The organism is Spirosoma arcticum, assembly GCF_054779955.1.
The window spans coordinates 273,011-330,681 of sequence record NZ_BAAGXG010000008.1; the positions used below are offsets into that span (position 1 = coordinate 273,011).

General features: G+C 54.1%; 56 protein-coding genes and 1 tRNA gene (2 of these 57 running past the window's edge). 40 read left to right on the plus strand and 17 right to left on the minus strand.

Going from position 1 to position 57,671, the window contains the following annotated elements:
• Positions 1–471 carry the 5' portion of a PepSY domain-containing protein gene (locus tag ACYVHB_RS19565; RefSeq protein WP_461053469.1) on the minus strand. It extends 120 nt beyond the left edge of the window, so 471 of the gene's 591 nt are visible here — the first part of the coding sequence; it begins with the start codon at positions 469–471; its stop codon lies beyond the left edge, outside the window.
• 208 nt (positions 472–679) lie between these two features.
• On the opposite strand from ACYVHB_RS19565, the gene ACYVHB_RS19570 reads away from it, so the two are divergent.
• The 4 genes from ACYVHB_RS19570 (at position 680) to ACYVHB_RS19585 (ending at position 3,928) form a co-directional block, all read left to right on the plus strand.
• Complete coding sequence (locus tag ACYVHB_RS19570; protein ID WP_461053470.1) at positions 680–1,135, plus strand: hypothetical protein; 456 nt, start codon at positions 680–682, stop codon at positions 1,133–1,135.
• 85 nt (positions 1,136–1,220) lie between these two features.
• Entirely contained in the window at positions 1,221–1,667 is a 447-nt protein-coding gene (locus tag ACYVHB_RS19575) for a hypothetical protein (protein ID WP_461053471.1), read from the plus strand.
• A gap of 236 nt (positions 1,668–1,903) precedes the next feature.
• Complete coding sequence (locus ACYVHB_RS19580) at positions 1,904–3,604, plus strand: hypothetical protein (protein WP_461053472.1); 1,701 nt, start codon at positions 1,904–1,906, stop codon at positions 3,602–3,604.
• A gap of 93 nt (positions 3,605–3,697) precedes the next feature.
• A complete protein-coding gene (locus tag ACYVHB_RS19585) occupies positions 3,698–3,928 on the plus strand; it encodes a hypothetical protein (RefSeq protein WP_461053473.1) in 231 nt (76 codons plus the stop codon).
• 11 nt (positions 3,929–3,939) lie between these two features.
• Here ACYVHB_RS19585 and ACYVHB_RS19590 read toward each other — a convergent pair whose 3' ends face one another.
• The gene (locus ACYVHB_RS19590; protein WP_461053474.1) at positions 3,940–4,884 is read right to left on the minus strand and encodes an ROK family protein; all 945 of its coding nucleotides are present in this window, start codon (positions 4,882–4,884) and stop codon (positions 3,940–3,942) included.
• A gap of 119 nt (positions 4,885–5,003) precedes the next feature.
• Between ACYVHB_RS19590 and ACYVHB_RS19595 the strand changes: the two genes are divergently transcribed.
• The 5 genes from ACYVHB_RS19595 (at position 5,004) to ACYVHB_RS19615 (ending at position 8,902) form a co-directional block, all read left to right on the plus strand.
• A complete protein-coding gene (locus ACYVHB_RS19595) occupies positions 5,004–5,471 on the plus strand; it encodes a redoxin domain-containing protein (protein ID WP_461053475.1) in 468 nt (155 codons plus the stop codon).
• A 112-nt stretch (positions 5,472–5,583) separates the two neighbouring features.
• Entirely contained in the window at positions 5,584–6,342 is a 759-nt protein-coding gene (locus ACYVHB_RS19600; RefSeq protein ID WP_461053476.1) for an SAM-dependent methyltransferase, read from the plus strand.
• 211 nt (positions 6,343–6,553) lie between these two features.
• Entirely contained in the window at positions 6,554–7,147 is a 594-nt protein-coding gene (locus ACYVHB_RS19605) for a TetR/AcrR family transcriptional regulator (protein ID WP_461053477.1), read from the plus strand.
• A 137-nt stretch (positions 7,148–7,284) separates the two neighbouring features.
• Positions 7,285–7,929 (plus strand): DsbA family protein, encoded by a 645-nt coding sequence (locus tag ACYVHB_RS19610; RefSeq protein ID WP_461053478.1) that lies wholly within the window; start codon positions 7,285–7,287, stop codon positions 7,927–7,929.
• 115 nt (positions 7,930–8,044) lie between these two features.
• Entirely contained in the window at positions 8,045–8,902 is an 858-nt protein-coding gene (locus tag ACYVHB_RS19615) for an SDR family oxidoreductase (RefSeq protein ID WP_461053479.1), read from the plus strand.
• 141 nt (positions 8,903–9,043) lie between these two features.
• Here the strand turns inward: ACYVHB_RS19615 and cysK are convergent, their stop codons facing one another.
• Both cysK and epsC read right to left on the minus strand, forming a co-directional pair.
• On the minus strand, positions 9,044–9,952 hold the full coding sequence (gene cysK, locus ACYVHB_RS19620) for a cysteine synthase A (protein WP_461053480.1): 909 nt from the start codon (positions 9,950–9,952) through the stop codon (positions 9,044–9,046).
• Positions 9,953–10,030: 78 nt separating this feature from the next.
• Complete coding sequence (gene epsC / locus ACYVHB_RS19625; protein ID WP_461053481.1) at positions 10,031–10,876, minus strand: serine O-acetyltransferase EpsC; 846 nt, start codon at positions 10,874–10,876, stop codon at positions 10,031–10,033.
• 213 nt (positions 10,877–11,089) lie between these two features.
• On the opposite strand from epsC, the gene ACYVHB_RS19630 reads away from it, so the two are divergent.
• The 3 genes from ACYVHB_RS19630 (at position 11,090) to ACYVHB_RS19640 (ending at position 13,483) form a co-directional block, all read left to right on the plus strand.
• Positions 11,090–12,328: a PQQ-dependent sugar dehydrogenase gene (locus ACYVHB_RS19630; protein WP_461053482.1), complete on the plus strand. Its 1,239-nt coding sequence runs from the start codon at positions 11,090–11,092 to the stop codon at positions 12,326–12,328.
• Positions 12,329–12,422: 94 nt separating this feature from the next.
• Complete coding sequence (locus ACYVHB_RS19635; protein WP_461053483.1) at positions 12,423–12,932, plus strand: methylated-DNA--[protein]-cysteine S-methyltransferase; 510 nt, start codon at positions 12,423–12,425, stop codon at positions 12,930–12,932.
• A 65-nt stretch (positions 12,933–12,997) separates the two neighbouring features.
• Positions 12,998–13,483, plus strand: coding sequence for a c-type cytochrome (locus ACYVHB_RS19640; protein WP_461053484.1), 486 nt, complete (start codon positions 12,998–13,000; stop codon positions 13,481–13,483).
• 1 nt (position 13,484) lies between these two features.
• On the opposite strand, the gene ACYVHB_RS19645 is transcribed toward ACYVHB_RS19640, so the two are convergent.
• Entirely contained in the window at positions 13,485–14,099 is a 615-nt protein-coding gene (locus ACYVHB_RS19645; protein WP_461053485.1) for a TMEM175 family protein, read from the minus strand.
• 202 nt (positions 14,100–14,301) lie between these two features.
• On the opposite strand from ACYVHB_RS19645, the gene ACYVHB_RS19650 reads away from it, so the two are divergent.
• The gene (locus ACYVHB_RS19650; protein WP_461053569.1) at positions 14,302–15,534 is read left to right on the plus strand and encodes a pyridoxal phosphate-dependent aminotransferase; all 1,233 of its coding nucleotides are present in this window, start codon (positions 14,302–14,304) and stop codon (positions 15,532–15,534) included.
• 47 nt (positions 15,535–15,581) lie between these two features.
• On the opposite strand, the gene rpiB is transcribed toward ACYVHB_RS19650, so the two are convergent.
• A complete protein-coding gene (gene rpiB / locus ACYVHB_RS19655) occupies positions 15,582–16,025 on the minus strand; it encodes a ribose 5-phosphate isomerase B (protein ID WP_461053486.1) in 444 nt (147 codons plus the stop codon).
• Positions 16,026–16,201: 176 nt separating this feature from the next.
• Between rpiB and ACYVHB_RS19660 the strand changes: the two genes are divergently transcribed.
• The 4 genes from ACYVHB_RS19660 (at position 16,202) to ACYVHB_RS19675 (ending at position 21,265) form a co-directional block, all read left to right on the plus strand.
• Positions 16,202–16,624, plus strand: a complete 423-nt coding sequence (locus tag ACYVHB_RS19660) for a hypothetical protein (protein WP_461053487.1) — start codon at positions 16,202–16,204, stop codon at positions 16,622–16,624.
• A gap of 254 nt (positions 16,625–16,878) precedes the next feature.
• Positions 16,879–17,679 carry an LOG family protein gene (locus ACYVHB_RS19665; protein WP_461053488.1) on the plus strand — a complete coding sequence of 267 codons (801 nt, stop codon included), beginning with the start codon at positions 16,879–16,881 and terminating at the stop codon, positions 17,677–17,679.
• A gap of 91 nt (positions 17,680–17,770) precedes the next feature.
• Entirely contained in the window at positions 17,771–19,420 is a 1,650-nt protein-coding gene (locus ACYVHB_RS19670; RefSeq protein ID WP_461053489.1) for a hypothetical protein, read from the plus strand.
• Positions 19,421–19,480: 60 nt separating this feature from the next.
• Positions 19,481–21,265 carry a hypothetical protein gene (locus ACYVHB_RS19675; protein WP_461053490.1) on the plus strand — a complete coding sequence of 595 codons (1,785 nt, stop codon included), beginning with the start codon at positions 19,481–19,483 and terminating at the stop codon, positions 21,263–21,265.
• An 11-nt stretch (positions 21,266–21,276) separates the two neighbouring features.
• Here the strand turns inward: ACYVHB_RS19675 and dnaB are convergent, their stop codons facing one another.
• Entirely contained in the window at positions 21,277–22,887 is a 1,611-nt protein-coding gene (dnaB, locus tag ACYVHB_RS19680) for a replicative DNA helicase (RefSeq protein WP_461053491.1), read from the minus strand.
• Between the two features lie 365 nt (positions 22,888–23,252).
• Between dnaB and ACYVHB_RS19685 the strand changes: the two genes are divergently transcribed.
• The 7 genes from ACYVHB_RS19685 to ACYVHB_RS19715 all read left to right on the plus strand — a co-directional run bounded on the left by ACYVHB_RS19685 (position 23,253) and on the right by ACYVHB_RS19715 (position 31,072).
• Positions 23,253–24,212, plus strand: a complete 960-nt coding sequence (locus ACYVHB_RS19685) for a PhoH family protein (RefSeq protein WP_461053492.1) — start codon at positions 23,253–23,255, stop codon at positions 24,210–24,212.
• Positions 24,193–25,545, plus strand: a complete 1,353-nt coding sequence (locus ACYVHB_RS19690) for a M43 family zinc metalloprotease (RefSeq protein ID WP_461053493.1) — start codon at positions 24,193–24,195, stop codon at positions 25,543–25,545. The genes ACYVHB_RS19685 and ACYVHB_RS19690 overlap by 20 nt, the downstream gene beginning before the upstream one ends.
• 107 nt (positions 25,546–25,652) lie before the next feature.
• Positions 25,653–26,105: a GNAT family N-acetyltransferase gene (locus ACYVHB_RS19695; protein ID WP_461053494.1), complete on the plus strand. Its 453-nt coding sequence runs from the start codon at positions 25,653–25,655 to the stop codon at positions 26,103–26,105.
• Entirely contained in the window at positions 26,102–28,243 is a 2,142-nt protein-coding gene (locus tag ACYVHB_RS19700; RefSeq protein ID WP_461053495.1) for a ComEC/Rec2 family competence protein, read from the plus strand. Before ACYVHB_RS19695 ends, ACYVHB_RS19700 begins: the two co-directional genes overlap by 4 nt.
• Positions 28,244–28,277: 34 nt before the next feature.
• Complete coding sequence (locus ACYVHB_RS19705) at positions 28,278–28,883, plus strand: Uma2 family endonuclease (protein WP_461053496.1); 606 nt, start codon at positions 28,278–28,280, stop codon at positions 28,881–28,883.
• A gap of 87 nt (positions 28,884–28,970) precedes the next feature.
• Positions 28,971–29,654, plus strand: coding sequence for a TetR/AcrR family transcriptional regulator (locus ACYVHB_RS19710; protein ID WP_461053497.1), 684 nt, complete (start codon positions 28,971–28,973; stop codon positions 29,652–29,654).
• Positions 29,655–29,746: 92 nt separating this feature from the next.
• Positions 29,747–31,072 carry an ABC1 kinase family protein gene (locus ACYVHB_RS19715; protein ID WP_461053498.1) on the plus strand — a complete coding sequence of 442 codons (1,326 nt, stop codon included), beginning with the start codon at positions 29,747–29,749 and terminating at the stop codon, positions 31,070–31,072.
• Between the two features lie 12 nt (positions 31,073–31,084).
• Here the strand turns inward: ACYVHB_RS19715 and ACYVHB_RS19720 are convergent, their stop codons facing one another.
• A complete protein-coding gene (locus ACYVHB_RS19720) occupies positions 31,085–32,107 on the minus strand; it encodes a Gfo/Idh/MocA family protein (protein ID WP_461053499.1) in 1,023 nt (340 codons plus the stop codon).
• A 54-nt stretch (positions 32,108–32,161) separates the two neighbouring features.
• Here ACYVHB_RS19720 and ACYVHB_RS19725 point away from each other — a divergent pair, with 54 nt between their 5' ends.
• The 9 genes from ACYVHB_RS19725 to ACYVHB_RS19765 all read left to right on the plus strand — a co-directional run bounded on the left by ACYVHB_RS19725 (position 32,162) and on the right by ACYVHB_RS19765 (position 44,445).
• Positions 32,162–32,716 (plus strand): deoxycytidylate deaminase, encoded by a 555-nt coding sequence (locus ACYVHB_RS19725; protein ID WP_461053500.1) that lies wholly within the window; start codon positions 32,162–32,164, stop codon positions 32,714–32,716.
• The gene (locus ACYVHB_RS19730) at positions 32,713–33,321 is read left to right on the plus strand and encodes an acyl carrier protein phosphodiesterase (protein WP_461053501.1); all 609 of its coding nucleotides are present in this window, start codon (positions 32,713–32,715) and stop codon (positions 33,319–33,321) included. Before ACYVHB_RS19725 ends, ACYVHB_RS19730 begins: the two co-directional genes overlap by 4 nt.
• 371 nt (positions 33,322–33,692) lie before the next feature.
• A complete protein-coding gene (locus tag ACYVHB_RS19735) occupies positions 33,693–34,976 on the plus strand; it encodes a Gfo/Idh/MocA family oxidoreductase (protein WP_461053502.1) in 1,284 nt (427 codons plus the stop codon).
• Positions 34,977–34,997: 21 nt separating this feature from the next.
• A complete protein-coding gene (locus ACYVHB_RS19740; RefSeq protein WP_461053503.1) occupies positions 34,998–37,166 on the plus strand; it encodes an alpha-amylase family protein in 2,169 nt (722 codons plus the stop codon).
• 87 nt (positions 37,167–37,253) lie between these two features.
• Positions 37,254–39,023 carry an L-lactate permease gene (locus tag ACYVHB_RS19745; protein ID WP_461053504.1) on the plus strand — a complete coding sequence of 590 codons (1,770 nt, stop codon included), beginning with the start codon at positions 37,254–37,256 and terminating at the stop codon, positions 39,021–39,023.
• A 78-nt stretch (positions 39,024–39,101) separates the two neighbouring features.
• On the plus strand, positions 39,102–39,731 hold the full coding sequence (locus tag ACYVHB_RS19750) for a hypothetical protein (protein WP_461053505.1): 630 nt from the start codon (positions 39,102–39,104) through the stop codon (positions 39,729–39,731).
• 192 nt (positions 39,732–39,923) lie between these two features.
• Positions 39,924–41,516, plus strand: a complete 1,593-nt coding sequence (locus ACYVHB_RS19755) for an amidase (protein WP_461053506.1) — start codon at positions 39,924–39,926, stop codon at positions 41,514–41,516.
• A gap of 62 nt (positions 41,517–41,578) precedes the next feature.
• The gene (locus tag ACYVHB_RS19760) at positions 41,579–43,792 is read left to right on the plus strand and encodes a penicillin acylase family protein (protein ID WP_461053507.1); all 2,214 of its coding nucleotides are present in this window, start codon (positions 41,579–41,581) and stop codon (positions 43,790–43,792) included.
• Positions 43,793–43,830: 38 nt separating this feature from the next.
• Positions 43,831–44,445, plus strand: coding sequence for a hypothetical protein (locus tag ACYVHB_RS19765; RefSeq protein ID WP_461053508.1), 615 nt, complete (start codon positions 43,831–43,833; stop codon positions 44,443–44,445).
• Here the strand turns inward: ACYVHB_RS19765 and ACYVHB_RS19770 are convergent.
• Complete coding sequence (locus ACYVHB_RS19770; RefSeq protein WP_461053509.1) at positions 44,432–45,724, minus strand: MFS transporter; 1,293 nt, start codon at positions 45,722–45,724, stop codon at positions 44,432–44,434. The two genes, ACYVHB_RS19765 and ACYVHB_RS19770, sit on opposite strands and share 14 nt — an antisense overlap.
• A 408-nt stretch (positions 45,725–46,132) precedes the next feature.
• On the opposite strand from ACYVHB_RS19770, the gene ACYVHB_RS19775 reads away from it, so the two are divergent.
• Both ACYVHB_RS19775 and ACYVHB_RS19780 read left to right on the plus strand, forming a co-directional pair.
• Positions 46,133–46,468, plus strand: a complete 336-nt coding sequence (locus ACYVHB_RS19775; protein ID WP_461053510.1) for a hypothetical protein — start codon at positions 46,133–46,135, stop codon at positions 46,466–46,468.
• Positions 46,465–46,629, plus strand: coding sequence for a hypothetical protein (locus ACYVHB_RS19780; protein WP_461053511.1), 165 nt, complete (start codon positions 46,465–46,467; stop codon positions 46,627–46,629). Before ACYVHB_RS19775 ends, ACYVHB_RS19780 begins: the two co-directional genes overlap by 4 nt.
• 159 nt (positions 46,630–46,788) lie before the next feature.
• Here the strand turns inward: ACYVHB_RS19780 and ACYVHB_RS19785 are convergent, their stop codons facing one another.
• The 6 genes from ACYVHB_RS19785 to ACYVHB_RS19810 all read right to left on the minus strand — a co-directional run bounded on the left by ACYVHB_RS19785 (position 46,789) and on the right by ACYVHB_RS19810 (position 49,895).
• Positions 46,789–46,995 carry a helix-turn-helix domain-containing protein gene (locus tag ACYVHB_RS19785; protein ID WP_461053570.1) on the minus strand — a complete coding sequence of 69 codons (207 nt, stop codon included), beginning with the start codon at positions 46,993–46,995 and terminating at the stop codon, positions 46,789–46,791.
• Between the two features lie 93 nt (positions 46,996–47,088).
• Positions 47,089–47,424 (minus strand): putative toxin-antitoxin system toxin component, PIN family, encoded by a 336-nt coding sequence (locus ACYVHB_RS19790; RefSeq protein ID WP_461053512.1) that lies wholly within the window; start codon positions 47,422–47,424, stop codon positions 47,089–47,091.
• A gap of 79 nt (positions 47,425–47,503) precedes the next feature.
• Complete coding sequence (locus ACYVHB_RS19795) at positions 47,504–47,731, minus strand: hypothetical protein (protein ID WP_461053513.1); 228 nt, start codon at positions 47,729–47,731, stop codon at positions 47,504–47,506.
• A gap of 136 nt (positions 47,732–47,867) precedes the next feature.
• Positions 47,868–47,942, minus strand: a tRNA-Val gene (locus ACYVHB_RS19800).
• Positions 47,943–48,015: 73 nt separating this feature from the next.
• Positions 48,016–49,365 (minus strand): MFS transporter, encoded by a 1,350-nt coding sequence (locus ACYVHB_RS19805; protein ID WP_461053514.1) that lies wholly within the window; start codon positions 49,363–49,365, stop codon positions 48,016–48,018.
• Positions 49,366–49,439: 74 nt separating this feature from the next.
• Positions 49,440–49,895, minus strand: a complete 456-nt coding sequence (locus tag ACYVHB_RS19810) for a hypothetical protein (protein WP_461053515.1) — start codon at positions 49,893–49,895, stop codon at positions 49,440–49,442.
• 71 nt (positions 49,896–49,966) lie between these two features.
• Here ACYVHB_RS19810 and ACYVHB_RS19815 point away from each other — a divergent pair, with 71 nt between their 5' ends.
• The 3 genes from ACYVHB_RS19815 (at position 49,967) to ACYVHB_RS19825 (ending at position 55,132) form a co-directional block, all read left to right on the plus strand.
• Positions 49,967–51,598, plus strand: a complete 1,632-nt coding sequence (locus ACYVHB_RS19815) for a T9SS type A sorting domain-containing protein (RefSeq protein WP_461053516.1) — start codon at positions 49,967–49,969, stop codon at positions 51,596–51,598.
• 94 nt (positions 51,599–51,692) lie between these two features.
• On the plus strand, positions 51,693–53,741 hold the full coding sequence (locus ACYVHB_RS19820) for a thioredoxin domain-containing protein (protein WP_461053517.1): 2,049 nt from the start codon (positions 51,693–51,695) through the stop codon (positions 53,739–53,741).
• Positions 53,742–54,193: 452 nt separating this feature from the next.
• On the plus strand, positions 54,194–55,132 hold the full coding sequence (locus tag ACYVHB_RS19825) for a hypothetical protein (protein ID WP_461053518.1): 939 nt from the start codon (positions 54,194–54,196) through the stop codon (positions 55,130–55,132).
• A gap of 10 nt (positions 55,133–55,142) precedes the next feature.
• Here the strand turns inward: ACYVHB_RS19825 and ACYVHB_RS19830 are convergent, their stop codons facing one another.
• Positions 55,143–55,568, minus strand: a complete 426-nt coding sequence (locus ACYVHB_RS19830) for a secondary thiamine-phosphate synthase enzyme YjbQ (RefSeq protein WP_461053519.1) — start codon at positions 55,566–55,568, stop codon at positions 55,143–55,145.
• Positions 55,569–55,576: 8 nt separating this feature from the next.
• Entirely contained in the window at positions 55,577–56,170 is a 594-nt protein-coding gene (gene ruvC, locus ACYVHB_RS19835; RefSeq protein WP_461053520.1) for a crossover junction endodeoxyribonuclease RuvC, read from the minus strand.
• Between the two features lie 47 nt (positions 56,171–56,217).
• Here ruvC and ACYVHB_RS19840 point away from each other — a divergent pair, with 47 nt between their 5' ends.
• Together ACYVHB_RS19840 and ACYVHB_RS19845 are read left to right on the plus strand one after the other, a co-directional pair.
• Positions 56,218–57,183 carry a UPF0104 family protein gene (locus ACYVHB_RS19840; RefSeq protein ID WP_461053571.1) on the plus strand — a complete coding sequence of 322 codons (966 nt, stop codon included), beginning with the start codon at positions 56,218–56,220 and terminating at the stop codon, positions 57,181–57,183.
• Positions 57,184–57,231: 48 nt separating this feature from the next.
• Positions 57,232–57,671, plus strand: the beginning of a protein-coding gene (locus ACYVHB_RS19845; RefSeq protein ID WP_461053521.1) for a glycosyltransferase. The gene runs 724 nt beyond the window's last position; only the first 440 of its 1,164 coding nucleotides appear in the window; it begins with the start codon at positions 57,232–57,234; its stop codon lies off the right edge, out of view.

The window sequence follows — 57,671 nt, forward strand, 5'->3', positions numbered from 1 at the left end:
GTAGAGCAGCTTAATGGGTTGGTCACCTATCTGGAAGAGCGAGTCAAAATACGAGCCGTCGTGCAGGTGTTCGATGAAGTCGGACCGCCGACGTTCGATGTGCAGCACCTGACCGGTTGTGCAGTCTAATTGAACACCCCAATAGTGATCCTGGAACACGAATTTCACCATGCCTTTCTGGGGCCGGATGTCGATCCGGTCGAGGTTGGTCGACAGTCCGGCCGACACCGAATCGCGCAGGGTTCGAAAAGCGATCTGCCGGAGTGAATCAATGGGCAACCACGTTTTGGGGTCCGTTGAAACACCCTGATACGATTTCGCCAGTAACAATCCGCCCGACTGTTTTTTCCACCCCAGCAGCAACCCCGTTCCGGCGATCAGGATAAAGAAGACGAATAATGCCCCACCTAAGGCTCCGTGAATTTTGCGGTAAAAACGGATTCGGCGCGAGCTGTCCTTGATTTCTTTCATGGGTACAGGAAAATACGGGAGACAAACGGTTGGTGTTCTGGAACAGCCGGTCCGTGTGGAGAATGGAAAAAAAGCGAATAACGCGGCATTTTTATCAAAATACAAACTTGTTTGTATGGATTTGCCCCTGTCTGACCTGCCACCTTTGTATCACCCAAACGGGACAAACCAATTCTAAATCTTTAACCAAATCAAATCAATCAGTATCATGAAACATGTAATCAGTATCGTATCGCTTTGCTTACTTACGTTGTCGGGCTTTTCGCAGCCAGTGAAGTATTCATTTGAGGAAGTGTCCTACAGCCCAAGGGACAAAGGAGTAGGTCTGTGCCTCTATTCGGAAGGAATTGAGAACAGCAGTGGAAGTTCAAAGTACTACGTCACCGGGTATGTTGACCTCAAGAGTAAAACCATTAAAAATGTCGTGCTTATCGAATCTGGAGTCGGGGGCGGGCAACCTAAATCCATAAACCTGGATAAGATTACGCACGTCAGCCACCTATATCTGGGTACGCCGAACACGGGGGGAGTTGAGGCTTACGCCTGCCGGGGTACGGGCACTACTATGGTGTTTTACTTCTTGGTAGGGGCCACCACGTCAGACACGCTAAAGTTCCTGTATTACCAGCCGTCGGGACCGAACGGACTTCAGGTGGCCAACTAATAAAACCAGTAGCGACCAGCGTTTGTAACACCCAAACGGGATAAACCAATTCTAAACCTTTAACTAAATCAAACCAATCAGTATCATGAAACATGTAATCAGTATCGTATCGCTTTGCTTAATCACATTGTCGGGCTTTTCGCAGCCACCAAAGTACTCATTCGAGGAAGTGTCCTACAGCCCAGGGGAGAAAACGAAAGATGTAAAAATTCAGTCATCCGACATTGAAACGGCCCAGGGCATGCCAAAGTACTCGGTTAAAATACCCGTGGACATTCAAAACAAAAAGATCAACGGCACGTATGTGTATCTGAGTGAATACGGAAAGTCGGGTGAACTCTGCATGAGTATGATCACCCATGTTGGCCACCTGTATCTGGGTATGCCCAACACGGGGGGAGTCGAAGCCTACGCCTGCCGGAATACCCAAACCAAAGTGGTTATCTACTTCTTAGTAGGCGCCAGCACGTCTGACACGTTGAAATTCTTAATCTATGAACCATCATCCAACAACCTCAAGACGTTGAATTGATAAAAGTTAGTGGTGCTATGTTGAAAAATAAGGGCTTACGGCCCTTATTTTTTTGTCCTCCGGTTTAGGAAACTCCTCCTTTCTAATACACCGCTACGCATTAATTGTCAGTCTGTAAAATTGCTACAGACTATGTAGCCGACGGCAGAACAGTTAAAAAATACAGACTTGTTTGTATTGAATCAGGGGGCTGCAAACGGCCAATTTTGTGGTGTTCCTTCCTACCCACAAATACCGTGAAAAGTGCCTTTTCTTTCCTGTTCTGCTACTGGGTATTCGTCCAGTTTAACCCCGCTGCTGCCACGCCAATCGCGGGCGATTCAATTCCTCAGAAAGAAGCTGCCATTCAGGTAACGGGCGAGGCAACACTCACCAAGGGGAGTTACGCATGGCGCAGTCTGGAAATGTCCCAAAAGCAGGGGATGCCCTGGGAACTGAGCGGCAGCCTGACGCTGATCACCCAATCCGGCTGGACGGTACCGGTCCGGTTCAACGGGAGTTCGGAAACTAAGCGATCCAGTCAACCCTACAATCAGATTGGCATTAGTCCGCATTTCCGCGAGTGGCTCGTGCTGCACGGCGGTTATTGCAACGTGGTATTCTCGCCCTTTACGCTGGCTGGCCACACCTTTCTGGGGGTGGGCGTCGAACTGAATCCGGGCCTGCTGCGAGTCGGCGCAGTGGTGGGACGGTTCAACCGGGCTGCCAACGCGGACCACGCCGACCCCGACCGGGTAGCCTCGTTCCGCCGGAGGGGATACAGCGCCAAAATAGGCGTGGGTAACGCCCGTAACTACTTCGACCTGACGCTGCTCCGCGTGGCCGACGATGTACACTCCATCCGGCTTGACACGCTGCACCAGACAGCCCCCGCCGAAAACAGCGTGCTGGCCCTGAGCGGACGGTTTCAGTTGACCAAAAAACTCTTCATCGAGGTCGACGCGGCTGGCAGCGCCTACACCCACGATAGTCGGCCGAATACCGTAGTGACGACCACTAACCACGACGAACGGCGGCATTTGGGTCCGCTGAACAGCCTGTTCACGGCGCGGGAGTCGACCCAAACCCGTACCGCCCTGCAGGCGTCGCTTAGCTACCGGGGTAAATGGGTAGATTTGAAACTTCGGTACAAGCGCATCGAACCCGATTATCAGTCAATGGGCGCCTATTATTTTCAGACTGACCGGGAAAGTTTCACGGTGGCCCCTTCGCTTAAACTGTTCAACCGGCGGCTCCAGCTTCGCACCAGCATTGGGTGGCAGCACGACAACCTGATGAACCAGAAAAAGAGCCGCACCGACCGCCTGATTGGGTCGATGAGCGCGTCTTATCTGTCGGAAAAAAACCTGACGTTCGATCTGAACTATACTAATTATGGAATCACGCAACGGGCGGGTTACCGGCCCCTTAATGACACCGTCCGCGTAGCCCAAAACAACCGGACCTTGTCGGGCAGCGTACGTAAGCAGTGGACGGCTGAAACGGAGGTTCACACCGTTACCGGCCTGGCAGCGTATCAGGAACTGGACGATCTGAACCCGTTTAGGGCGCATCTGAACCGCCATGAGAACTGGAGTTGCACCGTTCACTACACCTGGCAACACCTGCCGGCCAACCTCAGCCTGAACGTCAGCTACGGCTACACCCTCACCCAAAGGCTGGCTATGACTAATGCGTTTGCTGGCCCGTCGCTCGAAGCGAGTAAGAAAATCCTGACAAATAAACTTGATCTACGGCTAACTGCCAGCTACCTGAAAAGCCGTAGCGTGGCGGCCGGGTCCACTGAGCGGGGTTCCGTCGTCAGCGCCGGACTGGGCATCGACTACCAGGTAACGTCCGTTCACCGGCTGTCGGTGCACACCCAAAACTCGATCAGCCGGGGCCTGCAACCGTTCCGGGAGCAACAGGGTTCAGTGCACTATTCCGTAAATTTCTGAGTTGGGCCCTCAGGAGCAACAGCCCGGTTTGGATTTCAGCGCTCACGCCAGTCGGGTCATTCTTTGTACCTTTGACCGCGTTTTCTGACTGCCATGAAGCTTACCTGGACGTTCTACCCCAAAGGTCAACCCAGCATCACCCTAACGGTAGTGTACGTGCCCAAATTAGACACGCATCCCGGCACCGGTTATCTCGACGTAGACACCAACACCGCCTACGTAAGCTGGGATCATTTTCGTATTTTCAACACCGGCGATCCGACCCTGAAGCGGGCGCTCTTCGGTTCGCTAACCCGCGTGGATGCGTTTGACGGTCTCTGGTAGGGCAGATGAATTTATAACATGGCCGCGCCAAAAACCCCCGCGCTGTCGCCGAGCTTGGGTTTTAGGAAACGGGTGGTCAGCGGCCCCTTGTTGAATACGTATTTTTTGGCCCGCTCAACGCCCTCCGTGTACAGCAGATCCACATTGCCAACGCCCCCACCCAGCACGATCACGTCGGGGTCGAGCACGTTGATGATGGTCGAAATGCCCCGGCCAAAATACTCCAGCAGCCGGTCGACGGTCTGATCCGCGAACGAGTCACGGCCGTCCTGATGCCGTTGCATGATTTCCTTCATCGTCCGTTCTTCGCCACTGATCTGCTGATAATACCGTTGCAGCGCCGGGCCGGAGATAACCTGCTCCACGCAGCCCCGCTTGCCGCAGTAGCAGGGGTAGCCGTTCTCCTCCAGAATGTTGTGGCCCCACTCACCGCCGATGCCCTGTAGCCCGTTGAGTACAAACGCCGGGCTGTCTGGTTTGTCGCGGTTGCGCACCACCACACCGCCCCCCACGCCGGTTCCCATAATGACGCCGAACACTGTCTGGTAGGTGGGCACTTCGTCGGGTACAACGCCCAGCGTAGCCTCGGCCAGTGCGAAGCAGTTGGCATCGTTAGCCACTTCGACCGGCACGCCCAGCAGCCGAGCCAGATCCTGCTTCATGGGTTTGCCGTTGAGCACCGTCGTGTTGCAGTTTTTCATGGTCCGCGTGGCCGGGTCGTTGGTGCCCGGTGTGCCGAAACCAATGCGGTCGGGGATCAGGCCGGTGTCGGCTTTGATTTGGTCGATGAGCCGCCCAATCTGACCCAAAATGTGGTCGTAGCCTTTGTGCGCTTCGGTGTCGATTCGTTTGCGGATGAGCACGGCGTCGGGCGAGAAGGTGACTCCGCCTTCTGCCGACAAGACGACGCCTTCAATTTTGGTGCCGCCCAAGTCGACACCCCAGTACGTTTGCATGCTTGATTACGGCCCGGTTGGGCTTAATTAAGTAAAATAAGGGCTTGACTTGACGAGGCTTTTTCTGAATTTCGCCCCGTCAAGTCAGATGAAGATTCAAATCAACTCAAAAATTCAGTATGCTGCAACCCGGAGAAAAAGCCCCCGCCTTTACGCTGTTCAACAGCGAGAAAAAAGAAGTATCGTTGACTGATTACAGTGGTAGAAGCGTAATCGTTTTGTTTTTCCCGATGGCATTCACCAGCGTCTGCACCGCCGAACTTTGCGAAATGCGTGATAACATCAGCACGTACGCGGCTCTGAACGCCGATATTCTGGCTATTTCGGTTGATTCGCCGTTTACGCTGGCCGTTTTTAAAGAACAGGAAAAGCTGCCGTTCGATCTGCTGTCGGACTTCAACAAAGAAACGTCGGTTGCCTACGATACGCTCTATGAGACATTTGCCATGAACATGCGGGGCGTCAGCAAGCGGTCCGCGTTCGTCGTTGACGGAAACGGCGTTATCCAGTACGCCGAAGTACTCGACAACGCGGGCGAGGTGCCCAATTTCACCGCTATCCGGGAAACGCTCAAGAAGATTAAATGATGAATTATGACCGGGTCGCCGGAGCGATGATAAACGATGAATTATTGGCACTGATAAGCATTCATCGTTTATCATCGCTCCGGCGACCCGGTCATAATTCATCATCCCCTACATGTGGTATCACGATTTCTTTCATGGGTTGCCGCAGGACGCCTGGCGGGCTGCCCAAACCGACGAGCAGACGCAGCTTGACCTCGAATTACTGGTCGAAACGCTCGAATTTGGTCCCGGTGACCGGCTGCTGGATGTGTTTTGCGGGTACGGCCGTCATGCGCTGCCGCTGGCCCGGCTGGGTGCCCGCGTAACCGGCGTCGACCTATCGGTGGAATACATTGACGACCTGCGGGCAGCGAGTGGAAAATTGCCGATAACCGCTGTTCTGGGCGATTTTCTGCAATTGACCAACGAGGATCTGGGGGGCGACGTGTCGTTTGACGCGGGGTACTGTCTGGGCAATAGCTTCAGTTTCTTCCCCCGGCCGGATATGCTGTCGTTTCTAACGCGAATTGGCTCATTGCTAAAGCCCGGTGGCCGATTCCTGGCCCATTCGGAGATGATTGCCGAATCGGTCCTGCCCGATTACCAGGCCCGCAACTGGCAACCCATTTGCAACGACGATGGAGAGTCAATTCTATTCCTGGTTGAGAACGAATACGACTCACTCGAAAGCCGGATTGATTCCCACCTGACCTACGTGCGCAATGGAACTGTGCAAACCCGCCTGGCACAGCATTACGTCTACACGCTGGCCGAGCTGATCCGATTGTTCAACGAAGCGGGATTTGGCGTAGAATCCTGTTACGGCAGTGTCGACGGCAGTCCCTACGTGCTTGGCGATGAGGCCGTGTGGTTAATAGCTCATAAGGCCTGATTAGGAGTTACGAGGGACATAGTGATGTAGTAATACCACTAAATAGATATATAAAGTTAGCATAATAGGTGACTCTGCTCTATTATAGGTCGTGCGAACGATTCTATTGTAAATTTCTTATAATTTTTGATTCATATTTAGAGAGTTTCATCATAAATACGTAGTTTTCAGGCGATTTAACACCGTTAACTTTTTGCTGGGCCCTGTATCTATGGAAGCCATTGAACGTAAACCCCGCTCTCGAGAACATACTCGGGCCGGAATTATAGGAACGGCAAAAGATATTGCCCGCCGGGAGGGTTGGCAGGCTGTTTCGATTCGAAAGATTGCCGATGCCATTGAGTATAGTGCCCCCATCGTTTATGAATATTTCGATAGCAAAGATGTACTGCTGAACGAGATTCGGAGCGAAGGGTTCCGGTATCTGCATCAGGAGTACAACCGCATCATCAAGCTATACCGCGACCCCGAAAAGCGCCTGTACGAAATCTCGCTGATTCAATGGGAGTTCTCGCGGGATCATCCCGAAATCTACCAGGTTATGTACAACCTCGACGGTGCGTACTGCACTGTGCCCGTGTACCAGTCCGACGACATGCAGGCCGTTAGCGATGCCGTTTGTCAAATTATTTTCTCCTTCATCCCTAAGTCAAAAGAAAGCATTCAGCGATTATATTTTGAGTGGTGGTCTTTATCGCACGGCATGATTATGCTGGCTATGCTACTCAAAGACCAGCAATCCCTCGATAAGTCACAACAGATTTACGGCGAAACAATCCGCCAGTTTGTCCGCAGACTGCGGTAGTTCTAATGTATAATGGTCAATGCATAATGTAAAATGAACAGGGGTACATAACCTCGTTTGGGGCCGCCCACGGTCCCGCTCCGGCGTACCGGTCGTTGCGGTGCGGTTCATTTTACATTGACCATTACTCATTAAGTATGAAAAAGCCCAAAATTATTTACGTCTACGATGCGCTCTGTGGCTGGTGCTACGGATTCAGTCCCGTTATTCGTCAGTTTCACCAGCAGTATGCCGATGTGTTCGAGTTCGACGTGTTGAGCGGTGGTATGATGACGGGTGCCCGTGCCAAGCCCATCTCCGAGTCTATGGCTTACATTGAGCAGGCTTACAAGGTTGTGGAGGTTCGCACCGGCGTCCGGTTTGGGGACGACTACCTGACTAAGATCCTCCGGCCTGGCACCTACGTTTCGGACTCCGAGAAACCGGGTATGGCCATGACGCTCATTAAATCAATTCTGCCCGGAATTGCCGTTGAGTTCGCCGGTACGCTGCAAAACGCGCTCTATCGCGACGGTATCGACCTGAACGATGACGCGGTCTACGGCCCGCTCGTTGAGCCGTTTGGCATTGATCCCGACGATTTTGTGGCGCACCTGTCCGACCGGGCCATTAAGGAGCAGACCTGGGCGGAGTTCAGTGTCGTGTCGCAGTACGGCATCAACGGCTTCCCAACGGTGATTGCCGACGTTGGTGACAACCTGTATGCGCTGTCGCGGGGGTACGTCCCGTATGAGCAACTGAACGAATCCGCGAAGACGATTCTCCAGATGGGACGGGCGTAATTAGTTCCCAACGCTGAAGCGGTGGGCTGATACAGAGAAACCGTCCGGGGATTCGCCCTGCTTGTATTAGCCCACCGCTTTAGCGTTGGGAACCGGTATAATCAATTACACACGAATGCACATTGCCATCATTGGTGCCACGGGAATGCTGGGTCAGCCGGTGGCGCACGAGCTCATCTGGGCGGGTAATCAGGTGCGCCTGATTGCCCGCGACGTTGCGAAAACGAAAGCGTTGTTCCCGCATGTTAAGGTCGTGACCGGCGATCTGCACGACAAAGCCAGTTTGGTGGAAGCGCTGCAGGGCATCGATAGTATTTATCTCAACTTGTCGATCAGGCAGACCGAAAAGCTGACCGATTTTCATACGGAAGCGGAAGGATTGGCGAACCTGATCGAGGTAGCCCGGCAGGTAGGCGTTCGGCGCATTGGTTACTTGTCGTCGCTGGTGATGCGCTATCAGGGCATGAACGGTTTCGACTGGTGGGTATTTCGGGTGAAGCACGAAGCCGTGCGGATGATTAAAGCATCCGGCATCCCGTACAGCATCTTTTACCCGTCGAACTTTATGGAGTCCCTGAACGGCACGCAACGGCTGGGCCGGTTCGTGTTGCTGGTGGGTCGGTCCAGCGTACGGCCGTGGTATATTTCGGCGCATGACTACGGCAAGCAGGTAGCCCGCGCGTTTGAGCAGGCGCAGACTGAAAATCAGGAATACGTGATTCAGGGGCCGGAAGCCATCACTCAGCACGAAGCCGCCCGTCGGTTCGTAGCGGGTTACACCGACGAGAAGTTATCTGTACTGACCGCGCCCCCACTTCTGATGCAGCTTGGACGCCCGTTCTCGGCTCAGGCCGACTACGGGTGGCACATCACCAAGGCGCTCAACAACTACCCCGAGCAGTTTGACGCTGAGCGCACCTGGGCCGAACTGGGCAAGCCCAGGACAACGGTGGAAATTTTTGCACGGGGATAATTTAAGGGTCCCACCGGTTTCCAACGCTGAAGCGGTGGGCTGATACAGACAGGACGGAAACCTAACTTACTGATATGAATGGGATGAATATCAGGATAGCTGATTTTTATCAGCCCATCGCTTCTGCGTTGGGACTCCAAATCAAAACAGCCCCTCTACCGACAGATAGCGTTCGCCGGTGTCGTAGCAAAACGTAAGAATGCGGCTTCCCTGAGGCAGTTCCGGTAATTTTTTGGCGATGGCCGCCAGCGACGCCCCCGACGATACGCCAATGAACGTGCCCTCTTCCCGCGCCGACCGACGGGCCATATCATACGCTTCGTCTTTGCTGACCTGAATGGTTCCGTCGAGGACGTCGGTGTGCAGGTTTGCGGGGATGAAGCCCGCCCCAATGCCCTGGAGTGGGTGCGGCCCCGGTGCGCCCCCGCTAATCACGGGCGATAGTTCCGGCTCAACGGCGTAGACTTTCAAATTCGGGAAATGCTGCTTTAGCACTTGGCCCACGGCCGTGATGTGGCCACCCGTGCCGACGCCCGTAATCAGCACATCGAAACCTTCGGGGAAATCATCTAAAATCTCCTGCGCCGTCGTGCGGACGTGTACATCGATGTTGGCCGGGTTCTCAAACTGATGCGGCATCCACGCGCCGGGCGTTTGAGCAACTAATTCGTGCGCACGCTCAATAGCACCTTTCATACCTTTTTCGCGGGGCGTCAGGTCAAATTCGGCTCCGTAGGCCGCCATAATCTTGCGCCGTTCGATACTCATCGACTCCGGCATGACGAGCGTAATTGGGTATCCTTTCACGGCCGCTACCATGGCCAGACCGATGCCGGTATTACCCGACGTTGGCTCAATGATGGTGCTGCCGGGCTGGAGCGAACCATCGGCTTCGGCGGCTTCGATCATGGCCAGCGCAATGCGGTCTTTGATGCTCGCGCCGGGGTTGGCCCGTTCCAATTTGTTCCAGACTTCGTAACCTGGGAAGAGCCGGTTGATGCGCACGAGGGGCGTCCGGCCAATGGTCTCTAAAATGCTGTTGGCTTTCATAGGTAAGGGAGTATCCAGTCAATGAGTCAATCAGTTGGTCAGTCAAACAGGCGTCAGCACTTACTGACTCACCGACTGCTATATCACAAAATTGATGGGTTCGTTTTCTTCCAGCGACTTGAGCCGTACGTCGGTTTGGTGCTGGTTGAACACGAGTGAATGCGGTTCGACACTGCTGGTGAGCCATACGTTGCCGCCAATGACCGAGTCGTGCCCAACAACGGTATGACCGCCCAAGATGGTGGCATTGGCGTAAATGACGACGTTATTTTCAATGGTTGGGTGGCGTTTTTTCTGCGCCATCGACTTCGCCACGTGCGTTGCGCCGAGGGTTACGCCCTGGTAGATTTTTACATTATCGCCAATAATGGTCGTCTCGCCGATGACGACGCCCGTGCCGTGGTCGATAAAAAACGAACCCCCAATTTGGGCACCGGGGTGAATGTCGATGCCGGTTTGGCCGTGGGCGTATTCGGTCAGCATTCGGGGCAGCAGGGGAACATTCAGCCGGAGTAATTCGTGAGCGATGCGGTAAACGGCAATGGCGTAGAAACCGGGATACAGGGCAATGACCTCTTCAAGCCCAACGGCCGCCGGATCGTTGTCGGCTATGGCGTGGGCGTCAAGTAGCAGGGTGTCGTAGATGGCAGGTAGCTGCTCAAAAAAACGGTCGGCAATAATGTTTGGCGATTCGGTCAGGTTGTTCTCTAAGGGCCGAAACAAACCAATTAATTGATCGTTTAACTTTCGGTAGGTCTCTTCCACGTTTTGGGAGGCCGACTGGCAATCCTGCGTTACGGGGAAGAGCAGCCGCATAAGTTGGTCAATAAACCGGCCGGCGTCGGGCCGGGAGGGGAGCCGGTAGCGGTACTGCGCCCGCTGAGCCAGCAGATGGTCGAGAAAAGAGGTGTTGGTACTGGTCATACGATAGGCTAAACAACTGAGAATTTCGATAAACGGATAGTGGAACGCTCACCCCGATGTGTGGAAACACGACACCAGCTCTTGTTTCGTTCGTACAATAGATTCGATGTGAAACGACCCTGAATCGTTGATTTTGAAACAAAAAGCAGGCCGCAAAGTTCGGGGGCGGCATCTGGAACCTTATTTGTATCGTAAATTAAGCATACTAATCTAATGAACCGACTAATCATGTTAGGTAAAGCACTCATCACGTTTGTTCTTTCATTGGCCGCTACATCGGGGGTTGCGCTACTGCTGTCGTTTGCCTGCCAGCGTACCGATCAGTCAGCGTCGGCTATGGTACCGGACTCGGTAGCAAACGGTGCTGCTGCGCCACTGGCGCTGAAAGTGGTGAACGCCTACCCAAAGCTGACGTTCAGCGCTCCGGTCGAATATACGCACGCCAACGACGGCACCAACCGGGTATTTGTGGTCGAGCAGAACGGTCGAATCCGGGTGTTCGACAATAACGAAAACGCTACATCGGCCGGTACGTACCTCGATATACGCAACAAAGTTGAGTATGGCGGGGAGATGGGCCTGCTGGGGTTGGCTTTTCACCCAAAATTTAAAGAAAACGGCTTTTTTTACGTCAACTACACGAAAGGCAATCCGCTCGAAACCGTCGTGAGCCGATTCAAAGTCTCATCGGCCAGTGCGTCGGAAGTAGATCCGGCATCGGAGGTAGTCTTATTCAAATTCAGTCAGCCCTATTCAAATCACAACGGGGGCAAGGTGCTGTTTGGACCTGATGGCTACCTGTACGTGTCGACCGGCGACGGGGGCAGTGCCAACGATCCGCAGGATAACGGTCAGGATCTCGGTAGTTGGCTCGGTAAGATTCTGCGCGTTGACGTGAACAGTACCGAAAAAGGCAATTATGGTATCCCGGCTGACAATCCGTTCAAGGGTAATAAAGACGGACTACGTGAAGAAGTTTTTGCGTATGGACTGCGTAATCCGTGGCGCGTCAGCTTCGACGAAAAAGGCCAGCTATGGGCGGGCGACGTGGGACAAAATAAACTTGAAGAGGTCGACATCATTACGAAAGGCGGTAACTACGGCTGGCGCGTCAAAGAAGGTAAGGCGCCATTCAAAAGCAGCGCAAAAGGTGACGCTGGCACCGCGATTGACCCCATCTGGGAGTACACGCATGACAACGGCGACGTCTCGATTACGGGTGGACTTGTGTACCGGGGGCAGGCCAATCCGGCCCTGCGTGGCAAGTATGTGTATGCCGACTTTGCCAGTGGACGCGTTTGGGCACTCACTCAGAGTGGCGCAAAAGCAAGTAATAATCAGGAAATTGTCAGGCAGGCGGGGTCGATCTCGGCTTTTGGTGAAGACCAGAAAAACGAAATGTACCTCTGCGACCTTGGTTCGGGTAAAATCCTGAAACTGGCGGCAAACTAATTCGCCCTGTCACTGAAAACGTGTTTAGCCCGTCGCTTGAGCGACGGGCTTTTTTTGGCCGAAACCCGTACCTTGGTGCATTAAAGAACAGGGCATGACCACTACGTTTTTTGATTCTCCATTGGGCATCGTGCGCATAACCGGCGACGAATCGGGCGTTTCGGTTATCTCCTGCACGGATGTTCCACCGTGCGAAAGTTCATTATCAACCCGACTGGATAATAAACCGGCCGAACCGGTTCGCCAGGCCGTTGAGCAACTCACTGACTACTTCGCCGGAACGCGCCAAACGTTCGACTTTCCACTATCGCCCGTTGGTACGGCGTTTCAGCAAACCGTCTGGCGGGCGCTGCTGACGGTTCCATTCGGTACGACGCTGTCTTATCTGACCCTGTCCCGGCAGTTGGGCGACGAGAAAGCAATTCGGGCGGTGGCTGCTGCTAACGGCCGGAATCCGCTTTGGATTGTCGTGCCCTGCCACCGTATCATCGGGACTAACGGGTCGCTGACGGGCTATGCGGGTGGGCTGTGGCGCAAGCAATGGCTGCTGGAACACGAGGGCGCTTTGCCGGGCGCGAAAACCGGACAAATGAGCTTATTTTAAGGGGTAATTAGTTGGTTATCCGCGCACGGGTTTTTACCTTTCGTCCGTACCAAACGTCGATTTCTATGCTTCCTAACCACCTGGTTCGTTCGTTGACTAACGCCCTCACCGGCTTGATCGTGCTGGTTTGCCTAAGCCTGTTTCTGCTCGTTACGTCGGCATTTTTATACCCTGACGATGTGCCCGTGAACAACGGTTGGGAAGGAATCAATACAATCGTAGCAACGTCGGTCAAATCAGCCCCGCTGACCGAGCAGCAAGTACTCGGCAAGCAATTGTTCGACAACAACTGCGCCCAGTGCCATGCTGTAACGGAGGAGATTGTGGTGGGGCCGGGACTGAAAGGAATAACGAACCGAACACCCGGTGAAGCGTGGTTAGTGCAGTGGGTCCGTAATTCGCAGGCGGTTGTGGCATCGGGTGATCCGTACGCGGTGCAGATATACAACAAATTCCAGAAGATACCCATGTCGAGTTTTACGAACCTGACCGATGCCGACATCAAGGCTATTCTGGCGTATGTGGATGCCCCACCGACCGTAGCTCCCTGAGTCAGGATTCATAGTAGAAAATGGCGAAGAAGACAGCCATTGCCAGGCAGATAACGATACTCCAGATCGGAAAAAACAGAGCAACAACTGCGGCTCCGCCGTAGAGCAGCGGCCCCAGCAGATAGCCCCTTCGTATCCCTGAATAATTGACCCTTTTCGCGCCGGAGCCGTTGACCAAGCCACGACGGAGGGCCGAATACCATAATAAATTGAAGGCAACCGCCAGCAACAGGTACGTTCCCGAATAAACAAAAGCGACCGTCGGGGCAGCGTCGGAGAGAACGTAGCGCGAGAGAAGCGAGGTCGGAAACGGAATGAACGTAACTAGCAGTAGCAACAGCCCGTTCACGAACATAAAGGCCCGGTCGGTGCGGTGGATGAGTTTGAACAGGTAGTGGTGGTTGACCCAGATGATGAGAATGGTGAGAAAACTGCTTAGAAAACCGAGGTAGGCAGGCCATTGACTTAGCAGTTGTTGGCGCAATTGCGGGTCGGTAACGGTGTCGGCGTTTAGATTGGGAACTTTCAGGTCGAGCACCAGCAGCGTAACAGCAATGGCAAAGACACCGTCGCTGAAGGCTTCGAGTCGGGCGGTGTTGGACGATTCGGCGGACATGACACGAGCAGGATTTTTGACAAACCTACGCACGTATGCCCTTATCTGTCTACAATCTCATCCTGTTCCGTACTTTTGTGATATGGAAAAAACCAGCATGGAGCGGTCCAACGGTTCGGTGCGCGGCCGGTCCGCCGATGCGGTGGATGTACCCCGCATAGATAAACCCGGTACGGATCGGTCCGACGATTCGGTGCGAGGCATGGAAATACTGAAAAGTGACCGGCTTACCCACCTGAAATACGACATCCGGGGGCCGGTGTACGAAAAAGCCCTCGAACTCGAAAGTCAGGGCTACAAAATCATTAGCCTCAACATCGGCAACCCGGCCACTTTTGGCTTCGATGCGCCTGATGAAATTGTCCATGACATTATTCTCAACATCCGCAACGCGCAGGGCTACGCCGACTCGCGGGGGCTGTTTGCGGCCCGCAAAGCGGTGATGCACCACACGCAGAATATTGGCCTGCCGGGCATCACGATCAACGACATTTACATCGGCAATGGCGTCAGCGAGTTGATTATGCTGACGATGCAGGCGCTGCTTAACGAAGGCGACGAGGTACTCATTCCCGCGCCTGATTATCCGCTCTGGACGGCGTCGGTGGCGTTTTGTGGTGGTAAGCCCGTGCATTACGTCTGCGATGAGGCTACCGACTGGAACCCCGCCCTTGCCGATCTCGAACAGAAAATTACGCCCCGGACGCGGGCTGTCGTAGTTATCAATCCCAATAATCCCACCGGCGCGGTCTATTCAAAATCGGTGCTGGAAGGTATTGCCCGCATCGCCGAAAAACACAAACTGATTGTATTCTCCGACGAAATTTACGACCGAATTCTCTACGACGGAGCCGTGCATTACCCCATTGCCAAAATGGTCAACGAAACGCTCTGCATCACGATGGGCGGGCTGTCGAAGAACTACCGGGCGGCTGGTTTTCGGGGGGGGTGGCTTATTCTGAGCGGGGCGCGGCACCGGGCCAAATCCTACATCGAAGGGCTGACGCTGCTGGCGTCTATGCGGCTCTGCGCCAACGTGCCCACACAATACGCGATTCAAACGGCGCTCGGCGGCTATCAAAGCATCAACGACCTGGTGATTCCGGCCGGGCGGTTGCACAAGCAGATGATGCTGGCCTACAAGCGCATGGTGGCCATTCCGGGTATCTCATGCGTGAAGCCCAAGGGGGCCTTGTATATCTTCCCAAAAATTGACCTGAGCCAGTTCCGCTTCGCCGACGATGATGAATTTGTGCTTGATCTGCTAACGGAACAAAAAGTGCTCGTGGTGGCGGGCAGCGGCTTCAACTACACCACCAACGATCATTTCCGCATTGTCTGCCTCCCCACAGTCGACGAACTAAACGTCGCGCTGGACCGCATCGAAGCGTTTCTGGAAAGCCGGAGAGTGGATGTAATGATGAATGATGAATGATGAATGATGAATGATGAATTATTTTTTGCAGAATCATTCATCATTCATCATTCATCATTCATCATTATTTTACCTACCCGGCGCTGATGCCGTCCGCCTTCAAATTCGGTGGTCAGAAAAAGGCGCACACTTTCCAGTGCGTCATTGAGCGAGATGAAGCGTTCGGGCAGGCAGAGGACATTGGCGTCGTTGTGCTGGCGGGTCAGTTCGGCGATGGCGGGCTGCCACACGAGCGCGGCCCGGATGCCGGGGTGCTTGTTGGCCGTCATCGAAACGCCCTGCCCGCTGCCGCACACCAGAATACCCCGGTCGGCCTGCCCACTCTCAACTGCCGACGCGACGGGGTGCGCAAAATCAGCGTAGTCGGCTGAGTCGGCGGAGTACGTTCCGAAATCGGTCACGGTGTAGCCGTTCGTTTCCAACCAGTTCTTAACGTGCTCTTTGTGGGTAAAACCGGCGTGGTCGGCACCAATCGCAATGTGGTGGGGCATGATCGAGTGGGAAAAAGAGGTGTTTGGCCGAACTGTACCGGCAAACTTACGAAAAAGCGTGACTGTCTGGCCGGGGTTGGCTGGCCTGTTTCGGACCCAGGATAAAACGAGGTGTTCTTTCTCCGCAGCCCGGCAGATTTTTTGTTTCTTGTGCGTAAACCAACGATCACCCAACTATGCTCACGAAAGCAATTGCCCTTTCCCTGTTGGCGGCTACCCTCCTCATTAGCTGCAAAAAGAGCGACGAAGTCGTTGCGCTGAATCCCGACCTCACCATCGGCCTGACGGGTACCTACCCACTGACATATTACCGGGAGGGACCGATTTTTAGCAACCTGCCGACCAATGGCGTATCAGGTCAAATCGACGTAACAAAGGTTGATTTGACCCATATTGAGGTAAAACTGACAATGACCGAAGCGGGCGTGAGTCAGCTATACAGTACGAACGATTTTGAGCTAAGCCGCGACTCAGGCAATCCCGATCAGTATACGGTTTCTACGGCCGGGAAGAACGTCGGCATCATCAGTCCGACCTACATCGACGTAAGTACCAGCTCGCCCGATGGCACGGTGACGCAGGTCAAGGCAAAACGGTAAGCAATGAAAAAACAGCAATAAAAAACGTCCGGCTCCGAAGACCGGGCGTTTTTTATTGCTTATTGCGTAGTATGGTCAGGCATGAAGGGCCGGAAAATTCAGAAACGTTTTAGCCCAACTATTCGTTATTCTATTCCGCCTGAAGAAATGCCCGAACGTTAGAACTGATTTTCGGAGTTGACGACCACAGTAGGCGGGTCAATAATCAATCAAGTGAGTCCGCATCGCGCCCACTGCTATTTATAGTACCATACATGGAAGCAACTAAAGAGAACCTTCAACGCTCGGAAGCCCAAAGCACCGAACGCATTACCCAGGATTTACTCAAACGCGACGAGTTACTCCTGACCCCCGACGAGCAGCGTATTAAAGAAGCGTTCCAGGACCATAACTGGAACGAGATCAAAACCGCCGACTCGTGGGTGATTTTTAAAGTGATGGCCGAGTTTGTCGAAGGGTTCGACAAGTTGGCCAAAATCGGTCCCTGCGTATCCATCTTCGGGTCGGCCCGCACCAAGCCCGACAATCCGTATTACAAAATGACCGAAGAGATTGCGGCCAAATTGGTGCGGCACGGTTACGGCGTCATCACCGGGGGTGGACCGGGCATTATGGAAGCGGGTAACAAAGGCGCGTTTGAACAGGGTGGCAAGTCGGTCGGCCTGAACATTACGCTGCCCTTCGAGCAACACAGCAACCTGTACATCGACCCCGACAAGAGCATCAACTTCGACTTTTTCTTTGTCCGCAAAGTAATGTTCGTCAAGTACGCACAGGGGTTTGTGGTCATGCCCGGCGGCATGGGAACGCTCGACGAGCTGTTTGAAGCTATGACTCTGATTCAGACCCGCAAAATCGCCCGCTTCCCCATCGTGCTCGTGGGCCGGTCTTACTGGCAGGGACTTATCGACTGGATCACCGACGTGATGCTGGGGCAGGAGCACAACATCAATCCCGAAGATATGAAACTCATCAGCATTGTCGACACGCCCACCGAGGCCGTGAAAGTCATTGATGAGTTTTACAACAAGTACCTGCTCAAGCCTAACTTTTAAGGTTATTTTCGGAAGCAGCGTTCTAAATTTACGTTGTTTTGTCGCCGGGTAATGATCTGCGTTGCCTGGCGGCTTCGTTTCTATCAACGCTGTGTCGCACTACTATGCGATCCTGATTATGAAAAACGGTCTGCTTGCACTGATTCGGACGGGTACGGTTTCGTTCGTACTTATAGTATTCGTTGCTACGTGTGGCGTGAAGGAGAAGTCCATCGTAAACCCGCTGCCAATCGTGCCGTACGTTCCAGGGCCGTTTACGTTTGAGGTGCCAACGGCGCAATCCCCCTGGCTGAGCAACAACCCGACCGTAATCAATAACCGGGTGGTTGGCCAGACGTCGATTCAGGAATCTACCATCCTGCGGCTGGAAGTGCGTAAGGAATATGGGGCATCCATCCAGATTTACGACAAGCTCACCAACCAGCCCCTTATTAACTTCAACGACCTCGGCCGCGAATCCGGGATGAGTTCGTACGGGGGACCGCGCAGCTTTGCCGATGATTCGCCCCGCTGGAAAGGCATCGGCTACAACCCGCTTCAGGCCGGTGACGACGGGGGTAATGCCTCGCCCATTCTCTTCCATGGCTTTGTCAACGGCTGGATCTATACCAAAGCGCAGTGCCTGTCGTGGCCGCATCAGAACGCCCGGCGGTTGCCGCTTTTCTATGAGCAGTGGGTGCGCGTCGACAGTAATAAAGTGCACGTTAACGTCCGGCTAACGCATCAGCGGCCCGACAAAACGTTCTACGGCCCCGAAACCCAGGAGTGGCCCATGATGATGATTAATGGTGCCCGAAACGTTCATTTCTACAACGGTATGGCTCCCTATACCAACGACCCGACGACCGTGACGGATGGCGTGGAAGCCCGCAACGGAGACGGGACCATTTTGCCCCACCAACGAACCACGTTTTGTATTACGGAACCCTGGCAGGGCGTCGAAATTGGCACCAACGCGGGTGAGCCTCGCCTGATTGGCCTGTACACACCCGGCTATTACCGCGCTAACTACAACGTCGATGCCATTCAGGCGCGGGAGACCGGGGAAGGCAGCAATACCAATACCTACACGGCCAACCTGCCCATGGCTCACTTAGACAGCGATAATACCTGGCACCGGTCCTACACCTACATCCTCGGCTCAGAGTCCGAAATTCGCCGGTACGTGTACGCTCAAGAGCGGTCACCCATTCCCGATTTTGTGTTCAGCAAGGCCAACGGGCGCAATGGCTGGGTTATCTTCGATGGCGGCACCGATCAGAAGGAACCGTTCTCGACCGACAACTGGCGGGTTACGGTGGCGGGCAAAGCAGATAATGGCCCCGTCAACGCCTACCATACCAAACTCATGTCGCCCTACGGCAACTGGAAGGCAGGTGACATCAAAACGATTTACATTCGTATGGCCTACACCGGGCCGTCGGGTGCTGGTTCCGAGTTCCCGCTGCGGTTGTCGTGGTTGCTCAATGGGCAAAATCCTGACGGACTCGATGGCGCGTATCCCCGGCAGAACGTGATCCGGTTTCCGCGGGGTGCCCGCGATTCGTTTGCGCAATCCGTCAATTTCATGGCTATCAACGACGGACAGTTTCATACTTATAAAATCAACGTGGGCGACAATCCGCTGTGGACGGGGATTATTCAGCAGCTCGAAATTGCCCACGCAGCCGCCCCCGCGTTCGTGGCACCGGGCGAAGTGCTGACCGTGCAATACATTGGCGCCCGCGACCCCGATGCGTGAACAGGCAACCACCTGACGAAGGTATTGCTACATTTGGAAAAAAATCCTTTGTTTCGCGTGATGAATCAGCTTAGTCGTCCTGCTCTTGCCACCGCCCAATTTGATGCGAATCGGATTGGGTATTTTTTTATTGCATTGCCCCTGTTGGTCCACGTCTGGATGGTATACCGGTTCACGACCAACATGCCGTATTTAGATGACTACACCTTTATTGTCGATGCGTTAAACATTAAAACGGCTAATCTGACGGCCCCGCAGTTACTAAAAGCAATTTTCTACCCCCACGGCGAACACGTGATTGCTTTTGCCCGCCTGACGGCAATGATCGACTATTTGCTCGAAGGCGAACTGAACTTCCGTACCCTGTTTTTCGTCGGTAACGCAACCTTACTGGGTACGGCCTGGCTGCTATATCGAATGGCCCGGCGGGGCGGATTGTCCGTTTGGCAGACGCTGCCCATTTTCTACCTGCTGTTCCAGCCGCAATACTACGAGAATACCTTTACCTGGGCGATTTGTACGTTACAGCACATACCCGCCCTGTTTTTTGCGTTTGGGGCGTTCTATTTGCTGGCCCAATCGTCGGAACGATCCTTTCTGTTTAGCTTACCACTCGCTTTTCTGGGCACCTTCTCCAACGGCAACGGATTAGCGGTTCTGGTGGTTGGTTTGGTGGTTGCAGCGCTTCGCCGACAACCGAAGCAAGTCATCGTCTGGCTGTTGTTTTCGGCCCTGTGCGGCTGGCTGTACTATTATCTATCCCAGTTCTCGGCCGCTGCCCCCGTTTCGGGCAACATTGCCCATCCGTTGCGGGTGCTGGGGGGCTTCTTTCTGATGAGTGGTTCCATGGGTTTGCTCTTCACCCGCTCCCTAACTGGATTGAGTTTGCTTGGTATCGCGCTGACTGCAGTATGGGCAGTGGTGATTAGTACCACGCTGATTCGTCAGGTTGGCTATGGGCACTGGCTGCAACGATTACCCACCCGTTTACAGCGACTATTGAACAAGTGGTCGGTTTCAACGGTCCGGCCGGTTTCACTGGTCCTGATTGCGTGTTATTTGTACCTGGCCATCACGATAATTGGCATTGCCTTTGCCAGGGGACGGGGCTGGCACTATGGCCTGATATTGCCGCGCTTCATCTGGTTTACCACCGTAGCCGTCGTCGTTGGCTACCTGCTGGTCATGCTCTGGATGCAGTCTGCCTACCGCACCCGGATTGGCTGGGGAGTCCTTGGCTTCAGTCTGCTATTCAATGGTGCGTCCTACTGGTTAACAACCGGTGAGATGCTGGCCGTTCGAGGGTCTCTGCTAAGCGATTGTTACAACTGGCCAAAGGAGAAACTGCTCATTACGCTACCAACCAACAGCCGGGGGAGCGATTCATTCTATGCCACGCTGATGACGGCCGCCATTCGGGAAGACGTTTACCGGATGCCGCCTGCTCCAATAGTCATCAACTCAGCCGATAAGGACCCATCAGTGACTACGACCTTGCCGACGTTGATTGAGAAAGACAGTAGTTTTGTGTTAGATGACCGGCACTATCGCTATCTGACCATTTCGGACAATGCACTGCCGAAGCGTCCATTCACAAGCAACGAAGCGTATTTCCTCCTGCGTGCTGGTCAACATACGTATGTGTGGCCCATCAACCAAAGCGATACAAAACTGGCGCAGTTCTTACTAACAGGCCACTCTCCCCGAAATGGCTCGGTAGCCGTCCTGATGGCCGACCTGTTGCCACTGGCTACTTACCAGCCTGGCATTTGTTACGCCCAAAATGGTCAGTGGATAACCGCCTACAGCACTCAGCGATTGGAAATAAGTACAGTGAGTCAGTAGGCCGAACTTACCTAAAACGGCGTTTCCTGGCTGGGATCGGCGTTGCCGAAGTTGGAGAGATTGTTGGCTTTGCTTTTGAAAACGCTGCCCGCTGAGGGTGGAGCACCCGCGTCGCCGGACCGGTCGAAGCTGCTCAGGCCGTTCACGTCAGGGGCGAAACCCTGCGTTCCGACTGGCTCGAAATAGGAATCCAAATCGCAGAACTTGGTGAATTTACTGATAAACCGGAGTTGAATCGTATCGAGCGAACCACTCCGATTTTTAGCGATGATAACCTCGCCCACGCCCGCCGTCGAGTTGCCGTTTTCGTCGGCGGTAATATTATAGTATTCAGGGCGATACAGGAAGCAAACCATGTCGGCATCCTGCTCAATTGAGCCTGATTCGCGCAGGTCGGAGAGCTGCGGCTTTTTGTCGCCCCCGCGCGTTTCAACGGCCCGGCTCAACTGCGACAGCGCAATAACCGGCACGTTCAGTTCTTTGGCTAAGTTCTTCAACGCCCGCGAGATGGACGCAATTTCCTGTTCGCGGTTGCCGCCCGGTCGCCCACCGCCCGATGTGTCGCCCGACATCAGTTGGAGGTAGTCGATCACGACCATCTGAATATCGTGTTGCGCTTTCAGGCGTCGGCATTTGGCCCGCAGTTCCAAGATAGACAGGGCGGGCGTATCATCGATAAATATGGGTGCTTCGGTCAGCCGCTGAATTTTGTGGTGTAGCTGCGTCCACTCGTGGGGAGCCAGCGTACCCTTCCTGATTTTTTCGGAGTCGATCTCGGCTTCGGCCGAAATAAGCCGGTTCACTAACTGCACCGACGACATCTCCAAGGAGAAAATGGCAACGGGTTTTCCGTGATCCACAGCCGCATTGCGCAGAGCGCTAACGACAAACGCAGTTTTGCCCATGGCTGGCCTAGCCGCCAGAATAATGAGTTCGGTCGGTTGCCAGCCCGACGTTACCCGGTCGAGGTTGGTGAAGCCGGAGGGTACGCCCGTTAATCCTTCCTGATTTTTCTTGGTTTCGAGTTCGTTGAGCGCCATCCGCACGATGGTGCTCATATCGGCGTAGTTCTTCTTGATGTTCGACTCCGAAATCTTGAAGAGTGACTGCTCGGCCCGGTCGAGGAGTTCAAATACGTCGGTCGTGTCCTCATAGGCGTCGCGCAGAATCGTGGACGACATGGCAATGAGCGCTCGTTTGAGGGCCTGCTCGGACACAATCCGGGCGTGGTACTCGATGTTAGCCGCTGAGTTAACCCGGAAGGTGAGTTCCGACACGAAACCACCCCCGCCTACCAATTCAATCTCCCCTGTTTTGCGCAGTTGCTGCGTGACGGTGAGCAGGTCGATGGGGTCTGAGTTGCCAAACAGCGTCAGAATGGCGTTGTAAATTCGCTGATGGGCTTCCTTGTAAAACGTTTCGGGCCGGAGAATGTCGACAACCGATGACAGGGCGTCTTTTTCAATCATCAGCGCGCCCAGCACCGCTTCTTCGAGGTCGAGCGCCTGCGGGGGCAGCTTACCTAAACCCGTGTCGAGCCAGGCGTTACCGGCCTGCTGACGACCACCGGCAAAAGCCGACGGTTTGCGAAGATGTTGGTTGGGGCGGGCGTTGTTCTCCATGTCTTAACGTACTGCAAGTTTACGCATTCCCCAGCCCAAAAGGCAAGCCGCGACCGGCCGACGTATGACCATAAAACCCCTCGCTTACCCGTAACATTCTGGTAATGTTAGTCCTATGCCCTCGAAAATAAATCTATTTTTTTAAGCAACGGTCAGGCAACAACTTGGCGTACATGGTGTGGAAAGATAGTAGGCGTCTGTCAGTCAGCAAGATACTACTTTCTCAATAGAACCCGCCTGGTTTTACGCCAAAGTTTTGCGTATAACAAGAAATAGACAGGAGCGAATAAATTTTGGTCGGGATGTGTTGTAGGAATGGAGAAATCGCTTACTTTTCGGAATCACACTCTAACGCTATTCATCGTTTGGTCGAAAAAGTCATTACCCTCGACAATGTCTCGCTCATTGATTTTCTGGGCGTGGAAAACCACAATATCAAAGAAGTGGCGGCTGCGTTTCCCATGAGTAAAATTATCTCACGGGGCAACGAAATCAGGATTAAGGGCACCACGCCCGAAATAAGCCGCATCAGCGACATTCTGGATTCGCTGATGGAACACTACCAGCGGTACGGTAAAGTTACCCACGAGAACGTGCAGAGTTACCTCAGCCACGGTGGTCTGCTCACAAACGGCACAACCGCGCCCGTGCCGCCCGACGACGACGAAGTGCTGGTATATGGCACCCGTGGCGTGGTCGTCCGGGCCAAAACTGATAACCAGAAACGCCTGGTCGAAGCCGCTGAAAAATACGATCTGGTGTTTGCCGTTGGCCCGGCCGGTACGGGTAAAACCTACACCGCCGTCGCCATTGCCGTGCGGGCGCTCAAGAATAAGGAAGTCAAGAAAATCATCATCACCCGGCCCGCCGTGGAAGCGGGGGAGAATCTGGGCTTTCTGCCAGGCGATCTGAAAGAGAAGATTGATCCCTATTTGCGGCCCATTTATGATGCGCTCGATGATATGATCCCGGCCGAAAAGCTGAAATTTTACCAGGAAAATCGTATCATCGAAATTGCCCCGCTGGCCTACATGCGCGGCCGGACGCTGAATAACGCGTTCATCCTGCTCGACGAAGCGCAGAATACGACGCCCATGCAGATGAAGATGTTTCTGACCCGGATGGGACCAACCTCGAAGGCCATCATCACCGGCGACCGGTCGCAGATTGACCTGCCTAACAAGCAGAAATCGGGTTTGATTGAGTCGGTCGACATATTGAAAAATATCAAAGGAATTTCGTTTGTCGAACTCGATGGCCGCGACGTAGTGCGCCACCGGCTTGTGCGGGAAATCATTACGGCGTATGAAAATGCAGGTGCATAAATCAGACTATACCTTGTTGAGAACCGGCTGGCGTTGGCTGGCCGGTTCTTTTTTGAGCCTGCTCAGCGTTGCTGCGGGGGCGCAATCCATCTCTACCGCCAACGGTGCGTTGCAACGCTGCGGGACAGTGGAACACGAGCGCATATTGCAGCAGCGCAACCCCAACCGGCTTCGACAGCTCAACGATCTGAACCGGCGGCTGGAACAGTTTGAGTCCGGCCGGATGCTGCTGCGGCAGGCCACCGATGAGACGGTATACCGCATTCCAATCGTCGTACACGTGGTGCATAACACGGCGTCGAACGAGATTGGGGGCGATAACAACGGGAACATCTCCGACGAACAGATTGCGTCGCAGATTCGGGTGCTGAACGAAGATTACCGCCGTCAGCCCGGCACTAATGGCTTCAACACCAATCCTGTCGGAGCCGACGCTGGCATCGAGTTTTTTTTAGCTGACAAAGACCCCAGCGGCCAGCCTACCAACGGCATCACCCGGCACTACTACCCCCAAAAGAGATCGTTCGACGTATACAATGACGACGTGCTCCTGTCGCAGATTGCTTATTGGCCCAGCGACCGGTATCTAAACATCTGGGTGACCACGGTAGACGATTTCCTCGGCTTCACGCAGTTGCCAACGACGGCCGATACCCTCAGCGGATTAGATCCTGTCAGCAATGAATTTACGGACGGGTCGATCATCGACCATCGCTATTTTGGTCGGCAGATTGGCACCGTTCGCAATTCGACGTACTGCTGCGGTCGAACCGCCACGCACGAAATTGGGCACTGGCTGGGCTTGATTCATACGTGGGGCGATGCCGTTTGTGGCAATGACTACGTAGGGGATACGCCCCGGGCGGAAGGGTCTAACCAAACTGTGAACTGCCGGGATCTGTTTTCGACCTGCTCCGGGACCCGCACCCGGAACATGATCGAAAACTACATGGACTACTCGCCAGATCTCTGCATGAACGTGTTCACGGTTGGGCAGGTGGGCCGGATGCGGAGCGTACTTAGGCTCAGTCCCCGTCGGTTTCGCGTAGTCCAGTCAACGATGACGCCCTTGGAGCCGACTGAGACACTGACCATCAATGTGTACCCCAATCCGGCGGTGGCAGATGTTCTTGTCGATGTGCGACTAAAGGACTTTCAGTCGTTTACGGTTGAACTTTTCGACATGGCCGGTCGTCAGGTAAGGGCAATGAGCTATTCGGACTCGCCAAGTACCCGCGTCTTGCTGTCGACTAATTACTTAGCCACGGGCCTGTACGTCGTTCGCGTGAAAACGGCCACCGAGTCCGTGAGCAGGCAATTGCTGGTGCAATAGGAAAAGTTTGTGGTTTGTAGTTGCGGTTCCCCGCCGGGACTGACCGCACCGGCGGATCAGCGGTCAATGCAGCATCAGCCAACCACAAACGACAAACTCAAAATTCTATGATCGACGTTTTACCCATTTCCAGCACTGCGGACCTTGACGAAGCCTTTGCTATTCGAAGGCAGGTGTTCGTTGACGAGCAAAACGTATCGGCCCGGGAAGAGTACGACGAATACGAGACCAGCAGTACGCACTTTCTGGCCCGAATCGACGGGGTCTCCTGCGGCACGGCCCGCTGGCGACGCACCTCCAATGGCGTAAAGCTGGAGCGGTTCGCCGTCCTGAAGGCGTACCGGGGCCGGGGCGTTGCTAAAGCGTTACTACAAGCCGTGCTAAACGATGTATTTAGCCAGCAGCCCGAACCCATCGAACGCATTTACCTTCATGCGCAGCTAACCGCCATGCCCCTGTATGCTGGATTTGGCTTTGTGCCGGTTGGTCCGCAATTTGATGAAGCGGGTATTCAGCACCAGAAAATGGTCCTGCCCGGCTCTTCTTATTCGAAACAATGAGGGGCCACCCCTTCGTGCGCTACACGGCCGGATTGGTAACGGGTATTCTTCTGTATACGTTCGGTCCAGCCGGGTACGGAGTGCCGCTGACTGCAATGACAGTGGGAACGGCCCTGCTCAGTTGGGGCTATGTGCGCTACCGCCATCAGCCGGTCAAACCCGTTCAGGCTGCGCAGGGTATCGGTGCATTGCTGGTATTGCTGGCCTTTGGCTGGACCATTACCTACCAGCGAACCGCCAGTAACCAACCCGATAACCTTGTTCATGCCACCGATACGTTACGGGCCTACGAGGGCGTGGTGACGACGCAGCCTGAAGAACGCGCCAAAACCTACCGGGTCGAGCTGGAAATACGCCGGGGAGATTTCACCCGTTCTGTATCGGTAACACCATCAGTAATCCCGGCTCCGCCAAACTGGCAACGCGTCAGTGGCCGGGTGATCGTTTACTTAGATAAAACCGCTGGAGCCATCCCGCGCTACGGCGAAGTTTGGTTGGTGGCCGGTTCGCCCCGCCCCATCGACCCGCCCCTGAACCCCGGCGAGTTCAACTACAAGCGGTACCTCAGCTACCGGAACATAGCGCATCAGCAATACCTGCGGCCGTTTCAGCGCCGGATTGTGGGGTATGATCCGCCCAACCGAATTACGCAGTTGGCCACAACCGTTAACCGCTGGGCCGACAGCGTGTTTACCCGACAGGTGGGCAGCCGCGCTGAATACGGCATTGTCAACGCCATGATTCTGGGCGTTCGCGACGATTTGGATACCGAAATGTACCGGGCCTATTCAGCGGCCGGGGCGGTTCATATTCTGTCCGTGTCGGGGATGCACGTCGGTATCTTGTTCGCGGTGCTGACGTTTCTGTTGAGTTTTCTCATCAAACGACCACGCGGTAAGTTGCTGATGGCCGCTCTGCAATTGCTCATATTGTGGTTCTATGCCCTCGTAACGGGCTTTTCGCCCCCGGTGCTACGGTCGGCGGGAATGTTCACGGTATTGATCGTGGCTAATGCATCGGGTCGGCAGCAGCAGTTGGCCAATACGCTGGGTGCGTCGGCGTTTTTCATCCTTTGTTACGATCCCTACGCGCTGTTCTCGGCTGGATTTCAATTGTCGTACTTAGCCGTGGCGGGCATTGGCGCGTGGCAATCGTCGCTTTCGCAGTCGTTCACGTTTCGGTACAAATGGGCAAACAAACTCTGGGAACTGACGGCGGTGGCCGTTGTCGCTCAGTTGATTACGTTTCCGCTGGGCGTATTTTATTTCCACCAGTTTCCCACGTATTTCCTGCTGGCTAACCCAATTGTGATGGTGCTGTCGTTTATTCTGCTGCCGCTGGCCATGACGACACTGGCTTTTAGCTGGGTGCCGTACCTGAGCGATGTACTCGGTTGGTGCTTACAAAAAACGGCCTGGCTACTCAACGCGGCCGTCACGCAAACCAGTCAACTGCCGGGCGCAGCCTGGGACGGTCTCTGGCTTTCGCCCGCTGCCATGCTCCTGGTCTACGCCCTCATTCTGTGCAGTATCTCGCTGGTGCTGACCCGCAACCGAGCTTACTTATGGGCGACCTGCGTGGCGGCTTTACTACTGGCGGTGCTGACCGTGTGGAACGACTACGGGCAGCGGCATCAGCAGAAGATGGCCGTTCATTTTCTGCCCCACCGAACGGCCGTTAGCCTGACCGACGGCCACGCCAGCATTCTGCTCACCGACCTCGACACGTCGGACACGCGCTCCTATGATTTCTATTTGAAAAACACGTTTGGGGAGTGGGGCGTCACCGATCTGACCGTTATTAATGCAAAAGAAGATTCATTGACTCGCGTCCCGGCTTATAGCCGTACCAAAGATTACGCGCTCTGGGTTTGGCGGGGCAAAACGCTGCTGTTGGTCAATAAACTGACTGGAAAAGGACGTTGGAAACTGCCCGCCGTGGTCGATTATTTAATCATCCGCCGAAACGCCATGCGCGAGTGGAATCAGCTAAACGGCCGCGTGGTAGCCCGGCACATCATCTTCGACGACTCCAACAAAACACCGCTGACCGACAAGCTGTTAGTGGATGCTAAACAGCGCGGAATCACGTGTTACTCGGTACGGCAAATGGGCGCGTACGTGGCAGAATTGGAGTGACTTTGGTTATATTTACAGATAAACCAGCCTGGCTATGACACTCAGCATAGAAAATATACCGGACGAGCAACGCACAACCGTTACGTTCGCCGACTATTTGATGGACGATGATGCGTTCTACGAATTCTGCCGCCAGAACGACCATCTCAAATTCGAACGCAATCCCGACGGAACTATCGTAGCAATGCCCAATACAGGCGGAAAAACCGGAATTAGAAACACAAAAATTACATCCCGGCTCGACATGTGGTCGGAGTCGTTTGGCGGCTTGGTATTTGATTCATCAACGGCTTTCAAACTGCCCAATGGAGCCACCCGATCACCGGACGCAGCCTGGATCAGTGATGTCCGTTGGAACCAACTGACCGACAGCCAGCAGGAGAAGTTTCCGCCCGTTGCGCCGGATTTTGTAGTCGAGCTTATGTCTAAGACGGATTCGCTTAATAGCGCCAAGGAGAAAATGCAGGAGTATATTACCAACGGCGTTTTGTTAGGTTGGCTGGTCAACGTCAAACAGCAGGAAGTGCTTATTTACCGTGCCGACGGAACAATCAGCAGGCATACGGACTTTGAACAGCCGATTTCGGGTGAGAATGTGCTGCCGGGATTTGCGTTCAATTTGCGGTTGTTGCTGCGTTAAATCCTGACCATAAGTTCTTGGTATTGATTCACCTCCACCAATTAGAAACACCAAACTTTTCCCGTATACAGTCCGTTAGACAAGTATATGGAAACGCTCGAAAAAATCCGTAAGGCGTACACTGAATACGTTCTTGAACACGGTCATCAACCCACCTCCGTCTTCCAGTTTGCCAAAAAGCTGAAACTGGCCGAAGCCGATTTTTATACGCATTACGCCAGTTTCGACGCCATCGAAGCCGACATCTGGCTGGCGTTTTTCTCCGAAGCCAAAGCCACCGTCGAAGCCGACGAAACCTACCAGGGCTACTCCGTTCGCGAGAAACTACTGGCGTTCTACTACACTTGGATTGAGTTGCTGAAAGGACAGCGCAGTTTCGTTGTCTACAGCTATGGGCGGCTCCGGGACGGTGCCATGACCAGCCCCACGTCGCGGGCCGGAATGCGGGCGCGTTGGGCGGGGCAGAACGCCCAGAGCCGGGTGCTTTTCCCCTTCAAAGACGCCTTTTTCGACTACGCCCGCGACTTGCTGGCTGAAGGACGCGAAAGCAAAGAAGTGGAGCCGCGTGCCTTTATAACGGATCGCTACCCCAACGCACTCTGGCGGCAAACGCTGTTCCTGCTCAATTTCTGGGTGAACGACGTGAGCAAAAACTTTGAGAAGACCGACACCGCCATCGAAAAAGCCGTCAACACGTCCTTCGACCTCATCGGCCGCTCACCCCTCGATACCTTGTTTGACTTCGCCAAATTCATTTATCAAAATAGGTGATTACAGTAGTCGTAAGTCGGTAAGTCATAAGTCGCAAGTACATCTTGCGGCAGCTACTTACGACTTATGACTTACCGACTTACGACTATTATATGAAAACCCAAAGCTCCGTCCCGACGACCAAAGTTGCCCGTGCCAGTCAGTTCATGAAGGCCGGGGTGAAGGTTGGCGGCAATTACATCAAGCATTATAGCAAGAAACTCCTCGATCCCAGCCGGTCGAAAGAGGAACTGCACAAAGCCAATGCGGCTGACATCTACGACGCCCTGAGCGAGTTGAAAGGTTCGGCCCTGAAAATGGCGCAGATGCTGAGCATGGACCGGGGCCTGTTGCCGGTGGCCTACTCCGACAAGTTCACGATGGCGCAGTATTCGGCACCCCCGCTGTCGGGGCCGCTGGTGGTCAAGACGTTTAAGACGTACTTCGGTAAAACGCCATCGCAATTGTATGACAAATTCGATATCGAAGCCGTTAATGCCGCCAGTATTGGGCAGGTGCATCAGGCGTGGAAAGACGGTAAGAAGTTAGCCGTGAAAGTGCAGTATCCCGGCGTGGCCGACGCCGTTGTGTCGGATTTGCGCATTGCCAAACCGCTGGCCGTGACGCTGCTGAACCTGAACGAGCGCGACATTGATCGCTACATGGGCGAGGTGGAAGCCAAACTGCTCGAAGAAACCGATTACGACCTGGAACTGAAGCGCTCCATCGAAATATCGGAGGCCTGCGCTCATATTCCTGACTTAGTGTTCCCGAAATATTATCCTGAACTGTCGTCGAAACGAATTCTGACGATGGACTGGCTCGACGGAATGCACCTGAAGGAATTCCTGAAAACGAACCCGTCGCAAGCTGTCCGTAACCAGATTGGGCAGGCGCTGTGGGATTTCTACGATTTCCAGATACACACCCTTCGGCAGGTTCACGCCGACCCGCATCCCGGCAACTTCCTCATGCGGGCCGACGGCACGATGGGCGTCATCGACTTCGGCTGCGTGAAGGTGATCCCGGATTTCTATTACGATAATTATTTCCGGCTCGTCAACCCCGACACCATTGAGGACGACGCGCTGATGGAGCAGATTTTCGAGAACCTGGAGTTCCTGACCCCGGTTGATTCGCCGAAAGACCGGGCGTTCTTTTCGGGCCTGTTCAAGCAAATGATCCGAATGCTGGGCGAACCGTTCGCCGTGGAGGAATTTGATTTTGGCGACGACCGGTACTTCAACGAAGTCTACGCGTTTGCTGAAGGGCTGACCAAAGTGGAGCAACTGAAAAGTTCGAAAGTAGCCCGTGGATCGCAGGACGGCCTGTATGTGAACCGCACCTACTACGGTCTCTACGCCATGCTGAACGAGCTGAAAGCCAGAGTTGTCACAACTAAACCCGAGTGGTTGCGGTCGAAGAAAGTACTGGCCTAAACGAACGACGAATCAGGTAGTCGCGGACGCATAGATTCGTTCGACGATTTCCTGTAAAATAGCGCCCTGTTTGGCGGTGCAAACGTTCGATGGTTTCCCCTGGCAGGCATCCAGAAAAGCCGCCGTGTTCTTTAGCTGCATATCGCCATCGTTCAGATACGGGAACTGAACATCGGCCAGTTCACCCGCCAGTTCGGTGTGCAACGCGAACGGGAAAAGCCTGACACCCCCTTTGCTGCCAAAGATCTCCAGATTGCGATCTACGTCAACCTGCGTGTTCAGGGCAAAGGAAGCCGACAGCATGATGGACGATTTATCCGGAAACGAAAGGTAAGCCATAGCCGCATCGTCAACCTCAAACGTGTCTGGATTCCAGGTGCCCATTAGCCCTTTGCCGCCCGCCTTGCCAATAAAATTGTATGTATTACCCAGCACCTGATCCGGTGTGGAATAGTCGAGGGCGCACAGGGCTAAATCGAGTACGTGAACGCCGAGGTCGATGAGCGCCCCACCGCCCTGCACGGCCTTGTTGGTGAAGTAACCCCAGCCCGGAATGCCCCGCCGACGCAGAAAATGTGCCTTGATGTGGTAGATGTCGCCCAGCAGTCCGTCACGTTTGCAGCGCATGAGCAATGCCCACTCGGCCGACTGCCGAAGCTGAAAATTATACGCCAGCATCCGGTCTTTCCGCGCAGCAACGTCAGCCATTTCGCGGGCGTTTGGGGCGTTGAGGGCGGGTGGTTTCTCACAAAAAACATGGCAGTTATGCGCCAATGCTTCCATCGTCTGCGGGTAGTGGAGGTTGTTAGGCGTACAGATAACCACCAAATCAGGAGCGCACTGACGATACAGCTCGCCGGTGTCGTTAAAAGCATGGACAATGCCGTGTTTGTCGGCTAAGGCACGGGCTTTGCTGAGGTCACGGCTGCAAACAGCCACGATTTCAACTTGCTCTGGTAACATTTTGAGCGCCGGAATGTGGTTGTTATCGGCAATATTGCCTCCGCCGATGATTGCTGCTTTAAATAGGGACATGCCGTAAAGAAAGCAAAAAGCTGAGTTAGTTTATCCATCCCGTACCTTTACTGAATGCTACTTACCACCGACACGCCCGTAACGCACACAAGGCCCCGCTTCGATGATATTTTCATGGAACTGGCCGTGAATCTGGCCAAACGGTCGCACTGCATCCGGGCGCAGGTGGGGGCGGTGCTCACCCGCGAGACGCGCATCATTTCCATCGGCTACAACGGGCCGCCCGCCGGAACCCACAACTGCGACGAGGAGTTTCCCGGTGTGGGCTGCCCCCGCGACTCCAAAGGCTCCTGCTCGCTCGCTCTCCACGCCGAACAAAATGCTATTCTGTATGCTGCCAAAAACGGTTCGGAGATTGAAGGAGCTACGATTTATGTGACCCTCTCGCCCTGCATCGCCTGCGCCCGGATTATCTACAGCATGAAAATCGCCCGCGTTATTTTCCTGCATTCCTACGCCGAATACAAAGGAATCGGAACTGACGAGGGGGTTGACTTTTTGCGCCGGTTTGGCGTGACGGTCGAACGCTACCAGCCGGGCAACGGAGTTACGTTGCTGTCTGAACCACCCATTTCCCGAAAAGCGGAGGTGAACGCGCCGGGCCAATGAACATACTGGCGCATGGCTGGCTCTCCGGTCGAAACGATAGCTTGCTGTCGGGTAATTTTCTGGGCGATTTTGTCAAAGGTGATCCGACCCATCCCCGGCACAGCCTGACGCCCGGCGAGGTAGCGGGTATTCGGCTGCACCGCGCCATTGACAGCTTCACGGATACTCACCCCGACGTGGCGGCCGTGCGCGACTTGCTGCGTCCGCGTTGCCATAAATACGCGGGCCCGGCGGTCGACATCTTTTTTGATCATTTTCTGGCTGCCAACTTCACCCAACTTACCGGCGAATCGCTGCCCGCGTTTACGCAGTACTTCTACGAAACGCTCCAGCGCAACAGCGCTCATTTTCCGGCCCCGGCTATCAGGATGCTCAGCGCCATGGTTCAGTACGACTGGCTCCGGCACTACCCGACGATTGAAGGCATTGACCGGTCGTTGAAAGGCGTTTCGCGCCGGACGGCGTTCCCGTCGGGATTAGATACGGCTATAGTCGATCTGGAGCGGTACTACGACGAAATCAGTGAGCGGTTTGCCCATTTCTGGCCGCAGTTGGTAGTTCATTGTGAGCACTTTACTGCTTCACTGGGCGTAAGACAGGTTTAACTTTTTGCTGACGCTTAGCTCTTCGACTACGCGTCCCGGACAAGCTCAGGGTGACCACAAACTTGACTCAAGTCCACTATTTTCATTCAATTTTCCCGTCACCCTGAGCTTGTCCGGGACGCGTAGTCGAAGGGCTAAGCGTCAGCCATTTTCCCATACCAGACAAACTTGTCTTATATCCCTTTGCCAGATAGTTTGTAGCAACGCAGTCCATGGAGCTATTCTCAGGCCGGTAAGAAATAAATGGCCTACAGTAAAGCTAAACGACGGTGGGAAGGCGGTTGTGGGCATAGTAAGTGGGCCGGTTTATTGTCTTTGCTGGCTGTAGTCTAACGATGTCAGGCGATAAACCAATTTAAACCCTCCATACGATGATCCGCCCCATGAACCGCCGGGATTTCCTGAAAACGAGTGGCGCCGGGGCGCTCAGTCTGGCCCTGCTTCCGGGCATGACCCGCAAAGTGGCCCCCAGCGACCGCCTGCGGGTGGCACACATCGGGCTGAACGGCATGGGTACCAATCACCTCAACTGGTTTGCCAACCTGCCCGACGTGGAGGTCGTTGGCTTGTGCGATGTTGATGAGACTCACCTCAACAAAGCCCTTGGCGTATTGCAGAAAATCCAGCCCAACACCACCGCCAAAACCTACGCCGACTTCCGGTATCTGCTCGACCGACCCGACATCGACGCCATCACCTGCGCCACGCCCGACCACTGGCACGCCCAAATCGCCATCATGGCATTTCAGGCGGGTAAAGATGTGTATGGCGAGAAGCCGCTATCCTACAGCGTTCGGGAGGGTCAGCAGATGGAGAAAGCGCTCAACCGCTACGACCGTATTTTTCAGTTGGGAACTCAGATTCACGCGGGCGATAATTACCACCGGGTGGTCGAGATAATCCGGGCTGGGGCCATTGGCCGGGTGCATACGGTCCGGCTCTGGAAAACGGGTTTTCCGCCCGTGCTGGGTCCGGCCACGTACCAGACTCCTCCGCCCACGCTCAATTGGGACATGTGGCAGGGGCCAGCCCCGGTTTCGCTCTACGCACCCGAACGGTGCCATTTTAATTACCGCTACTTTCTGGATTATTCGGGGGGCGTATTTCAGGATTTCTGGTGCCACATTGCCGATGTCGTCTGGTGGTCGATCAACCCCACCGGATTGAAAAGCATCCGGGCGAAAGGCGAAGCGCCGGAGGGTATTGCCGACGCGCCCAAATGGATTGATGTCGACTACGAATTCGATAACCTCACGCTCCACTGGACCAGCACCCCACCTAATGTGCCGGGTGCTGAAAAACGGGGCATTGGCGCGTATTTCGAGGGCGACAAAGGCACCCTCCTCTGCGACTACAATACCCGCGAGATTACCATCAACGGCGTCACGATGACCGACGTACCCGAGGTGCCCATCACGCTTGAACGTTCGCCGGGGCACCAGCAGAACTTTGTGAACGCCGTGAAGTCGCGCCAGCAGCCGGAATCGAACCTCGCCTACGCCCGGCAAATGACTCTGCCCATGCACCTCGGTCTGATTGCCTACCGGCTGGGTGAGCCGCTGGAGTGGAACGCCCGCAAAGAGAAATTTCGCCACAACGCCGAGGCCAACGCCCTGCTGTCGCGGAAATACCGAACCGGGTGGAAATTAACGTAGTAAACTTACCCCCCTCACCGTATGAAACGAAGAGAGTTTGTTAAGGCTACCGGCGTCCTGGGCGGAGCGTACGCCCTGTCAGGATCGGCTGCGTGGGCCAGCGTTGGGTCACCAATGGAACCTAACAACTGGCTCGATGGGCCGATGCGGTGGGCACAGCTCGCCTTCGTCGAACGGGACCCCGGCCAGTATGACCCGGACTTCTGGCTCAGTTATTTCAAACGCATTCACGCCGATGGTGCCTTACTGAGCGCGGGTGGCGTCGTGGCCTTTTATCCGACCAGCATTCCTCTGCACCACCGGAGCGATTTTCTGGGCAACGCCGACACGCTGGGGTATTTGGTTGAAGGCTGTCGCAAGCAGGGCATGTCCATCATGCTCCGCACCGATCCCCATGCCGCCCGGCAGAACGTGTACGACGCGCACCCCGACTGGATTGCCGTAACCGCCGACGGGCAGAAACGCCGTCACTGGGCCAACCCGGACTTGTGGGTGACCTGCGCGCTGGGACCGTACAACTTCGAGTTCATGACCCAGGTGAACATCGAAATCATGCAACGCTACCAGCCAGATGGCCTGTTCTCGAACCGATGGGCTGGCCACGACATTTGTTATTGCGAGCACTGTACGCGCAACTTTAAGGCCTACGCCAGTCTGGAACTACCCAGAAAAGTGGATAAGTTTGATCCTGGCTACCGCAAATATGCCGAATGGCGGGTTGGGCGTCTGCGGGAGTTGTGGGCGGTGTGGGACGCCGGAATCCGCAGCCAGCGGTCCACGTCCCGCTTTATACCCAACGGGTTTCCCGATCGGGTGGTGACGGGTCGGGAAGCCGATCTTTTCTTTGCCGATCAGCAGGCCCGGCGCGGTCTCACGGCCCCCTGGTCGAACGGGAAAGGGGCCAAAGAACTTAGGTCGACGCTCGGACTGAAGCCGCTGATTGGTATTTTCAGTGTCGGGGTCGAGGAGGAATTCCGTTGGAAAGACTCGGTGCAGAGCGACGCTGAAATCCGAATTTGGGTGGCCGAAGGAACAGCCAACGGGATGCGGCCGTGCTTCGTTAAGTTCGGGGGCGTCATCTACGACAAGCGGTGGATGGATGCCGTGGCGACGCTGTACGAGGGCTACCACCGAAACGAAAAATACCTGCGCAACACCGCTTCCCTGTCCCGCATCGGCGTGGTGTATTCGGAACAGACCGAGCAGAATTACGGCGGCAAGCCGTGGCAGCAGAGAAGTCCCGACCACCTCGATGGCATGTACCACGCGCTCGTAGAAAGCCGCCTGCCCTTCGACATGGTCAACGACCGACTGCTGGAACCGGAGAACCTGAACCGGTTCAAACTGCTGGTACTACCCAACATTGCGGCCCTGTCCGACAAACAGTGTCGTCAGTTGGCGCAGTATGTGCAGACCGGCGGGAGCCTGGTAGCCACGTTTGAAACGTCGCTTTACGATGAGAACGGCAAGCAGCGGCCTGACTTTGGACTCGCCAGCCTGTTCGGCGTTGCCTACGACCAGCGGGTGGAAGGTCCCCTGCGAAACAGCTATTTGCAACTCCGCCACGAGGCCGCAAACCCCCAGACCCGGCAGATACTAACCGGCCTGGCCGACACGCCCCGCATTGTGAATGCTATCTATAAGGTCAATGTAAAGCCAACGACAACGTTTCCCAGCCCGATTACGCTCATTCCTACGTACCCCGATTTGCCGATGGAGGATGTGTATCCGCGCGTCCCCGAAACCGACATTCGCGAATTATACCTCCGGCAGGTCGGAAAGGGGCGGGTTGCCTACATTCCCGGCGATCTGGACCGGTCGTTCTGGCAGTTACTGAACGTCGATCACGGTCAGCTTCTGGGCAACGTAGTGCGGTGGGCACTCGACGAGGAACCCGTTGCCGTTGTAACGGGGCCGGGAGTAATCGATGTTACGGTGTGGCAGCAGGCGAAATCCATGACCGTGCACCTGGTAAATCTGACAAATCCGATGATGCTGAAAGGGCCTTTCCGGGAACTGATCCCCGTAGATGCTCAGGTTTCCGTGCAAATACCGGCTGGGGCAAAGGTGATGGCTGTCCACCTGCTGATGAGCCAACAGACGCCCAAATTCGACCTTCGGGGAGGCCGGGTAACGGTCACGGTGCCCCGAATTTTAGACCATGAAATTGTAGCGCTCGATCTGGCATGAGTAGATGCACAGCTTACTATGCAATTGTAGGAGTCATCAGGCTTGTCTGCCTCACTTACTACTTACTGCCCCAATAGCACACGACTCATGGTCTGGAAACAAGTCATTGACCCGTTCGGGAACATCGTTGTATCGGTTCTGGTGGCGGCTGTACCCATACTGTTTATTTTCTGGGCGCTGATTATCAGGAAGATGAAGGGATACCAGTCGAGCTTATCGGCTACCCTGATCGCGATGCTGATTGCCATTCTTGTGTATGGAATGCCGGTCAAACTGGCCCTGCTGTCGGCTGCGCACGGTGCGTTATATGGCCTGTTCCCCATTTGCTGGTTGGTAATCATGGCGGTTTTTTTGTTCAACCTCACCGTTAAAAGTGGCCAGTTCGAGATCATCAAACATGTTATGGGGTCGATCACGGCCGACCGGAGGCTACAGGCTCTGCTGATTGCATTTTCGTTCGGATCGTTCCTGGAAGGCACGGCCGGTTTTGGCGCACCCGTGGCCATCACGGCGGCCATGCTTGTGGGCTTAGGGTTCAATCCGCTCTACGCATCGGGCATCTGCCTGATTGCCAACACCGCTCCCGTTGCCTTCGGCTCCATCGGGATTCCTATTACGGTGGCTTCGCAAGTGTCGGGAATTCCGGAGACGCCCATTTCGCAGATGGTTGGCCGGACCCTGCCCATCCTGTCCATTCTGTTGCCGTTTTACCTGGTAACGATCATCGCTGGTTTTCGCCGGGCCTCGGAGATTGCACCGGCCGTGCTGGTGTCGGGCGTATCGTTCGCGTTTTTCCAGTGGTTCACGTCCAACTACATGGGACCAGCCCTGCCCGACGTGATTGCCGGTCTCGGTTCGATCATCTGCCTGATGGTCTTTCTACGATTCTGGAAGCCCAAAACCATCTGGCGGTTTGCCAACGAACCCGCCCCCACGTTTAGCCCCAACGCGACGTACACGAATGGGCAGATCATTCGGGCGTGGTCACCCTTCCTGGTGCTCACCATCACGATCATCGCCTGGGGATTGCAGCCGGTCAAGGACGTGCTCAACGCATCTGGGCTGACCCAGTTTGAATTTCCCGGACTGCATAACGCCATTCAGGGGAGCGATGGCAACCTGCTGCCCAAAGTGTTTCGGGTTAATTACCTGTCGGCTGCGGGGACGGCCATCCTGATTGCCGCGCTCATCGCCATTCCGCTGGTTGGCCTGACCTACCGGGAGGGCGTTCGGGTATTTGGGACGACGCTGAACCAACTAAAGTTTCCGATTCTCACCATTGCGTCGGTGCTGGGGTTTGCCTACATCCTCAATGACTCCGGCATCACGCTCACGCTGGCGACTGTACTGGCCAGCACGGGTTCACTGTTTCCGTTTTTTGCGCCTATGCTCGGCTGGCTGGGGGTGTTTATCACCGGTTCCGATACGTCGGCCAATGCCCTGTTCAGTAAACTCCAGTACGCCACCGCCACGTCGATTGGTGTGGACCCCGTGGTGACCGTTGCCGCCAACGTGTCGGGTGGGGTGGTGGGCAAGATGATTTCTCCGCAGTCGATTGCCGTAGCCGCAGCGGCCGGGAATTTAGTGGGTCAGGAGTCGACGCTGTTTCGCTTTACCGTAAAGCACAGTTTTTACATGCTGACGTTTATCTGTTTTCTGACGCTGGCCCAGGCCTACGTGCTGAAATGGCTGATTCCAGTGTATAAAATGCAGGACGTTAAAAAGACGACAGTGCTGCCCGATCTGTCGCAGGGGTACACGTATTTACTGTTTCTGGCTATACTCCTAACTTCGCTGGCGGTCGCTATTTCACGCACCCGCCGGAGTGAAAAGCCAGCGCAGGACTTAGTGAACTGATTGGCTTATAACAGGTAAATTCGTTTCTTTAATTGTTACTTAAACCTGTTTGTAACTGCTTGCCGAAAATTTAATAGAATGACACAACCGGACAATAGTTCAGCAGAATACCCTTTGCTTGAGGTAAAAGTGAAAACCGGCCAGGAGCGCTTCCAACTTAAAGGACAGGAACTGGATGTTTTGTTATTAGATTTCTGGCGTTGGTCAGCTTCCGATTTAGTCAATAATGCGCTACGTGGACAGTTAGCAGAGTACATTGTAGCTCAGGCTCTTAATATCACACATCGTGTAAGAATTGAATGGGATTCTTATGACCTGATGACGGGTGCTGGTACGCGCATAGAAGTGAAGTCTGCAGCCTACTTACAATCTTGGCATCAGAAGAAGCTTTCCAGTATAAGTTTTGGTATACGTCCTACAACAGGGTGGGATGCTGAAAATAGCAAATATAAAATGGAAGTAAAACGGCAGGCTGATGTATATGTGTTCTGTGTTCTTGGCCACAAAGAGAAAAATACTGTTAACCCACTCGACTTGGATCAATGGGAATTCTACGTGCTGGCAACCTCCGTTATAGATTCTGCATGTCCAGTTCAGAAAACGATAAGTTTATCAACACTTCAGAAATTAAAGCCCAGACACGTAAAGTTTCAAGAACTGGCTTTAGCGATTGAAGGATATAGAGAGTCTACTGACATTGTCAATTAATCATGAAGTCTTACTCATTTATCTGATAGTATCCGTTTTCTATCTGTAGTGACAAAATTTATTCTTATTTGTTCAGTTTTGCCTTTCGCGCGTCAAACAGTATAAATACGAGTTGTAGACGCCTTGATCTGTATAAACTAATCTGGAAAGCGTACTTTTGCCATACGATTATACTGTTTGTCTAACTAACGTATGTTGCAACGAGTACGCCTTTCTCTACTACGCATCTCCACTTTTTTATGGCTGGTACATCCTGGCTGTCCCGGGTCGGCAAACGCTCAGTCGCGGGCTACCGGATCACCAGCTACTCCGTTCAATATGGTGGAAACCACGATCAGCGACATTCACCGGGCATTTCGAGGTGGCTCATTGACGAGCGAACAGTTGGTTAATGCCTATCTGGAGCGTATTCGCGCCTACGACCAGCCGACGAAACTCAACTCCATCATTGTCGTAAATCCCGACGCCATCGCTACGGCCCGTGCGCTGGATGCCGAATTTAAAAAAACCGGTAAGCTGCGTCCGTTGCACGGTATTCCGGTGATCGTAAAGGATAATTTCAATACGAAGGGCCTGCAAACAACGGGTGGGTCTATTGCATTGAAAGGATTTGTCCCGACCGAAGACGCCTGGCAGGTCCGGAAGCTGCGGGAAGCGGGCGCCATTGTTCTGGCCAAATCCAACATGGCCGAGTGGGCTTTCACGCCCATGCACTCGCAAAGCTCAATGGCGGGCGAAACCCTGAATCCGTACAACTTAGCCCACGTGCCCGCCGGGTCGAGTGGGGGAACGGCGGCTGCAGTAGCGGCTAATCTGGGTGCGGTTGGGTTAGGTTCCGACACGGGTAACTCGATCCGGGGACCGTCGTCGCACAACGCCCTATGTGGTTTTCGGACGTCGCTGGGGTTGGTGAGTCGGTACGGCATTATTCCGCTTTATACCCGCAACGACGTCGGCGGACCCATGTGCCGCACAGTCGAGGATGCGGTGCGCCTTCTCGAAGTCACGGCTGGTTACGATCCCAACGACCCGATTACTAAACATAGCCAGGGTAAAGTGCCCAAAAATTACACCCAGTTCTTGCGGAAAGATGGGTTGAAAGGGGCCAGGATTGGCGTGATGCGTCAAGTGAGCGACAAGAATATTCACCCGGAAATCAAGCAACTTTTTGACAAGGCTATTGCGGATATGACCCGTGCGGGTGCGCAGGTCGTTGACGTGACCATTCCCGATTTTGATTCGCTGCGGGCTAATCAGTGGTGCGCCGATTTTAAAGCCGACGTTGAAGCGTATTTGCGAACATTCGTGAAGCGGGATACGCTGAAAACACTGGACGACATCATCCGGGTGGGCGGGTATTCAGACATCGTGCGCGACCGGCTCACCTACCAGCAAACGCACACCGGCCGGGCCAGCCACCCCGAAATTCCGTGTGGGGACGCCTTCACTGATTCGCGCCGAATTGCCTACCGCAACGCCGTCGAAGCCGAAATGAATCGTCTGCGCGTGGATGCGCTGATTTACCCGTCCTGGAATTATCCGCCCGCGCTGGTGGGCGACGCGACCGGCTACAAAGGGGATAACAGTCAGTTGATTGCGCCTGCTACGGGCCAACCGGCGTTCACGATTCCGATGGGTTTTACCACCGGCGACTTACCCGCCGGTATTCAGTTTTTGGGACGTTTGTTCGATGAGCCAACGCTAATCCGGTTGGCCTATGCCTACGAACAAGCTACCCATCACCGGACGTCGCCCAAACGGTTTCCGGCCATTAGCCGTCGATAATCCACCCCGAACCGCTTACTTCTCTGTCAGTTCGCTAACTCACTCCATTCCCGTATTTATCAATGCATTGTTTTACCGCCCCGTCGATTCGTTTTCTGTTCGGTCTGCTTGTCTTTCTGAATGCCACCGCACTCCTGGCTCAGCCGTTTAATAAGGCCGAAATTGCCCGCTGGCAGCAACAGGCCAAGCAGGTTACCATCACGCGCGATACGTGGGGCGTTCCCCACATCTATGGCAAAACCGACGCCGATGTCGTGTTTGGGTTGCTGTTCACCCAGTGCGAAGATGACTTCGAGCGGGTTGAAGAAAACTACATCACAAACATTGGTCGACTGGCCGAAGTGGAAGGTGAATCGGCCCTGTACCACGACCTGCGGGCGCGGCTGTTTCTGGACTCGACTCAGGCGATTGCCATCTATAAAAAAAGTCCGGGCTGGATGAAGCAACTGCTGGACGCGTTTGCCGACGGCACGAACTACTACCTACACACACACCCGGCTGTTAAACCCAAATTATTGAAACGCTTCCAGCCGTGGATGCCACTCATGTTCAGTGAAGGCAGCATCGGTGGGAACATCAGCGTGGTATCGACCGAACGGCTGAAAGCATTTTACGAAGGGCGCAAATCAACGTCCCTGAATACTAATTATGACCACTATGAGCGCGAATCCATCGGCTCGAACGGGTTTGCCATTGCGCCCGCCAAGAGTGCCACCAAAAACGCGCTGTTGCTGATCAACCCGCACACGTCGTTTTACTTCCGGTCGGAGGTGCAGATGGTTAGTCAGGCCGGGCTGAACGCGTACGGGGCCGTTACATGGGGGCAATTCTTCATCTACCAGGGATTTAACGAAAATTGCGGCTGGATGCACACAACCAGTTACGCCGATTCGATGGACGAATATCTGGAAATCATCGAGAAAAAAGGGAATGCACTTTATTATAAACACGGGACGGCGCTCAAGCCGGTCAGGACGCAAACCGTGCGGCTGCCCTACAAAACGGCCAACGGGATGCAGTACAAAGAATTCACGATGTACTTCACGCAGCACGGCCCGATTGCGGGCGAAAAAGACGGCAAATGGATCGCCATTGCCATGATGAACACCCCCCTGAACGCCCTGTCGCAGTCGTACCTGCGGACAAAAGCCACGGGCTACGCGAGTTTCAAGGAGGTGATGAAGCTCAATGGCAACGCGTCGAACAACACAATATTTGCCGACCGCGACGGAACCATTGCCTACTGGCACGGCAATTTCATGCCCAAGCGTGACCCCAAATTCGATTGGGAGCAACCCGTGGATGGGAGTGACCCCGCAACGGATTGGAAAGGCCTGCATCCGGTGGAGGACATTGTGCAGGTGCGCAACCCCGCCAGCGGCTGGATTCAGAATTGCAACGCCACCCCGTTTACGGTATCGGGCAGCAGCAGCCCGGCCAAAAGCGCGTACCCGGCCTACATGGCACCCGACGCCGAAAACTACCGGGGCATCAACGCCGTCCGCGTGCTGAGCCAGAAACCCATGTTCACCCTCGATACGCTGATTGCTGCGGCTAACGATCCGCACTTGATCGCCTTCGACGCCCTGCTTCCGGCCCTGTTCGATGCATACAAAACGGTCACCGGTGATTCGGCCAATACATCGAAGGACTTAGCCGAAGCCATCCAAATCCTGCGGGGCTGGGATAGATCGTACGGCGTGGCATCCATTGGGCAAACACTGGCCATTCACTGGGGCGAGAAAATCCAGCGGTTAGCCCGGAGTCGCGCGGTTGCTGGCCAGCCGCTCGATAACCTGAGTCTCACCGCTCTGACCATCAAAAGCACTACCCCAGCCGAAAAAGTAGCGGCCCTCGCCACCGTACTAACCGACTTGACGCGCGATTTCGGGACTTGGAAAACGCCCTGGGGCGACATTAACCGGTACCAGCGCCTGACGGGCAAGACGCAGGAAACCTACGACGATCAGCAGCCCAGCCTGCCCGTTGGTTTCACCTCTTCGGCCTGGGGGTCGCTGGCGGCTTTTGCGGCTAAGACGTATCCCGGCACCAAAAAGCGGTACGGCAGCGTGGGTAACAGTTTCGTGGCCGTGGTGGAGTTTGGTAAGCGGGTACGTGCCCGCTCGGTGGTGACGGGCGGGCAAAGCAGCAAACCCGGCACCAAACACTTTGCCGACCAGGCCCCACTCTACTGCGCTGGCCAGTTTAAGGACGTGCTGTTCTACCCCGAAGATGTTCGTCAGCACGTCGAGAAAACGTACCATCCGGGGGAGTAAGGAGTGTGGTTGATTTGTCGGGCCGGGTGGCCAGTGCCATGAAAAATCAACCAACCAAGCCGGGTAATCTAATGAAATACGTGCTGCTCTTTGTGATTATGGTGCCCGATTTGAGCCGAGGTCAGTCAAAAATAGCTGGCTTAGGACAGTACACCATCGGCATTACGACGCCCGATTTACTCAACCGTACTGCATTCAGGGAGGAAGAGCAATCCTACGTCAAAGGAACTATAGCCCTGCCCTGCGCTCACATTCGCACGTTTACGGCATCTACCCTGATGATTGCCGGTGTTTCAGTAACCAACATTGTTCTGGTTTTTTATGACGACACATTATTTAACCTCTCCTGCGACTACAGCGCTCAATTAAAAGCGGCCTTTGTAGAACAGCACGGACCGGGGGTTCGCAAGCCGGTGAGCCGCTTTCAGTTCTGTCCCCAAGGAAATGATACCCCAATGCTGGTGTGGGGGGAACGCTGGCTAAGTGTTGATATACTGGCTCTCGTGGTGTACTGGAAAGGCTATACAACGGAGTGTAAACCGGAGGAGGGGACCCGATTAGTAATAGCTGACCAGCGGATTTCGGCCCTGTCTTCGGATTGTGATCTGAAACCCGCCGATTCATTCATTGACGCGTTTATCAAGTCGCCGTGACTCCGCTCATTGATGGCTGACCGGGATTATAGCTTACGTCCTGCGTTTTCACGGCCACCATCGTAATGATGGCAGCCAGTAGCAAGGAACCAGCCATAAAAACATAGGAAGCCCCAAAACCGCCGGTGGTGCCATTTAGATAGCCAACAATGTAGGAGCCGACGAAGGAGCCTAACGCGCCTAAGCTATTGATAAGCGCTATCGCACCACCCGCTACGTTTTTGGGTAATATCTCCGGGATAATGGCGAAGAACGGTCCGTATGGAGCATACATCGCCCCGCCCGCAATAATCAGGAGCGCAAACGATACCCAAAAATTGTCGGGACCAATCAGGTAAGAGCCGTAGAAAGCCAGCGAACCCAGCAGCAAAAACGGCCAGACGAACAGCTTTCGGTTCTGGGTTTTGTCCGAGAAATGGGAAGCGCTCAACATGCCGACAATCGCCAGTACGTACGGAACGGCCGCTAACCAGCCGGTTTTAACAATGTTCATATCCGGCGCGGCATTCAGAATGGATGGCAGCCACATGACGAATCCGTAGACCCCAATGCTCCACAGGGCATATTGCAAACTCAGCAAAATCACAATCCGGGACTTAAAAGCCTCCGCGTAGTTCTTGACGGGTTTAATGCCCTGCTGCTCCTGCTGTAGTTTTTCTTCCAGCGCCTGCTTTTCCGGGTCGGTCAGCCAGGCTGCATCGGTCGGTTTATCGGCGACTAACCGCCACCAGAAAAAAGCCCAGATGATGGCGGGAATTCCTTCGATAATAAACATCCATCGCCAGCCGACCGCTTTTATCAAATAGCCCGACAGAATTGACATCCACAGGATCGTGGCCGGATTGCCAAGAATCAGGAACGTATTGGCCCTCGACCGCTCGGCTTTGGTAAACCACCGGCTCAAAAAAAGCAGCATGGACGGCATCACAGCGCTTTCGACGACACCGAGCATGAAGCGAATCCCGATCAATACCGTCACGTTGCTGACAATGCCGGTTGCCGTAGCTAAGCTGCCCCACAGAATTAAGGACCAGAAAATCAGCTTTTTGGCACTTCGATTTTCGGCGTAGATGGCACCGGGTACCTGAAAGAAGAAATAACCCAGAAAAAACAGCGACCCCAGCAGGGACGACATGGCTGGGGTAATGCGCAAATCGGCCGCCATGCCACTGGCCGCGCCAAACCCAAAATTGGCCCGATCTAGGTAAGCTAAGCTATACGTAATGAACGCAATCGGTATCAGGCGGTACCAGCGGGATTGTGCCAGGGTAGTTCCCATGTCAGCTATGCGGTTTGTCTATTGGGTGGTTGACGTGTATCGACTGATTTGTCAATGGCTGCTGGTAAGAAGCCGCTTCACTAAAAAGTAGAAAAGTCGTTGGTATACTTGACATTGATAGCTTTCTAGACAGCACGTTGGTAAAACCTCCCATCTGGGAGAGTGGCAATAAAGGTCCGGACGAAGGCGGTTTAAACGATTGGTGGGGTTGCGTCACTGCTCCTGATAACGTATCCTTAAGAGTCTGCTATCCCACCGGTATCAATGCTCGAAAACCGCATCAGTGGCGAACGTTTCGAAACGGCCGTTGCTGAGATTACCAAAAAACACGTCCCGCGTTTGGACAAAAAATTCTGGTCGTTCGACTGAAAAAAGGAGCACAAACAGCTCGACCGCATTGTTTATAAGTTGACCACGGCTGAGAACCCGGACGTGATTCAGGGGTTGATCAGTTTGAGAGATTCAGGCGACCACATATTTGTGTTTCTGGTTGAATCGGCATCATTCAATCGGGGCAAAAGCAAATTATACATTGGTGTCGGTGGGCACTTGTTCGCCTTTGCCTGCAAACAATCTTTCGAGAAAGGGTATGATGGGTATATTTCGTTCGAGTCGAAAACGCAGTTAGTAAATCAATATCAGCAGGAATTGGGTGCCGCCCGTATTGGTTCATCGCTTAAAATGTTCGTGGACACGGTAGCGGCTAAACGTTTAGTTATTCACTATTTTCCAGATATACTATGAAACCAGACTTCAAACGGTTAGATGACGTTGACTTAGAAGTTGTTAACACAAAACTGACCGAGATAGACATTAAAGAAATAAGCGCTTTCATTCAGGAACACAAGCGGAAGGAGAAGGTGAAAGCGCAACGGAAGGCGGCAAGGAAAAAATCAGACTTCTAACGTTTAATCGTTTTGCGGCCGAGACGTATCCAGGCACCAAAAAACGTTACGGCAGCTTGGAAAATGGTTTTGTGGCAGTCTTCAGGGCTTTCTTACAAACTAATTTGGGTAAATTTTAGTGTCTTTTTGCCGGGAATTGCTGACGTAAAGTCCTGATGCTTAGACCAATGCTGTCCGACGGTCCATGGCAACCGCGATGCGCTGAAGCGTGTCGGCCTGGGGCTGGACAAGACCCCGCTCGACTTTGAAGATGTATTGTTGGGTTGAGCCAATGCGCCGGGCCAATTCGTCCTGACTGAGTTGGGCCTGCTGACGGGCTTTGGCCAGGGAGGTGATGACACCAGCGTTATAGTCGTTCTGGCGGATCTCACCGTTCGATCACCGGCTTAGAATCCGATAGGGTTCAACGGCAATAATCTCAATAATTTCAGGCGTTTCCATTTTACTTGTGCGCAAATTTCAGGCGAATTGCTCAACGAATGCTTTCAGATTGACAATCTGCGTCTGAGCGTAAGGAGTTATGGTAAGCAGATCAGGATCGCCTGTAACTAAATATTCAGCCCGACTATCCCGGCATAGACTTAGTAAATAATAATCATGGCTATCTCGACCCATCTTCACCTGCGACGTGACGCTAATTTTTAGGGCATATGCCTGAAACGTGTTAATGAACGATTCCAGCACCTCGGACGTGATGTTCTTTTTTCTGAAGTAAGCTATGTCAGCAAAATGCCTGATTTTCGCCAGAACTTGATCGGAGTAACAAATGTCGAATTGATCAATATGATCAAGCAACTATAAATAGCGTTTTCGGGAGATACCGCCAATCAATACGCTACCAATCACGTTGGGGTCAACTACCAAACGGGTTGGTTTACTGGTAACCATGCTTTTTGCGGATCGACTTCACCGCCTGATTAACCTCCGACTGTTTGGCCGACTGATTGGGTAGCCCTCTTAAGAAAGATTTGGCTACGTCAGCCGCCTGAATCTTTCGATCTTGCTGTAGGGGTTTAACCTCAACAAAATCAAGCGACTTTAAGTATCGTATCAATGCGTCGGCCTGTTTACTCTCTTTTATATCGATGACGTATTGGCTCATAGCTGAAGTATAGATAGGTTGATTAATAAATATAACGGACGTAAACGCAACTCAACTACTTATTTGTCAGGATCTGACACGTGAACCACAAAAAAACCTCGAAAACAGCTTGTTTTCGAGGTTTTTTTGTTTTTAGTAGGAAGTAGCGGGCTCGAACCGCTGACCTCTGCTCTGTCAAAGCAGCGCTCTGAACCAACTGAGCTAACCTCCTTTGTTCCCGCGAAGGTGTCGGCGACGGAGTTTCGTGAGAAAGGGCGTTGACAACGCCTTCCGGGAAGACAAATTTAAGAAACTTCTGTCGCTTCCAAACGAACGCTGTACATTTTTTGCGACGGGATGCGCCACAGCAACAGCAAGCCAATCACAAACAGGACCAGCAAGGCCAGCACAGAGTTGCGCATACTGCCCGTCAACTGCTCAATCAGGCCGTAGAGCAGCGTTCCCAGCACAATGGATAATTTTTCGGTTACGTCGTAGAAACTAAAGTAGGAGGCCGTTTCGGTGGTGGCCGGGATAAGCTTGGCGTAGGTCGAGCGGGACAGCGACTGAATGCCGCCCATGACCAAGCCTGCCACACCCGCCAGCACGAAAAACTGAGACTCTGTCTGTATGTAGTAAGCCCCGGCGCAGAACGCAATCCAGATCACAACCGCCACCATCAGGGCGTGGGTATTGCCAATCCGCTCCGACAGCCGCGAGAACCCATACGCCCCCGGAATAGCCACTAACTGAATCAGGAGAATGGTGATGATCAGGCTTTGGGCGGGTAGTTTCAACTCGTCGCTGCCGAAGATTGTCGCCACGTACATAACGGTTTGAACGCCCATGTTGTAGATGAAAAAGGACACCAGAAACCGTTTGGTCAACGGCCGGTGCTGCAACTGACCGAAGACAGTGCGCAATTCCCGAAAGCCGTTCAACAGGTATTTTTTCCGTCCGGTCGTCTCGCCAGCGTGGCCTGCCCGTCCGCCGGTGGGGTTGGGCCGGGCCGCGTTCGGCAAACGACTCAGCGGAATCTGGGCGAAACCAATCCACCACACCCCAACCGTCAGAAAGGCAATGCGCGACGCCATGCCCTCGGAGATGTTGCCGAACCAGTCCCGCTTTAGAATGACGAGCAGGTTGAGCACCATCAACAGCACGCTGCCAATGTAACCCATCGAAAAGCCCCGCGCACTCACCCGGTCGAACTGATCTTCGGTGGCGATGTCGGGCAGGTAGGAATTGTAAAAAACGATGCTGCCGCTCCAGCCCACCAAACTCAGCCCAAAGCAGATGATGGCAAACGTAGTAGTCTCCTTCGTAAAGAAATACAATAGCGCACAACTGATGGCCCCGAGGTAACAAAACGCCCGCATGAATGCCTTTTTGCGCCCGCTGTAATCGGCAATGGCCGAGCAGATGGGCGATAGCAGGGCTGTTGTCAGGAAAGCCGCTGAAACGGTGTAGGAAAACAACACCGTGTTTTTAACCGTAACTCCCAGAAAATTAATGACGGGTCCGCCTGCATCGTTAAGAGCTGTGGCCGAGAAATAAACCGGAAAAATGCTGGACACAATTACTAAGGAATGGACCGAGTTGGCCCAGTCGTAGAGCGTCCAGGCGGTGAGGATACGGGGGTTGTTCTTCTGCATAAAGAGTGAATGAGTGAATGGTGAATGAGCGAATAGCTGGTAATGTCATTCGCTCATTCACCATTCACTCATCGTTACAGCGACGGGTCAAATTCCAGATTGATGTCGGCGTCTTTGCCGTCGACCGGGGCACGCTGGCGCAGAATGAGTTTGATACGGCTTAGTTCGACAATGGGGAAATTGCCTTTGAAGCCCGTCACGTCGACGTCCATCGACTTATTGTCGGTGGATAGTTTCCAGGTGCCGCCGTTGACGATTTGTTGATTTCGTTGGTCGATGGCCCGAACTGTACCGTTTGCCCGAAATTGCATATCCAGGGCGAACACGAATTGCGTAACTAAGTTCAGCCGTTCTTTATTTATGCTCTGCCCTTCGGGGGTCGATACGCGGTTAATTCGCCAATTGTTGGCTGTCAAAAGTTCGGTTTGTGAAGCGGTAGTGGGGGCAGGCGTAGTGCCGCCTTCATTCTTGCAGCCAATCAGGATACCCGTTGAAAGCAGGGCTACCAGTAAAAAGCGAAGTGTCGTCATAATTGGGTAATGGTTGGTCGGGATGACAAAAGACGGAATCAAAATTCAATAACTTTGACCAAAAAACAACAATGCTGGTTCGATTTGGGGTATTAGTAGGGTTGTGGCTCGGTATTTACCGCCCGGTGCTGGGGCAGCAGCAGTGCGCCGACCGGTTACCGTTTACGCCCGTCAGTCAGCCGAACCGAATTGACTGGGACAAATTTCCGGATTTCACGCTGCCCTTCGCGATTATATACGCCGGACCGCGCTTTGGCGATGTCAAAGGTAGTCCGCTGCGCCACGGGTTTAGTCACATCGACCTGGTTGACGCGACGGAGCTTGGCAATACTGTGCAGGTGCGGCAACGATCCATCACCTACTACGGCATTGCCACCGGTCTCGATCAGCCGTGGGAGACGATTGAAAGCCCGTGGGCCAATGACCTCAGCGCCTACCGCACCAAGTGGGACCAATGGCTGTCGGGCGTGGCGGGGGGCACTAAAAATGCCGCAGGAAAATACGTCATTCAGGCGGGTCGGCTGACCATCGACGTGGAGCGAATTGCCGAATCAGATACCCGGATTCTGCGGCTCAAGCAGGACCCCCGTGTGCCGGACCAATACCGGAAACTGCCGGATGCGGATTTTGTAGCGGCCTACAAACGGGCCATTCGCAATCTGTATGCCGAAAGCCTGCGGTACTTGCGTCAAAACGCCGATCTGACCAACCTGACCGTCAGCAGCTACGCCGATACGCCCATCCTGAATACGTACCTGAACGTGCCGGGCAACACCTGGGCCGACTGGACAACCAATCTGAGCCGGGTTAATTATTTGGTGAAAGACTCGACCGAACGAATGGTTGGCGGGCCGTTCTACTCGCAGTTGGACGCCCTCTCGCCTTCGGCTTATTACTACTACGACTACCCAAATCAACTGGCCAAAGATTACTTAGCGTACCTGCTGTTTCAGGTGGAGGCCAACCGGGCGTGGAGCAGCAAACCCGTGGTGCCGTGGGTATGGCTGCGGTATCACAACAGCACCCAATTCTACCCTAATTTCATTCAGCCGTTCATGGCCGAAGCGACCGCTATCTTCCCGTTTTTTTCGGGAGCCGCCGGGTTGTGGTTGTGGGACGAGCCGAATTCAGGACAGGGCCGCACGGAGGTATTCGCAGCCTATGAGCACTTTACGCACGGGCTATACCGGCTTTCGCGCTTCGCCGATATGTTCCAGGGCCAATACGAGCTGGTCATCGAAACACCCGCCCGCGACCTCATGGACAAGGCATTGCCCGTTTGGCGGGGTGTGGCGAAAGCTAATCAGATCCTGATTGCCGCCCAGAACCCCTATGCCGACGATGGACAGAAAACGAACCTGACGGTGCGCTACAAAACCTGGCAGCAAACAATCGAGCTGACCGGGCGTGAGGTATATCTGTGTCGGTTTGATATGGGAACGGTCACGGCAACGGAGCCACAACTCGCCAGCGTTCAGGTTTTCCCGAATCCCGCTGCCTCAGAACTAACCGTTCTGTTCGGCAAAGCGCCAACCATCGCCATTGAGTTAGCGTTATTCAATACGACTGGTCAGGTGGTGAGCCGTTCATCGGCAAAAGCCGTCCGGGAAACGCTAAATGTAGCCGCTCTGCCCGCCGGAGTCTATTTTCTGCGCATCACAACCGAAAACGCAAGCCAAACCAGAAAAGTCATCATTCAATGATGCATTGTGGTGTATGACGTATTATACATAATGTATGTAACACTTACCATATATCATGTATAATACATAATATATCCTATATATCCGTCAACCTATGCCTAATCAACTCCAGTACGAAACCAGCCCGTATTTGCTACAGCACGCTGATAATCCAGTCGACTGGTGCCCGTGGGGTGAAGAAGCGTTGAACCGCGCTGTTGACGAGGATAAACCAATTATCGTCAGCATTGGGTATTCGGCCTGCCATTGGTGCCACGTCATGGAGCGCGAATCGTTTGAGAAGGACGGCGTGGCGCGGGTGATGAACGAACACTTCATTTGCATTAAAGTAGACCGCGAGGAACGCCCCGACGTCGACGCTATCTACATGGACGCCGTGCAGGCGATGGGGGTGCAGGGTGGCTGGCCGCTGAATGTCTTCCTGATGCCCGACGCCAAGCCGTTTTATGGCGTTACTTACCTGCCGACCCAAAACTGGGTTCAGTTATTGGGCAGCATCCGCTCCGCGTTCGGGGAGCACCGCGACGACCTCGCAAAATCGGCCGAAGGTTTCGCCACCGAGTTGAACATCAGCGACGTAGAGCGGTATAACCTGCCCCAAACCGATCCGCTGTTCGCCCCCGAAACGCTCGACGTGCTGTACCGGAAAGTGGCGGTTAAAACCGACGATGAGAAGGGCGGCCTGAACCGGGCACCTAAGTTTCCAATGCCGAGCGTCTGGCGGTTTCTGCTGCGTTACCACGACGCCACAGAAAGCGAGTCGGCCGCATCCACGTCGGCGCTGAAGCAGGTTACGCTGACCCTCGACCGCATGGCCCTTGGCGGCATCTACGATCAGCTTGGCGGTGGGTTTGCCCGCTACTCGACTGACGTCGACTGGTTTGCGCCCCACTTCGAGAAAATGCTGTATGACAACGGCCAACTGCTGACGCTCTACGCCGAAGCGTATAGTCTGACCAAAAGTCCGCTCTACAAGCACGTTGTTTATCAGACTATTGCCTTCGCCCAGCGCGAACTGCTCAGCCCGGAAGGTGGCTTCTACTCCGCCCTCGACGCCGACAGCGAAGGCATAGAAGGTAAGTTTTATACGTTTACCACGCCCGAACTGCGGGATATTCTGGGTGGTACGGCATTCCGGGAAGATTACGACTGGTTTTCGGAACTGTATAACCTGACCGACGAAGGCAACTGGGAACATGGGCGCAACATCCTGCACCGTACGGAAACCGACGAAGCCTTCGCCCAGCGGATGGGCTGGTCGCTGGATGAGCTAAACGCTCGGTTAGACAACGCACACGCCCGGTTGATGCAGGTGCGGAACGAACGTATCCGGCCAGGTCTGGACGATAAAATTCTGTGCTCGTGGAATGGGTTAATGCTGAAGGGATTAGTAACCGCCTATCGCGTCTTTGGCGAGCCTGAGTTCCTGACGCTGGCTCTGCGCAATGCGTATTTCCTGCTCAAAAAAATGCGCGATAGTCGAAACGGGAGACTCTGGCATAGCTATAAACTGGGTCGTGCCAAGCAGGCCGGTTTCTTAGACGATTATGCCGCCGTGATCGACGGTTTGCTGGCCTTGTATCAGGCTACGTTTACCGAAAGCTGGCTGACCGAAGCCGATCAGTTGATGCAGTACGTGCTGGCAAACTTCACCGACGATTCGGACGAACTGTTTTTCTTTACCGACAAGAATAGTGAAGAACTCATCGCCCGGCGCAAAGAACTATTCGACAACGTGATCCCGGCTTCCAACTCGATCATGGCCGAAAATCTGTACACGCTCAGCCTGTTACTCGACCGCTCCGACTACGCCGAACGGGCCGACCGGATGCTGGGCCGGGTGCAGCCATTAGTGCAGCAAAACGCCGATTACCTCACCAACTGGGCCGCTCAGTTTGCCCTGCGAACGCGCCCCACTGCCGAAATCGCTATTGTCGGCCCCCAGGCTGAGCAGTTCCGTGCCGAAATTGACGCAGCGTTTTATCCGAATAAAGTACTCTGCGGCACAACCGGGCAAAGTGACCTGCCCCTGTTACAGCAACGGGGAACAATTGATGGGAAGACAGCGATTTACGTTTGTTACAACCGGGCCTGTCAGTTGCCCATCACGAGCGTAGCCGAGGTGTGGCGGTTATTGAAGTAAGGAATCACTGAATGCCTTATTCCAGGGAAGCAGCGCCACTATGCATCTTTTGCATAGCCTGCCGACTGAATGTTCCTCCGGGCAACGGTACCCTGACGCACATGAAGTAGTCAGGGTAAGCGACTGTTAGTGATACATAAACCATTCTACACGTAGTATATAGGTGACCGTTTAATTAATCAAATAGTATTATATAAAAAGATAGTATGATTATTGCTATAAAATAAAGATAGTAAAGTTCTGATTTTTCCTGACAAATTGTTTAGAGTATTGCTAAATGCTTGATTGGCAGGCACTTGTTATCTTGTGCGCTGCTAACTGTGACACTACTCACATTTTCGCCTTATTGCCTATAGACAGTGCAGAGGTTCAGTAGTGTTAATCAACCGTCTTGCGAGTAAGTGTCCAGCGTATCCCATCATTCATTTTACTAACTATTAACTGTCCACACCATGTCTCGTTTCCCAATTTACCTCATCCTTGTGCTGTTGATTAGCGGACTTTGGTCCTGTTTTGACCATCGCATTCCGAGTATCACACCCGGATCACCCACTACGCGGCTGCGCGTTAAGACCTTAACGCTGGATCAACCCAATAACCAGGCTAAAGTCAGCTCCTTTACCTACGACGGACAAGGGCGGCTCCGCTCGATTCTGACCTATCAGACGCCCGACAGCAGCGCTTCGGTGATTGAGTACAGCAACTACCAATACGACGGTCGGAACCGGCTGACTCAACTCCGGCGTGAGGTGGTGTTACATCCTCGGAGTGGGCAACCCAATCCGGCTGAGCAATATATTTATTCCTATAATGGGGCTGGTCAGGTAGCTGAGATAACCTACGTGAACGGCGGCTCAGTGGCATTATTTTACAATGGTGACAATCAACTGGCGAGGGGCAATGGAGCTTTCCCCGTCCCGCTGACAGGGTTTACCTTCAGGGAATCTTTACTGTTCACATTCACGGGCAAAAACCTGACTAACTACACAAAGGAGAATAACGTTTTCACCAAGGGAGGGCCATCAATAGTTGTCACAACCGTTAAAACCTTTGCGCATGACGACAAAGTAAATCCCTTCTATGGCGTGTATGTGATTCCCTCACCGTACGTCGATCAATTTGTTAACGTAACGTCCGCACCTGGGTCGCCTTACACCTATTTTGGCGGAGTAGATAACGTATTTAACCTGAGCCAAAATAACGTACAGACCGAGGTCTCTACCGTTAGTAGTGTCGGTAGTGGTGTTTCAACGCCGTACACCGTGACGACATCCTACCAGTATCAGTATAACGGCGCTAACCTGCCCACAGTCCGAATCAGGACTACCACCGAACCCGGCCCTTTTGGACCGCAAGTAGAGACATTACGCTTCGAGTACGAGTCGTATTGAGGAGGGGTAATCACTCACCCCAGGCCGTTAGGATTAGCGTTCGGGAACCGCCATCGTTGCGGTGCTCACCGAGATAAATACCCTGCCAGGTGCCCAGGTTTAGCCGTCCGTTGGTGATTGGTATGGTAACCGAGTGCCCCAGCATGGCCGCTTTCAAATGAGCGGGCATATCATCGGAGCCTTCGTAGTCGTGCTGGTAATAGGGCGCGTTTTCTGGTACCGTCTTGTTAAAGTGACGTTCGAAGTCACCCCGGACGGTTGGATCGGCATTCTCGTTTACTGTTAAACTGGCTGAGGTATGCTGGATGAAAACATGCAGCATACCAATGCGGATCTGTTGCAACTCAGGGCTAAAATCACGCTCAATGAGTTTGGTGATGAGATGAAAGCCGCGTGGGTAGGCGGGGAGGTGCAGCGTTTGCTGGAACGTGGGCATACGGTTATTTAACTGCTGACCCGTCCCGAGTTTTCGCTCACAAACGCGCCCCAGGCTCCTTTCTTGGTTTTCTTGCCCGGAGCTACGGGCAGGGCGTTCTCGTGGAAATGGTGGCAAACGGCGATAGCCAGCGCGTCGGTGGCATCGAAGAACTTCGGGTTCAGGTCTTCCTTCAGCAAATGGCCAACCATGTGCGACACCTGGTCTTTGCTGGCGTTGCCGTTGCCCGTCACCGACTGCTTGATGCGCCGGGGGGCATATTCCACAATGGGAATGTTGCGCGAGAGAGCAGCGGCCATCACCACGCCCTGCGCCCGGCCGAGTTTGAGCATCGCCTGCACGTTCTTGCCAAAAAACGGGTCTTCAATGGCCATCTCATCGGGTTTGTGCTCCTCAATGAGCCGGATGATGGTTTCGTAGAGTTTCTGGAGCTTCAGTTGGTAGGTCGTATATTTGCTCAGCTCAACGACGCCGTACTGAATCATCCGCATCACGCCCCCCTGAATCGAAATAATGCCGTAACCGGCGACCTGCGTACCGGGGTCAATGCCAAGAATAATCTTTTCGGGCAGGACAGTGAGGTTTTTGGCGGTGATAATCATGGATGGTTCGTTAGGCACTTTCACAAAGTAACGTGTTCTCGCCAGCTTTGTCGCCCAAATGGACCAAAAAAATCGGTTTCTGGCTTAAAATCGTCGTTTTTGCCGGACTCCTTGCCTACATCGGCTACGTACTGCAGCAACAGCGGTTCGACTGGGCCGTGGTGCAGCAGCAATTCCAGGCGGTCGATCACCCTGAACGCTGGGCCGCCGGGCTGGTATTGCTTACGCCGGTCAACTGGGGGTTTGAAGCGCTGAAGTGGCAGATTTTGCTTCGGCGCATCGAAAAAACAACGTTTTGGGACGCGTACAAGGGCGTGCTGGTGGGGCTGACGCTGGGATTCGCCCTGCCCGCTCAGTTAGGCGACACGGCCGGGCGGGTGCTGTCGCTGCGCACAAATGCACGGACCGATGCCATTGGAGCCTCGCTGGTGTCGGGCGGGATGCAGTTCTATGTTGCGCTGCTGTTTGGCGCGGTGGCCTGGGCGCATCACCTGAGCGTAGTGCCAACGCGTGACAATGGGGCTGGGCAATGGCTGCTGGCGTTGCTAACGGGTCTATCGGCCTTGGGTATTCTGTTCAAGCTGGTGCGTCAGCGGCTCATTGGCTGGTTAGCCACGCGGCCCGGTTTGCGCCGGTTTGCCCATTACTGGAACGTAGGTGGGCAGTACACCGACCGCGAGATTGGCCTGGCGCTGGGCGCGGCTTCGGTGCGGTATCTCGTTTTTTCCGGGCAGTTTTACATAGCCATGCGGTTCGTGGGCGTGGCGTTGCCAACCGTCGTTTCGGCATCAGGCATTGGCGTCGTGTTCCTGATCAAAACCATCACCCCCGCCTTCAACCTGCTCAGCGATCTGGGCGTTCGGGAAGCGGCTGCGCTATGGGTATTTGCACCCTTCGATACGTTGCCACCAGTGCTTATCACGGCTACGCTAACACTCTGGCTGGTTAATGTTCTGGTGCCGGTGCTGGTCGGGCTGATTTGGGTATGGCGGCTGAAGTGGTCGGTAAAGTGAGGTATTTAGGTGTATTGGTGTTTAAGTTTCCGGTAAACAAAATTCGTCTTGGTCATCGCTCTGTTCGTCATCAGTTTTCTATATGCATTGTTCACCACGACACTATGGCTGACCTGGCTGCGGATGCCCACGTTTCGGCCCGGAACGACCCCAACTGATGGTCCTTCGATTACCGTTATTATTCCCGTCCGCAACGAAGCCGCCAACATCGGTCATCTGCTGGACGATCTGAGTCGGCAAACATACGACCGCTTCGAGGTTATCGTCGCTAATGATTCCTCCACGGACGATACCCTGTCTATCATTCGGCAGTACGCTTCTCATACCGTCTACCCCTTACGCCCGCTGGCTTTAATCGACGAGCGCACGGCCTCGCCCAAAAAACGCGCCATCAGCCAAAGTGTCGCGCTGGCCACCGGCGACCTGATCGTAACCACCGACGGCGACTGCCGCGTGGGTCCGGACTGGTTAGCGTCGATAGCTGCTTT

Coding starts and splice junctions, on each gene's coding strand:
- ACYVHB_RS19570 (WP_461053470.1), top strand. CDS start 680: ATGAAACATGTAATCAGTATCGTATCGCTTTGCTTACTTACGTTGTCG.
- ACYVHB_RS19575 (WP_461053471.1), top strand. CDS start 1,221: ATGAAACATGTAATCAGTATCGTATCGCTTTGCTTAATCACATTGTCG.
- ACYVHB_RS19585 (WP_461053473.1), top strand. CDS start 3,698: ATGAAGCTTACCTGGACGTTCTACCCCAAAGGTCAACCCAGCATCACC.
- ACYVHB_RS19590 (WP_461053474.1), bottom strand. CDS start 4,884: ATGCAAACGTACTGGGGTGTCGACTTGGGCGGCACCAAAATTGAAGGC.
- ACYVHB_RS19595 (WP_461053475.1), top strand. CDS start 5,004: ATGCTGCAACCCGGAGAAAAAGCCCCCGCCTTTACGCTGTTCAACAGC.
- ACYVHB_RS19600 (WP_461053476.1), top strand. CDS start 5,584: ATGTGGTATCACGATTTCTTTCATGGGTTGCCGCAGGACGCCTGGCGG.
- ACYVHB_RS19605 (WP_461053477.1), top strand. CDS start 6,554: ATGGAAGCCATTGAACGTAAACCCCGCTCTCGAGAACATACTCGGGCC.
- ACYVHB_RS19610 (WP_461053478.1), top strand. CDS start 7,285: ATGAAAAAGCCCAAAATTATTTACGTCTACGATGCGCTCTGTGGCTGG.
- ACYVHB_RS19615 (WP_461053479.1), top strand. CDS start 8,045: ATGCACATTGCCATCATTGGTGCCACGGGAATGCTGGGTCAGCCGGTG.
- cysK (WP_461053480.1), bottom strand. CDS start 9,952: ATGAAAGCCAACAGCATTTTAGAGACCATTGGCCGGACGCCCCTCGTG.
- epsC (WP_461053481.1), bottom strand. CDS start 10,876: ATGACCAGTACCAACACCTCTTTTCTCGACCATCTGCTGGCTCAGCGG.
- ACYVHB_RS19630 (WP_461053482.1), top strand. CDS start 11,090: ATGAACCGACTAATCATGTTAGGTAAAGCACTCATCACGTTTGTTCTT.
- ACYVHB_RS19635 (WP_461053483.1), top strand. CDS start 12,423: ATGACCACTACGTTTTTTGATTCTCCATTGGGCATCGTGCGCATAACC.
- ACYVHB_RS19640 (WP_461053484.1), top strand. CDS start 12,998: ATGCTTCCTAACCACCTGGTTCGTTCGTTGACTAACGCCCTCACCGGC.
- ACYVHB_RS19645 (WP_461053485.1), bottom strand. CDS start 14,099: ATGTCCGCCGAATCGTCCAACACCGCCCGACTCGAAGCCTTCAGCGAC.
- ACYVHB_RS19650 (WP_461053569.1), top strand. CDS start 14,302: ATGGAAATACTGAAAAGTGACCGGCTTACCCACCTGAAATACGACATC.
- rpiB (WP_461053486.1), bottom strand. CDS start 16,025: ATGCCCCACCACATTGCGATTGGTGCCGACCACGCCGGTTTTACCCAC.
- ACYVHB_RS19660 (WP_461053487.1), top strand. CDS start 16,202: ATGCTCACGAAAGCAATTGCCCTTTCCCTGTTGGCGGCTACCCTCCTC.
- ACYVHB_RS19665 (WP_461053488.1), top strand. CDS start 16,879: ATGGAAGCAACTAAAGAGAACCTTCAACGCTCGGAAGCCCAAAGCACC.
- ACYVHB_RS19675 (WP_461053490.1), top strand. CDS start 19,481: ATGAATCAGCTTAGTCGTCCTGCTCTTGCCACCGCCCAATTTGATGCG.
- dnaB (WP_461053491.1), bottom strand. CDS start 22,887: ATGGAGAACAACGCCCGCCCCAACCAACATCTTCGCAAACCGTCGGCT.
- ACYVHB_RS19690 (WP_461053493.1), top strand. CDS start 24,193: ATGAAAATGCAGGTGCATAAATCAGACTATACCTTGTTGAGAACCGGC.
- ACYVHB_RS19695 (WP_461053494.1), top strand. CDS start 25,653: ATGATCGACGTTTTACCCATTTCCAGCACTGCGGACCTTGACGAAGCC.
- ACYVHB_RS19700 (WP_461053495.1), top strand. CDS start 26,102: ATGAGGGGCCACCCCTTCGTGCGCTACACGGCCGGATTGGTAACGGGT.
- ACYVHB_RS19705 (WP_461053496.1), top strand. CDS start 28,278: ATGACACTCAGCATAGAAAATATACCGGACGAGCAACGCACAACCGTT.
- ACYVHB_RS19710 (WP_461053497.1), top strand. CDS start 28,971: ATGGAAACGCTCGAAAAAATCCGTAAGGCGTACACTGAATACGTTCTT.
- ACYVHB_RS19715 (WP_461053498.1), top strand. CDS start 29,747: ATGAAAACCCAAAGCTCCGTCCCGACGACCAAAGTTGCCCGTGCCAGT.
- ACYVHB_RS19720 (WP_461053499.1), bottom strand. CDS start 32,107: ATGTCCCTATTTAAAGCAGCAATCATCGGCGGAGGCAATATTGCCGAT.
- ACYVHB_RS19725 (WP_461053500.1), top strand. CDS start 32,162: ATGCTACTTACCACCGACACGCCCGTAACGCACACAAGGCCCCGCTTC.
- ACYVHB_RS19730 (WP_461053501.1), top strand. CDS start 32,713: ATGAACATACTGGCGCATGGCTGGCTCTCCGGTCGAAACGATAGCTTG.
- ACYVHB_RS19735 (WP_461053502.1), top strand. CDS start 33,693: ATGATCCGCCCCATGAACCGCCGGGATTTCCTGAAAACGAGTGGCGCC.
- ACYVHB_RS19740 (WP_461053503.1), top strand. CDS start 34,998: ATGAAACGAAGAGAGTTTGTTAAGGCTACCGGCGTCCTGGGCGGAGCG.
- ACYVHB_RS19745 (WP_461053504.1), top strand. CDS start 37,254: ATGGTCTGGAAACAAGTCATTGACCCGTTCGGGAACATCGTTGTATCG.
- ACYVHB_RS19750 (WP_461053505.1), top strand. CDS start 39,102: ATGACACAACCGGACAATAGTTCAGCAGAATACCCTTTGCTTGAGGTA.
- ACYVHB_RS19755 (WP_461053506.1), top strand. CDS start 39,924: ATGTTGCAACGAGTACGCCTTTCTCTACTACGCATCTCCACTTTTTTA.
- ACYVHB_RS19760 (WP_461053507.1), top strand. CDS start 41,579: ATGCATTGTTTTACCGCCCCGTCGATTCGTTTTCTGTTCGGTCTGCTT.
- ACYVHB_RS19765 (WP_461053508.1), top strand. CDS start 43,831: ATGAAAAATCAACCAACCAAGCCGGGTAATCTAATGAAATACGTGCTG.
- ACYVHB_RS19770 (WP_461053509.1), bottom strand. CDS start 45,724: ATGGGAACTACCCTGGCACAATCCCGCTGGTACCGCCTGATACCGATT.
- ACYVHB_RS19780 (WP_461053511.1), top strand. CDS start 46,465: ATGAAACCAGACTTCAAACGGTTAGATGACGTTGACTTAGAAGTTGTT.
- ACYVHB_RS19795 (WP_461053513.1), bottom strand. CDS start 47,731: ATGAGCCAATACGTCATCGATATAAAAGAGAGTAAACAGGCCGACGCA.
- ACYVHB_RS19805 (WP_461053514.1), bottom strand. CDS start 49,365: ATGCAGAAGAACAACCCCCGTATCCTCACCGCCTGGACGCTCTACGAC.
- ACYVHB_RS19810 (WP_461053515.1), bottom strand. CDS start 49,895: ATGACGACACTTCGCTTTTTACTGGTAGCCCTGCTTTCAACGGGTATC.
- ACYVHB_RS19815 (WP_461053516.1), top strand. CDS start 49,967: ATGCTGGTTCGATTTGGGGTATTAGTAGGGTTGTGGCTCGGTATTTAC.
- ACYVHB_RS19820 (WP_461053517.1), top strand. CDS start 51,693: ATGCCTAATCAACTCCAGTACGAAACCAGCCCGTATTTGCTACAGCAC.
- ACYVHB_RS19825 (WP_461053518.1), top strand. CDS start 54,194: ATGTCTCGTTTCCCAATTTACCTCATCCTTGTGCTGTTGATTAGCGGA.
- ACYVHB_RS19830 (WP_461053519.1), bottom strand. CDS start 55,568: ATGCCCACGTTCCAGCAAACGCTGCACCTCCCCGCCTACCCACGCGGC.
- ruvC (WP_461053520.1), bottom strand. CDS start 56,170: ATGATTATCACCGCCAAAAACCTCACTGTCCTGCCCGAAAAGATTATT.